The organism is Acidovorax cavernicola (genome assembly GCF_003581445.1).
Map to the genome: position 1 here is coordinate 446936 of NZ_QXMN01000001.1, position 55334 is coordinate 502269.

Annotated in this window: 53 protein-coding genes and 1 pseudogene (2 of these 54 running past the window's edge); 22 read left to right on the top strand and 32 right to left on the bottom strand. The window is 68.3% G+C overall.

Going from position 1 to position 55334, the window contains the following annotated elements:
- From D3H34_RS34610 to D3H34_RS02135, 6 genes are all read left to right on the top strand, one after another.
- Positions 1 to 272, top strand: the 3' end of a protein-coding gene (locus D3H34_RS34610; protein WP_286185347.1) for a hypothetical protein. It extends 811 nt beyond the left edge of the window; the window shows 272 of its 1083 coding nt (coding positions 812–1083); its start codon lies off the left edge, out of view; its stop codon occupies positions 270 to 272.
- Between the two features lie 19 nt (positions 273 to 291).
- Entirely contained in the window at positions 292 to 630 is a 339-nt protein-coding gene (locus D3H34_RS02115) for a hypothetical protein (RefSeq protein ID WP_119551756.1), read from the top strand.
- An 88-nt stretch (positions 631 to 718) separates the two neighbouring features.
- A complete protein-coding gene (locus tag D3H34_RS02120) occupies positions 719 to 1228 on the top strand; it encodes a hypothetical protein (protein ID WP_119551758.1) in 510 nt (169 codons plus the stop codon).
- A 56-nt stretch (positions 1229 to 1284) separates the two neighbouring features.
- A complete protein-coding gene (locus D3H34_RS02125; RefSeq protein ID WP_119551760.1) occupies positions 1285 to 1647 on the top strand; it encodes a GIY-YIG nuclease family protein in 363 nt (120 codons plus the stop codon).
- A gap of 107 nt (positions 1648 to 1754) precedes the next feature.
- Positions 1755 to 2327 (top strand): DUF2239 family protein, encoded by a 573-nt coding sequence (locus D3H34_RS02130; protein WP_119551762.1) that lies wholly within the window; start codon positions 1755 to 1757, stop codon positions 2325 to 2327.
- Positions 2324 to 3760: an MATE family efflux transporter gene (locus D3H34_RS02135; protein WP_119551764.1), complete on the top strand. Its 1437-nt coding sequence runs from the start codon at positions 2324 to 2326 to the stop codon at positions 3758 to 3760. The genes D3H34_RS02130 and D3H34_RS02135 overlap by 4 nt, the downstream gene beginning before the upstream one ends.
- A 19-nt stretch (positions 3761 to 3779) precedes the next feature.
- On the opposite strand, the gene D3H34_RS02140 is transcribed toward D3H34_RS02135, so the two are convergent.
- Positions 3780 to 4256, bottom strand: a complete 477-nt coding sequence (locus tag D3H34_RS02140; RefSeq protein WP_119551766.1) for a VOC family protein — start codon at positions 4254 to 4256, stop codon at positions 3780 to 3782.
- A 285-nt stretch (positions 4257 to 4541) separates the two neighbouring features.
- Here D3H34_RS02140 and D3H34_RS02145 point away from each other — a divergent pair, with 285 nt between their 5' ends.
- The gene (locus tag D3H34_RS02145; RefSeq protein ID WP_286185402.1) at positions 4542 to 5738 is read left to right on the top strand and encodes a serine hydrolase domain-containing protein; all 1197 of its coding nucleotides are present in this window, start codon (positions 4542 to 4544) and stop codon (positions 5736 to 5738) included.
- A gap of 16 nt (positions 5739 to 5754) precedes the next feature.
- Here D3H34_RS02145 and D3H34_RS02150 read toward each other — a convergent pair whose 3' ends face one another.
- The 13 genes and pseudogenes from D3H34_RS02150 to D3H34_RS02210 all read right to left on the bottom strand — a co-directional run bounded on the left by D3H34_RS02150 (position 5755) and on the right by D3H34_RS02210 (position 21536).
- Entirely contained in the window at positions 5755 to 8172 is a 2418-nt protein-coding gene (locus tag D3H34_RS02150; protein WP_119551770.1) for a TonB-dependent siderophore receptor, read from the bottom strand.
- 104 nt (positions 8173 to 8276) lie between these two features.
- On the bottom strand, positions 8277 to 9293 hold the full coding sequence (locus D3H34_RS02155) for a FecR family protein (RefSeq protein WP_286185349.1): 1017 nt from the start codon (positions 9291 to 9293) through the stop codon (positions 8277 to 8279).
- 81 nt (positions 9294 to 9374) lie between these two features.
- Positions 9375 to 9884 (bottom strand): RNA polymerase sigma factor, encoded by a 510-nt coding sequence (locus D3H34_RS02160; RefSeq protein ID WP_119551774.1) that lies wholly within the window; start codon positions 9882 to 9884, stop codon positions 9375 to 9377.
- Positions 9885 to 10077: 193 nt separating this feature from the next.
- Positions 10078 to 11571, bottom strand: a complete 1494-nt coding sequence (locus D3H34_RS02165; RefSeq protein WP_119551776.1) for a flavin-containing monooxygenase — start codon at positions 11569 to 11571, stop codon at positions 10078 to 10080.
- A gap of 19 nt (positions 11572 to 11590) precedes the next feature.
- Entirely contained in the window at positions 11591 to 13198 is a 1608-nt protein-coding gene (locus D3H34_RS02170) for an MFS transporter (protein ID WP_119551778.1), read from the bottom strand.
- 68 nt (positions 13199 to 13266) lie between these two features.
- Positions 13267 to 13893: a PqiC family protein gene (locus tag D3H34_RS02175; RefSeq protein ID WP_119551780.1), complete on the bottom strand. Its 627-nt coding sequence runs from the start codon at positions 13891 to 13893 to the stop codon at positions 13267 to 13269.
- The gene (locus tag D3H34_RS02180) at positions 13890 to 15551 is read right to left on the bottom strand and encodes a PqiB family protein (protein WP_119551782.1); all 1662 of its coding nucleotides are present in this window, start codon (positions 15549 to 15551) and stop codon (positions 13890 to 13892) included. The genes D3H34_RS02175 and D3H34_RS02180 overlap by 4 nt, the downstream gene beginning before the upstream one ends.
- Positions 15548 to 16291, bottom strand: a complete 744-nt coding sequence (locus D3H34_RS02185) for a paraquat-inducible protein A (protein WP_119551784.1) — start codon at positions 16289 to 16291, stop codon at positions 15548 to 15550. Before D3H34_RS02185 ends, D3H34_RS02180 begins: the two co-directional genes overlap by 4 nt.
- Positions 16292 to 16293: 2 nt before the next feature.
- On the bottom strand, positions 16294 to 16962 hold the full coding sequence (locus D3H34_RS02190) for a paraquat-inducible protein A (protein WP_119551786.1): 669 nt from the start codon (positions 16960 to 16962) through the stop codon (positions 16294 to 16296).
- A gap of 20 nt (positions 16963 to 16982) precedes the next feature.
- Positions 16983 to 18413: an MFS transporter gene (locus tag D3H34_RS02195; protein WP_119551788.1), complete on the bottom strand. Its 1431-nt coding sequence runs from the start codon at positions 18411 to 18413 to the stop codon at positions 16983 to 16985.
- Positions 18414 to 18427: 14 nt separating this feature from the next.
- The gene (locus D3H34_RS02200) at positions 18428 to 19645 is read right to left on the bottom strand and encodes a multidrug effflux MFS transporter (RefSeq protein WP_167481103.1); all 1218 of its coding nucleotides are present in this window, start codon (positions 19643 to 19645) and stop codon (positions 18428 to 18430) included.
- A gap of 105 nt (positions 19646 to 19750) precedes the next feature.
- Positions 19751 to 20361 (bottom strand): annotated as a pseudogene (locus D3H34_RS02205) (pyridoxamine 5'-phosphate oxidase family protein).
- Positions 20358 to 21536 carry an MFS transporter gene (locus D3H34_RS02210; protein ID WP_119551790.1) on the bottom strand — a complete coding sequence of 393 codons (1179 nt, stop codon included), beginning with the start codon at positions 21534 to 21536 and terminating at the stop codon, positions 20358 to 20360. The pseudogene D3H34_RS02205 and the gene D3H34_RS02210 overlap by 4 nt, the downstream one beginning before the upstream one ends.
- 78 nt (positions 21537 to 21614) lie before the next feature.
- Between D3H34_RS02210 and D3H34_RS02215 the strand changes: the two genes are divergently transcribed.
- Together D3H34_RS02215 and D3H34_RS02220 are read left to right on the top strand one after the other, a co-directional pair.
- Positions 21615 to 22496, top strand: a complete 882-nt coding sequence (locus D3H34_RS02215) for a LysR substrate-binding domain-containing protein (protein ID WP_119551937.1) — start codon at positions 21615 to 21617, stop codon at positions 22494 to 22496.
- A 78-nt stretch (positions 22497 to 22574) separates the two neighbouring features.
- On the top strand, positions 22575 to 23795 hold the full coding sequence (locus D3H34_RS02220; RefSeq protein WP_119551792.1) for an MFS transporter: 1221 nt from the start codon (positions 22575 to 22577) through the stop codon (positions 23793 to 23795).
- 10 nt (positions 23796 to 23805) lie between these two features.
- On the opposite strand, the gene D3H34_RS02225 is transcribed toward D3H34_RS02220, so the two are convergent.
- Entirely contained in the window at positions 23806 to 24363 is a 558-nt protein-coding gene (locus tag D3H34_RS02225) for a methylated-DNA--[protein]-cysteine S-methyltransferase (protein WP_119551794.1), read from the bottom strand.
- Between the two features lie 251 nt (positions 24364 to 24614).
- Between D3H34_RS02225 and D3H34_RS02230 the strand changes: the two genes are divergently transcribed.
- Genes D3H34_RS02230 through D3H34_RS02255 form a run of 6 tightly spaced genes read left to right on the top strand, consistent with a single transcriptional unit; the run spans position 24615 to position 31766 of the window.
- Positions 24615 to 25223, top strand: coding sequence for a GspH/FimT family pseudopilin (locus D3H34_RS02230; RefSeq protein WP_286185350.1), 609 nt, complete (start codon positions 24615 to 24617; stop codon positions 25221 to 25223).
- The gene (gene pilV / locus D3H34_RS02235) at positions 25220 to 25834 is read left to right on the top strand and encodes a type IV pilus modification protein PilV (protein WP_119551796.1); all 615 of its coding nucleotides are present in this window, start codon (positions 25220 to 25222) and stop codon (positions 25832 to 25834) included. Before D3H34_RS02230 ends, pilV begins: the two co-directional genes overlap by 4 nt.
- Complete coding sequence (locus D3H34_RS02240; protein WP_119551797.1) at positions 25831 to 26820, top strand: PilW family protein; 990 nt, start codon at positions 25831 to 25833, stop codon at positions 26818 to 26820. Before pilV ends, D3H34_RS02240 begins: the two co-directional genes overlap by 4 nt.
- Entirely contained in the window at positions 26817 to 27422 is a 606-nt protein-coding gene (locus tag D3H34_RS02245) for a PilX N-terminal domain-containing pilus assembly protein (protein WP_286185351.1), read from the top strand. Before D3H34_RS02240 ends, D3H34_RS02245 begins: the two co-directional genes overlap by 4 nt.
- Positions 27423 to 27447: 25 nt before the next feature.
- Positions 27448 to 27936, top strand: a complete 489-nt coding sequence (locus D3H34_RS02250) for a type IV pilin protein (protein ID WP_119551799.1) — start codon at positions 27448 to 27450, stop codon at positions 27934 to 27936.
- Positions 27937 to 27986: 50 nt separating this feature from the next.
- Entirely contained in the window at positions 27987 to 31766 is a 3780-nt protein-coding gene (locus D3H34_RS02255; protein WP_286185352.1) for a pilus assembly protein, read from the top strand.
- A 38-nt stretch (positions 31767 to 31804) separates the two neighbouring features.
- Here the strand turns inward: D3H34_RS02255 and D3H34_RS02260 are convergent, their stop codons facing one another.
- Together D3H34_RS02260 and D3H34_RS02265 are read right to left on the bottom strand one after the other, a co-directional pair.
- Complete coding sequence (locus tag D3H34_RS02260; protein WP_119551800.1) at positions 31805 to 34861, bottom strand: FAD-binding and (Fe-S)-binding domain-containing protein; 3057 nt, start codon at positions 34859 to 34861, stop codon at positions 31805 to 31807.
- A gap of 9 nt (positions 34862 to 34870) precedes the next feature.
- Positions 34871 to 35578 carry a GntR family transcriptional regulator gene (locus D3H34_RS02265; protein ID WP_119551801.1) on the bottom strand — a complete coding sequence of 236 codons (708 nt, stop codon included), beginning with the start codon at positions 35576 to 35578 and terminating at the stop codon, positions 34871 to 34873.
- Positions 35579 to 35709: 131 nt separating this feature from the next.
- Between D3H34_RS02265 and D3H34_RS02270 the strand changes: the two genes are divergently transcribed.
- The 3 genes from D3H34_RS02270 (at position 35710) to D3H34_RS02280 (ending at position 38987) form a co-directional block, all read left to right on the top strand.
- Positions 35710 to 36954, top strand: a complete 1245-nt coding sequence (locus D3H34_RS02270; RefSeq protein ID WP_119551802.1) for a pyridoxal-phosphate-dependent aminotransferase family protein — start codon at positions 35710 to 35712, stop codon at positions 36952 to 36954.
- A gap of 139 nt (positions 36955 to 37093) precedes the next feature.
- A complete protein-coding gene (locus tag D3H34_RS02275) occupies positions 37094 to 38071 on the top strand; it encodes a Bug family tripartite tricarboxylate transporter substrate binding protein (protein WP_119551803.1) in 978 nt (325 codons plus the stop codon).
- A gap of 151 nt (positions 38072 to 38222) precedes the next feature.
- Entirely contained in the window at positions 38223 to 38987 is a 765-nt protein-coding gene (locus tag D3H34_RS02280) for a fumarylacetoacetate hydrolase family protein (protein WP_119551804.1), read from the top strand.
- Here D3H34_RS02280 and D3H34_RS02285 read toward each other — a convergent pair.
- On the bottom strand, positions 38936 to 39898 hold the full coding sequence (locus D3H34_RS02285) for a LysR family transcriptional regulator (protein ID WP_119551805.1): 963 nt from the start codon (positions 39896 to 39898) through the stop codon (positions 38936 to 38938). The two genes, D3H34_RS02280 and D3H34_RS02285, sit on opposite strands and share 52 nt — an antisense overlap.
- A gap of 90 nt (positions 39899 to 39988) precedes the next feature.
- Between D3H34_RS02285 and D3H34_RS02290 the strand changes: the two genes are divergently transcribed.
- Positions 39989 to 41185: an MFS transporter gene (locus tag D3H34_RS02290; RefSeq protein WP_119551806.1), complete on the top strand. Its 1197-nt coding sequence runs from the start codon at positions 39989 to 39991 to the stop codon at positions 41183 to 41185.
- Here D3H34_RS02290 and D3H34_RS02295 read toward each other — a convergent pair.
- Positions 41149 to 42006, bottom strand: coding sequence for a dienelactone hydrolase family protein (locus D3H34_RS02295; RefSeq protein ID WP_119551939.1), 858 nt, complete (start codon positions 42004 to 42006; stop codon positions 41149 to 41151). The two genes, D3H34_RS02290 and D3H34_RS02295, sit on opposite strands and share 37 nt — an antisense overlap.
- Before the next feature lie 94 nt (positions 42007 to 42100).
- On the opposite strand from D3H34_RS02295, the gene D3H34_RS02300 reads away from it, so the two are divergent.
- Together D3H34_RS02300 and D3H34_RS02305 are read left to right on the top strand one after the other, a co-directional pair.
- Positions 42101 to 43081, top strand: coding sequence for a GlxA family transcriptional regulator (locus D3H34_RS02300; protein WP_119551807.1), 981 nt, complete (start codon positions 42101 to 42103; stop codon positions 43079 to 43081).
- 27 nt (positions 43082 to 43108) lie between these two features.
- A complete protein-coding gene (locus D3H34_RS02305) occupies positions 43109 to 43636 on the top strand; it encodes a GNAT family N-acetyltransferase (RefSeq protein WP_286185354.1) in 528 nt (175 codons plus the stop codon).
- On the opposite strand, the gene D3H34_RS02310 is transcribed toward D3H34_RS02305, so the two are convergent.
- Together D3H34_RS02310 and gcvA are read right to left on the bottom strand one after the other, a co-directional pair.
- Positions 43637 to 44269 carry an ABC transporter ATP-binding protein gene (locus D3H34_RS02310; protein WP_286185355.1) on the bottom strand — a complete coding sequence of 211 codons (633 nt, stop codon included), beginning with the start codon at positions 44267 to 44269 and terminating at the stop codon, positions 43637 to 43639.
- 64 nt (positions 44270 to 44333) lie between these two features.
- Positions 44334 to 45239, bottom strand: a complete 906-nt coding sequence (gene gcvA, locus D3H34_RS02315) for a transcriptional regulator GcvA (protein ID WP_119551810.1) — start codon at positions 45237 to 45239, stop codon at positions 44334 to 44336.
- 142 nt (positions 45240 to 45381) lie between these two features.
- Between gcvA and D3H34_RS02320 the strand changes: the two genes are divergently transcribed.
- Complete coding sequence (locus D3H34_RS02320; RefSeq protein ID WP_119551811.1) at positions 45382 to 46068, top strand: FMN-dependent NADH-azoreductase; 687 nt, start codon at positions 45382 to 45384, stop codon at positions 46066 to 46068.
- Between the two features lie 7 nt (positions 46069 to 46075).
- Here the strand turns inward: D3H34_RS02320 and D3H34_RS02325 are convergent, their stop codons facing one another.
- From D3H34_RS02325 to D3H34_RS02375, 11 genes are all read right to left on the bottom strand, one after another.
- A complete protein-coding gene (locus D3H34_RS02325; RefSeq protein ID WP_119551812.1) occupies positions 46076 to 46978 on the bottom strand; it encodes an SDR family oxidoreductase in 903 nt (300 codons plus the stop codon).
- Positions 46979 to 47093: 115 nt separating this feature from the next.
- Complete coding sequence (locus tag D3H34_RS02330; protein WP_119551813.1) at positions 47094 to 48032, bottom strand: glutathione S-transferase family protein; 939 nt, start codon at positions 48030 to 48032, stop codon at positions 47094 to 47096.
- 41 nt (positions 48033 to 48073) lie between these two features.
- Positions 48074 to 48709, bottom strand: coding sequence for a hypothetical protein (locus D3H34_RS02335; RefSeq protein ID WP_119551814.1), 636 nt, complete (start codon positions 48707 to 48709; stop codon positions 48074 to 48076).
- A gap of 16 nt (positions 48710 to 48725) precedes the next feature.
- Positions 48726 to 50366 (bottom strand): isovaleryl-CoA dehydrogenase, encoded by a 1641-nt coding sequence (locus D3H34_RS02340; protein ID WP_119551815.1) that lies wholly within the window; start codon positions 50364 to 50366, stop codon positions 48726 to 48728.
- A gap of 31 nt (positions 50367 to 50397) precedes the next feature.
- On the bottom strand, positions 50398 to 51414 hold the full coding sequence (locus D3H34_RS02345; protein ID WP_119551816.1) for an NADP-dependent oxidoreductase: 1017 nt from the start codon (positions 51412 to 51414) through the stop codon (positions 50398 to 50400).
- Positions 51415 to 51442: 28 nt separating this feature from the next.
- Entirely contained in the window at positions 51443 to 51913 is a 471-nt protein-coding gene (locus D3H34_RS02350; RefSeq protein ID WP_119551817.1) for a PaaI family thioesterase, read from the bottom strand.
- Between the two features lies 1 nt (position 51914).
- Positions 51915 to 52712, bottom strand: a complete 798-nt coding sequence (locus D3H34_RS02355; RefSeq protein WP_119551818.1) for an SDR family oxidoreductase — start codon at positions 52710 to 52712, stop codon at positions 51915 to 51917.
- Positions 52713 to 52763: 51 nt separating this feature from the next.
- Positions 52764 to 53066 (bottom strand): Dabb family protein, encoded by a 303-nt coding sequence (locus D3H34_RS02360; protein WP_119551819.1) that lies wholly within the window; start codon positions 53064 to 53066, stop codon positions 52764 to 52766.
- A 22-nt stretch (positions 53067 to 53088) separates the two neighbouring features.
- Entirely contained in the window at positions 53089 to 53328 is a 240-nt protein-coding gene (locus tag D3H34_RS02365; protein ID WP_119551820.1) for a hypothetical protein, read from the bottom strand.
- A gap of 2 nt (positions 53329 to 53330) precedes the next feature.
- Entirely contained in the window at positions 53331 to 55184 is a 1854-nt protein-coding gene (locus D3H34_RS02370; RefSeq protein ID WP_119551821.1) for an acyl-CoA dehydrogenase, read from the bottom strand.
- 18 nt (positions 55185 to 55202) lie between these two features.
- On the bottom strand, positions 55203 to 55334 hold the 3' portion of the coding sequence (locus D3H34_RS02375; protein ID WP_119551822.1) for a PaaI family thioesterase. 357 nt of this gene lie beyond the right edge of the window; the window shows 132 of its 489 coding nt (coding positions 358–489); its start codon lies beyond the right edge, outside the window — the gene reads right to left on this strand; its stop codon occupies positions 55203 to 55205.

A 55334-nucleotide genomic window follows, 5' to 3' on the forward strand; every position in this document is an offset into this window, starting at 1 on the left:
CCTCGCCGGTGACAGCGGCGCCGGCCGTGGAAGCCGCGCCACTGCCCGCTCCGGCCGAGCCGGCACCCGCCCCGGTGGCTGCCGCGCCGGAGGAAGAAGCAATGGCCACGGCCGAGCCTGCCCCGGTCGCCAGCGGCACCGTGGCACCGTTCGAGGTGGCGGCGGAATCCGAAGGGGTCGTGGTCCGTGTGACGCGCCGCCTGGCTGACTCAGCCGACACGGTCGACGCCGTCGCGGTGGCGCCGCAAGCCGCCAGAGAAGATCCGCAATGAGGTCCGCCTGGAAGCCATCATGAACACCAGGACCCTCTTCCTCTGGGTCGCCGCCTCGTGCGTGGCCACGGCCTCGGTGGCCGCCACGCCGATCATCCGCATCGAACGGATGCCCCTGGGCAGCGGCCTGCAGAACGCCAGCGGCACGGAGAACGCCGAGCCGGTGGGCGACTACGGCGTCTGGCACGTGCCGCAGTACATGCCGGGGTATCCGACCTCGGCCACCATCTGGCCGCGTGTCGTGATCATCCAGTGCAACGTCGCGCGTTGCAGCGGCTATGAAGTGACGCCCGAACTGGGTCGCGGCGAGTACCTGTTCTTCCGGCCTGCGGAAAACAGCAGCGTCGGCGGCAAGTAGACAGGCGAGACGCCGCTTTTTTGAACGATACGCCGCCGGGTCCGCAAGGTCCCGGCGGCGTTCGGCCGTGTGCGTATACCCTTCGCGGATGCCCCACCCCCTCGTGCGCGCCTTGCGCGCCCTGCTGCGCGGCGCCGCCACGGCGCTGCTCGTTCCCCTGCTGCTTTTCGAGGAATGGGGCTGGGTGCCGCTGGCGGCGCTCGTCGCGCGGCTTGCCCGGCTGCCCTTGTGGGCACGGCTGGAAAACCTGCTGCGCGCGCTGCCGCCGTGGGGCGCGTTGCTGGCGTTCCTCGTGCCGGTGCTGCTGCTCCTGCCGGTCAAGGTGCTGGCGCTGTTTCTCTTCGGCCGCGGCCACGCGATCAGCGGGGCGGCCGTGCTGCTGCTGGCCAAGCTCGCCGGCACAGCCGTGGTGGCGCGGATCTTCCAGCTGGTCGAGGGATCGCTGATGCGCCTGGGCTGGTTCGCCCGCTGGTACCCGCGCTGGAAAGCGTGGAAAGACCTCGTGCTGACGCGGGTGCGGCAAAGCCGACCCTGGCGCATCGTCCGGGCGGTGCACCGGCGGGTGCTGCGCGGATGGCATCGGCTGCGCGCCGAGTGATCTTATTTTTACCCGGGTGTATTGTGTTTTATATTTTGCCCGGGTAATATTTAGAGATGAATCCATCTCCCCAGGCCCGGCGTACCCTTGTCAGGCAATACAAGGACAGCGTGCGCCCCGCCGGCGTCTATGCCATCCGCAACACCGTGAGCGGCCGCGTCTTCGTGGCAGGCAGTCTCGACGTCGAAGGCGCGATGAATCGTGCGCGCTTCGAGCTCGGACTGCGCTCGCACCGCAACAAGGCGTTGCAGCGCGACTGGCTCGAACTCGGCGCCCTGCACTTCAGTTTCGAGGTGATCGATCGTGTCAAGGAAAAGGACGACCCCGCCTTCGACCGCGCCGCGGAACTCGAACGGCTGCTCGCACTCTGGAGCGAAGAGCTTCAAGCCTGCGGCGAGAACGGTTACAACGTGTCCTGATTGTTTTTCCGTCTCTTGTGCGCACTGCACGTGTGAAGCGTCCTGCGGGTAGATTACGAACCTCGTTTCGTTCCGCCCGGACCCACAACTAGAACAGAATCATCCGCATGTCACCTGACGAACTACCGACCACATTCACTGCGTTTGCCGGCTTTCAGCGCGTCGCCGCCGGCACCAAGGCCCAGGTGCTCACGCAACTGCGCGAGCGCGGCGACGCTGCCACCTGCCTCGTGTTCGACGACCAGACCGGCGAGCAACTCGATGTCGATCTGCGCGACCCCAAGGCCATCGAGATCTCCGCGCTCGAAGCCGAGAAACACGAAGACGCACCCCGCGGCGTCGGCCGTCCGCGCCTGGGCGTGGTCGCGCGCGAAGTCACGCTGCTGCCGCGTCACTGGGACTGGCTTGCACGCCAGCCGGGCGGCGCCTCGGTGGCGCTGCGCAAGCTGGTCGACGACGCGCGCCGCGTGCATGGCGAGCGCGACACCGTGCGCGCCGCGCGCGAGGCCACCTACCGCTTCATGACCGCCATCGCGGGCAACCTGCCCGGTTTCGAGGAAGCCACGCGCGCGCTGTTCGCGGGCGAGCACCAACGCTTCACCGACCTCGTGGAACCCTGGCCCACCGACCTGCGCGTGCACCTGCACAAGCTGTCGGCCGGTGGCTGGGGTGCTGCATGAGCGCGGCGCCCGACCACAGCAGCACCACCGGACCCGGCAGCAACAAGAGCGGACTTCAGGGCGTGCCCGTGGCGCCCGTGGGTGCGCCGCGTCCGCTGTGGAAGGTGTTCCTGTTCTTCCTGGCGCCGATGTTGCTCAGCAACATCCTGCAGTCGCTCTCCGGCACCATCAACAACATCTACGTCGGGCAGATGCTCGGCGTGAGCGCGCTGGCGGCGGTGTCGAGCTTCTTCCCGGTGATGTTCTTCTTCATCGCCTTCATCATCGGCCTGGGCGCCGGCGCCTCGGTGCTCATCGGCCAGGCCTGGGGTGCGCGCGACGCGGCCAAGGCCAAGGCGGTGGCGGGCACCACGCTCACCGTGGGCCTGCTGCTGGGGCTGGCGATCGCGGTGTTCGGGGGCCTGTTCACCACGCCGATGCTGGCCATGCTGGGCACGCCGCCCGACGTGCTGGCCGACTCCACGCGCTACGCCCGCATCATGCTGATCGGGATGCCCGGCGTGTTCCTGTTCCTGCTGGCGACGGCCATGCTGCGCGGCGTGGGCGACACCATCACGCCGCTGCTGACACTGCTGATTTCCACGGCCATCGGCCTGGTCGTCACGCCCGCGCTCATCCGCGGCTGGGGCGGGCTGCCGCAGCTCGGCGTGGCCGCCGGCGCGTGGGCCTCGGTGCTGTCGTTCGCGGTTGCGACCACGTGGCTGGGCTTCCGGCTGCGCCAGAAAAAGAGCCCGCTCGCGCCCGACGCGGAATTCGTGCGCTGCCTGCGCATCCAGCCGCATCTGCTGAAAGCGGTGCTGAAGATCGGCGTGCCCACCGGCGTGCAGATGATCGTGGTGGCGCTGGCCGAAGTGGTGCTGCTGTCGATGGTCAACAGCTACGGTTCCAACGCCACGGCGGCCTACGGCGCGGTGAACCAGGTGGTGGCCTACGTGCAGTTCCCGGCCATCTCGATCGCCATCACCACGTCGATCCTCGGCGCGCAGGCCATCGGTGCGGGCCGGGCCAACCGGCTCGGCGCGATCGTGCAGACCGCGCTGGGCATGAACCTCGTGCTGACGGGCGGACTGGTGCTGCTGGGCTATCTGTTCTCGCGTCCGCTGATGGGCTTCTTCATCACCAGCGCGCCGGTGATCGAGATCGCGCAGAACCTGCTGCACATCATGCTGTGGAGCCTGGTGCTGTTCGGCATGGCCTCGGCGATCTCGGGGATCATGCGCGCCAGCGGCTCGGTGCTGGTGCCGACGCTCATTTCGATCGCCTGCATCCTGGGCGTGGAAGTGCCGGTGGCCTGGCTCATGAGCCGCCAGTTCGGCTTCGGCCTGGACGGCATCTGGGTGGCCTACCCCGTCACCTTCGGCGCGATGCTGCTGCTGCAGACCGCGTACTACCGCCTGGTGTGGCGCAAGAAGCCGATCGGCCGGCTGGTCTGATTCGAAACTTCGGCGGGGTCTATTCCCCGTCGAAGGCCTTCTTCACCGTGGCGATGTCGAGCTTGATCATCGTCATCATGGACGCCATCGCGCGGGCCGCCTTGGCCGCGTCCTTGTCCTGGAACATGCGGATCAGCGGCATCGGCGTGACCTGCCACGACACGCCGAAGCGGTCGGTAAGCCAGCCGCACTGCACCGGCTGGCCGCCGCCTCCGAGCAGCTTGTCCCAGTAGTAGTCGACCTCCTCCTGTGTCTCGCAGGTCACGATGAGCGAGATGGCCGGGGTGATCTTGTACTCGGGCCCGCCGTTGAGCACCATGAACGATTGCCCGTCGAGCTCGAAGGTCGCGGTGAGCAGCTTGCCCTTCTTGGCCGGATTCACGTCGCCCCAGAGCAGCGTGTCGGTCAGGCGCGACTTCGGAAAGATGGCGGTGTAGAACTTCACCGCCTCCTCGCCGTTGCCGTCGAACCAGAGGCAGGGAATGATCTTCTGCATGGAATCTCCTTGGCTTGGATGATGAACTGAAGAGTTCAGTATCAAAGCCGAAACGACACGTTGTCAACCCGGGCAACGGCTGTCAGTGAGAAGTTCGCAGGCGGAGCCGAGGGCCACAATGGTCCGATCCCTCGCTTCGGAGCCGCCATGTTTGCCCCTTCCAGAACCCGCTTCGGCGCCCAGGCCTTCCTGGCCGCAAGCCTCGCCGCCTGGGCCCTGTCCGCCGGAGCGGCCGATGCCACATTCCCCGACGCCGCCGCCAGCGACCCCGCCCGGCTCGGCTGGATGACCGGCTCGCCCCCGTCGCCCGACCGCACGCTGCGCTTCGAGGATGGCAGCTATTTCCGGTTTCCGGCCATGCGCTGGAGCGTGTCGAATTTCCGCCAGCTGATGCCGACCGTGAACGTGTCGCGCGGGCTCGGTGCGCCGTCCGCCCTGCCCTCGGCCCTTCGCAAGGACATCGGCACGCTCCGCTTCACGCCCCTCGGCGCGACAACGCCCATGACCTGGGACGCATCGCTCGCCGCCACCTACACCGACGGCATCCTCGTGCTGCACCGCGGGCGCGTGGTTTACGAGCGCTACTTCGGCGTGTTGAAAAACGACGGCCAGCACGGCGCCATGTCGGTCACCAAGTCGGTGGTCGGCACGCTGGGCGCGATGCTGGTGGCCGAGGGCACGCTCGACGCCGGAAAGCCGGTCGCCCACTACGTGCCCGAGCTTGCGCAGTCGGCCTTCGGCAACGCCACCGTGCGCCAGGTGCTCGACATGACCACCGGCCTGAAATTCAGCGAGGACTACGCCGACCCCAAGGCCGAGGTCTGGGCCCATGCCCAGGCCGGCAACCCGTTGCCCAAACCCAAGGACTACACCGGCCCGCGCAGCTATTACGAGTTCCTGCAGACCGTGCAGCCCGAGGGCAGGCATGGCGAGGGCTTCGGCTACAAGACGGTCAACTCCGACGTACTGGGCTGGGTGATCGCGCGCGCCACCGGCCGCACCGTGGCGCAGCTGCTGTCGGAGCGCATCTGGCGTCACCTGGGTGCCGAGCAGGACGCCTACTTCACTGTCGATTCCATCGGCACGCCCTTCGCGGGCGGCGGCCTGAACACGGGCCTGCGCGACCTCGCGCGCTTCGGTGAAATGCTGCGCAACGACGGCCGCGTGCGGGGTGTGCAGGTCGTGCCCCGGGCCGCCGTCGAAGACATCCGCCGCGGCGGCGACAAGGCGGCCTTCGTCAAGGGCGGCTACCCGCTGCTGCAGGGCTGGAGCTACCGCAACATGTGGTGGGTCACGCACAACGACCACGGCGCCTACATGGCACGCGGCGTGCACGGCCAGCGCATCTACATCGACCCGAAGGCCGACATGGTGATCGTGCGCTACGCCTCACACCCGGTGGCGGGCAATGCGGCGAACGACCCGGTCACGCTGCCGGCCTTCGAGGCGCTGGGCCGGCACCTGCTGCGCACGGCGCGCTGAATGCCGCCCCTCGGGCTCACCAGCGATAGGTCGCCGTGGCCGTCGCCGTGCGCGGATAGCCGTAGTAGCAGTTGCGGTAGCCGCAGTTGGCGAAGTAGGTCTTGTTGGTGAGGTTGCGCAGGTTCAGCGCCAGGCTCCAGCGGTCGATGTCGTAGCCGAGCATGGCGTCGAACACGGTCGATGCAGGTACCTTGCTCGGCCATGCGGCTTCGCCGTCGCCGTAGTTCGAGCCGGTGTAGCGCGCGCCCAACCCCACCTTCAAGCCCATCGCAAAGCGGTAGTCCGCCCACACCGACAGCCGGTGGCGCGGCACGGCGGTGGCCTGCTTGCCGATCTCGCTCGTATTGCTGCTGGCCGTGACGATGGCGCGTGGCGTGTAGCTGTACGACGCCGTGAGGTTCAGGCGCGAGGCGATCTCCGCCGTGGCCTCGAGCTCCAGGCCGCGCACCGAGATCTCGCCCGTCTGCTTGGGCATGAACTCGCCGTCGTAGCTGATGTAGTTCTTGCGCCGCAGATCGAAGATGGCGGCGCTGTACATCGCCTTGCTGTCCGTGGGCTGGTAGCGCACGCCGGCTTCGACCTGCTTGCCGCTTTCGGGCTTGAACGGGTCACCCGACACCGGATCGATGGTGGCGGTGGGAGCGAACGACTCCGAGTAGCTCAGGTACGGCGCCCAGCCGCTCGGGTGCAGGTAGACCAGGCCGGCCCGGCTGGTGAACTTGTGGTCGCGCATGCGCTGGCGCGAGCCGTCGATCCGGCTGTCCACGGTGCTGTCGGCGGTGTCGTAGCGCCCGCCCAGCGTGAGCGTCCAGCGGTCGCCCCACTTGATCTGGTCCTGCAGGTAGACGCCGGTCTGCGCCAGCCGGGTCACGCCGTTGAAGTAAGGCTCGGGCAGCTCGATCGGGCCGCCGTAGCGCGGCGCGTAGATGTTCAGCGGCGAGGCGCTGCCGCCGCTGAAGGTGACCTGGTCGATGCGCGTGCGCTGGTAGTCCAGCCCGACCAGCACCTTGTGCTGCGTCTGGCCCAGACGGAAGTCGGCCTGCAGCTGGTTGTCGAGTGCCAGCGCGCCGATGTTCTCGCGGCTGCCGAACACGCTGCGCGACATCTGCTGGAAGTTCAGCGCGTCGTTCGGCACGTCGGGGTTCAGCGCCATGAAGCCGGTCAGCTGCGTGCCCTTGTAGTCGAGCTTCTGGTGGGCGTAGCGCGCGTTCTGCCGCACCGTGAAGGTGTCGTTGATGCGGTGCTCGAACTGGTAGCCGACCATCTCCTGGTCCTGGTCGAAGCGGTCGAAGCCGGGCTCGCCCACGAACAATTTCGAGGGAATGTAGGTGCCGATCGGGGTCGCATCGAGCGAGCCGACCTGCGGCCGCGCGCGCGTGTAGACCCCGCCGCGCGTGCGCGAGAACTGCGACAGCAAGGTGAGCGTGGTGTCGCCCGACGGCTTCCAGGTGAGCGACGGCGCGATGTACATGCGGTCGTCGCCCTCTTTCGCCGCCGGCAACTGCGCGTCGCGCACCAGGCCGGTGATGCGGTAGAGCACCTTGCCGTCGGCGTCCAGCGCGCCCGAGAAGTCGCCCGCCACCTGCTTGCGGTTGTGGTCGCCCAGCTGCAACTGCAGTTCGCGCACGGGCTCCGCCGTGGGGCGCTTGCTGACCACGTTCACCACCCCGCCGGGGCCGCTCATGCCGTACAGCACCGACGACGGCCCGCGCAGCAGCTCGATGCGCTCGGCGCCGTAGTTCTCGGTGCGCCACACGCCCCAGGTGCTGTTGTTGCGCAGCGGCAGGCCGTCCAGGTAGAAGCCCGGCGAGTACGCGTCGAAGCCGCGCAGCGAGATCCAGTCGTAGCGCGAATCGGCGCCGTAGGTGGTGGTCGACACGCCTGGCGTGTAGCCCAGCGCGTCCTTGAGATTGGTGGCGCCGATGGCCTCGATGCGGTCGGCCGTGATCACCGAGATCGACTGCGGCGTTTCGATGATCGGCGTGTCGGTCTTGGTGCCGGTGGCGCTGCGTTTCGCTACGTAGCCCTGCACCCGGCCGGTGGCGCTCTCCTCGCCGTCGGCGACCACCGTCACGGCCGGCAGCGTGGAGGTGCCGCCCGATGCCGGCGCGGCCTTGATGACCGCCGCATTGCCTTCCATCGTGGCGGCCAGGCCGCTGCCGGCCAGCAGCCGGTCGAGCGCCTGCCGGGCCGTGAGGCTGCCCGAGATGGCGGGAGCGGTCTTGCCGGCCACGAGGCTCTGCTGCACGACCAGCTGGATGCGGGTCTGCCGCGCCCAGTCGTTCAGCGCCTCGGCCAGGGGCTGCGCTGCAATGCTGATCGGCTGGGGTGCGCCCTGTGCGCGGGCGGCCAGGGGCACGTTCGCCAGGGCCAATGCAACGGCCAGGGCCAGCGGCGCGGGCGTCATCTTCGTCAAGCTCAAACGCTTCGTCATCGGACGTCTTCCAGGTAGTGAATACAAATGGTTCCTATCTGGGCTGACGCACGAGCCGGCGGAATCCCCGTAGTGCCGGCAAAAAATTTCTTGATTCCTGGGTTTCAGTGCGCGGGCACGATTTCCGCGACCGTGCCGGCTTCCTTCAGCCGCACGGGCAAGGCGCTGGCCAGGGCGAGCCGCAGCGTGCGGGCGTCGCGTGGATCGAAGGTGCCGCTCAGGCGCAACGCCGCCACGGCGGGGTCGTTCACCACCAGCCCGGTGCTGCCGTAGCGCTCCAGTTCGGCCAGCGCGCGGGCCAGCGGCGTGTCGACAAAGCTCAGACGGTGATCGCGCCAGGGCGCAATGCCCTCGCGCGCCACGGCCGAGACGGCGGAAAACACGCCATGCGCGTCGCTCTCCACCTGGCGGCCGGCGGTGAGGAACACCTCGCTGGTTGCATCCGTCGTCCTGCGGGTCACGCGCACCTTGCCCTCTTCCACCGACACCCGCGTCCCGTCGGCACCCGGCATGCCGGGGGTGTGGCGCACGGCGAAACGCGTGCCGACCACCCGCACGCGCAGCGGCCCGGCCAGCACGTCGAATGGGCGTTTCGCATCGGCCTGCACCGAGAACACCGCCTGCCCGTCGACCAGCGTCACCTCGCGGCGATCGCGGAACAGGCGCACCTCGAGGCGGGTGGCGGTGTCCAGCCGCAGGCGGGAGCCATCGGGCAACGGCGCTTCGAGCTGTTGCCCGCGCCGGGTGGCGAAGGCCTGCTCGAACACAGGCTGGGCCTGCACATGACGCCAGCCGAGGTAGCCCGCGCCGACCGCCATGCCGGAAGCGGCCAGCACGAAGGCCGGTTTCAGGAAGCCGCGGCGCGTGGGCGCGGTGGCCGCGCGGCCTTCGAAGCCATTGCGCCAGCCGGCGACCGTCTCGGGCGAAATCGCATCGAAGGCGCGCCAGCGCGACTCCCATTCGCGAAAGGCTTCGCCATGGCGCGCATCAGCGCCCAGCCAGGCCTGGAACGCACGCTCGTCGGACGCCCCCCATTGCGTGCGCTGGCGGCGGACGAACCAGTCCAGCACCTCCTGTCGCAGGCGCAGGGCTTCTTCGGTCGGTGGCGACGATGGGGTCATGGCGTGGGGAGCGGTACTCATGGGGTAGACGCACGGGCGTGCTCAAACCCTGTAGTGGGGGGCGTTCTGCGCGCTCTCATGTCACTCCGCCCCCTGCGTGCGCTCCAGGCAGGCCCAGCACGCCTGCATCGCGATGCGCAGCTGCATCTCGACGGTCCGCTCCGAAATGCCCATGCGCGCAGCCACCTCGGCGTACGAGAGGCCGTCGAACTTGTAGAGCACGAAGACTTCGCGGCAGCGCGGGGGCAGCCGGTCGATGGTCTCGACCATGGCCGCCATGCCCTGGCTGGACGACAGGATGGCGTCGGGCTCGAAGGTCTGCGGACCGATGCAGTCGTCGGCGTCGGGCAGCGCTTCATCCGGCGCCGCCGTGTCGCCGCCCGTACGCACGCTGGTGCGGCGGTGGTGGTCGGTGACGAGGTTGCGGGCCGTGCGGTACAGCAGCGCACGCGGATCGCGCACCACGCTGCCGGTGCGTTGCGCCTCGTACACGCGCACGTAGCTCTCCTGCGCCAGGTCGGCCGCGGTGGCGCGGTCGGGTACCTTGCGGGACAGGAAGCTCAGCAGCTCGCGGTAGTAGTGTTCGAACACAGGCGCAGCACAGCCGCAAAGGGCTGGTCGAAGTCCAGGGGCAGGTTGGCTTCGACACGGCGTGGCTACCTGAGAGATTCAGAACAAAAGAAAACGCGAGATTATGTGCGGGTTCAACCCGCCAATCGCCGAAGGGTAGGCATTTCGCCTGCCGCGAGCGGCACTCGCGCGGGCTACCCTCCCCTTTTCGGGCTCAGGCAGGACGGGCGGCGCGATTCGAGAACGCCATCACCCCGTCGTCCACGCGTCCCAGGCGCAGCAGGAGGATGTCGCGCGCGTAGTTCTGATGCAGCTTCCACGGCGTGTGCGCGCCCTGCTTGGGAAACTTGTCGAGCGAGCGCTGCACGTAGCCGGAGCTGAAGTCGATCCAGGGTTCGGGCACGAGGTCGGGGCCGGCGTTGCGCGGTGTGCACTGCCGCCAGCCATTTTTCGCCATGTGATTCAGCAGCCGGCAGACGTAGGCGCAGGTCAGGTCGCACTTGAGCGTCCACGAGGCGTTGGTGTAGCCGAAGGACGAGGCCAGGTTGGGCACGTCGCTGTACATCATTCCCTTGTAGTTGAAGGTGGCGGCGGGATCGACGCGGCGGCCGTCCACGCTCAACTCGATGCCGCCCAGCACCTGCAGTTCGAGGCCGGTGGCGGTGACGATGATGTCGGCCTCCAGTTCGCGGCCCGACTTCAGCCGCAGGCCGCCGGGCGTGAAGGTGTCGATGTGGTCCGTGACCATCGAGGCACGCCCCGCATTGAGCGCCGCGAACAGGTCACCGTCGGGCACGAGGCACAGGCGCTGGTCCCATGGGTTGTAGCGCGGCGTGAAATGCGTGGCGACGTCGTACGCCGGCCCGAGCGCATGGCGCACGCCGCCCAGCAGCATGCGCTTCACGCGCGCCGGCTTGCGCCGCGCGAGCCGGAAGAACAGCATGCCGAGCGTCACGTTCTTCCAGCGTGTCAGGCGGTACGCCGCCATCGCGGGCAGCAGTCGCCGCATGCGGTTGGCGATCGGGTCTTCGGCCGGGCGCGCCACCACGTAGGTCGGCGAGCGCTGCAGCAGCGTGACGTGCGCAGCGGTTTGGGCCATGGCGGGTACCAGCGTCATCGCCGTGGCACCGCTGCCGATGACCACCACGCGCTGGCCGCCGTGGTCCAGGTCGGCCGGCCAGTGCTGCGGATGGACGATGCGGCCCTGGAAGCTGTCCATGCCGGCGAAATCGGGCGTGTAGCCCGCCTCGTAGCGGTAGTAGCCGCTGCACAGGAACAGGAAATTGCAGCGCCACTGCACCGGCCGCTTGTCGGGCCCCTGTTCGACATCGACCGTCCAGCAGGCCTCGGCGCTCGACCAGGCGGCGCGCACCACGCGGTGCTGGTAGTGGATCCTGTCGTCGACACCGTGCTGGCGGGCGGTGTCGCGCACGTACTGCAGGATCGACGGGCCGTCGGCGATCGCCTTGGCCTGCGTCCACGGGCGGAACACGTAGCCCAGCGTGTACATGTCGGAATCGGAACGCACGCCCGGGTAGCGGAACAGGTCCCAGGTGCCACCGCTGCGCTCGCGCCCTTCGAGGATCGCGTAGCTGCGGCCCGGGCACTGCGCCTGCAGGTGGCAGGCGGCGCCGATGCCGGACAGGCCGGCGCCGACGATCAGGACATCGACGTACGGCGGCGTGTCGGCCGGTTGTTCTGCTTGCATCGGTGGCTTGTCTCCTTGCTCATGGCTTGTTGTTCGATTCTTCGGTGGGCGCGCGCCGGATCATCAGCCAGGCACTCACCGCGCTCAGCACGGCCAGCCCGGCGCTCAGCAGCATCACCCAGCGAAAGCCCGCGACGAAGGATTCGGCCACGGCGCGCTTCACGACGGCGGCCGTGGCCGCATCGGCGCCCGGCGGCGCACCGGCTGCGGCCAGCCGGTCGCGTTCGGCCGTCAGAAAGGCCCGCACCTCGTCCGATGCACCCATCGCCTGCAACCGCTCGGCCAGCGCCGCGTCGAAGGCCCAGGCCATGACCGCGCCGAACACCGCGATCGCCAGCACCGCCGCCGCGCGTGACACCGCGTTGTTCACGCCCGAGGCCACGCCCGCGAGATCGGGCCCCACGGCATTCATGACCGTGGTGGTGAGCGGTGCCACCGTCACCGTCATGCCGAAGCCCAGCACCACCACGGCGGGAAGAAAGCCGCTCCAGTAGCTCGCGCCCACGCCAGGCAACGCGAACAGCGCAAAGCCCACGGCCGCGATGGCCGGCCCGATCACCAGCGGCAGGCGCGGCCCGAAGCGGTCGACCAGCTGCCCGGCCCAGCCCGAGAGCGCGAACATGAGAAAGATGAACGGCAGCAGCGCCGCGCCCGCCACCGTGGCCGAGTAGCCCTGCACCTGGATCAGGTTGAGCGGAAAGAAATACAGCCCGCCGCCCAGCGCCGCATACAGCAGCAGCGTCAGCAGGTTGGCACCGCTGAAATTGCCGATGCGCAGCAGCGACAGCGGCAGCATCGGCGTGCGCGCCCGGCGTTCCGCGATGACGAAGCCGATGCTGCCCACGACGCCGATCGCCAGCGCAGCGAGCACGGCGGGCGAACGCCAGCTCTGCGTCGGTGCCTCGATGAAGGCGTAGACGATGCCGCCCAGGCCGGCGGTCGCCAGCAGCGCGCCCCACAGGTCGAGCCCGCCGCGCGCTGCAGCGCCTTTGCTCTCGGGCACATGGCGGCGAACGATCCACAGCACCAACAAGGCCATCGGCACGTTGATGAGAAAGGCCCAGATCCACGAGAAGTGATCGACCAGGAAGCCGCCCAGCACCGGCCCCACCGCCGCCGTGATGCCGCTGAAGCCCGACCAGGTGCCGATGGCCTTGCCGCGCTCTTTCTCGGGAAACGACGCACTGATGAGCGCCAGGCTGCCCGGTACCAGCAACGCGCCGCCGATGCCTTGCACCGCGCGCGCCGCGATGAGCTGTTGCACGTCGGCCGCCAGCGCACAGCCCACCGACGACACGGCGAACACCACGACGCCAATGGCGAAGATGCGCCGCCGCCCGTAGTGGTCGCCGAGCGCGCCGCCCACCAGCAACAGCGCCGCGAGCAGCAAGGCATACGACTCGACCACCCATTGCGCCTGGAAGGCCGTGGCGTTCAGGTCCGCCTGGATCGCCGGCAAGGCGACATTGACCACGGTGCCGTCGATGAAGGCCATGCTCGAACCGACGATGGCCGCGGCGAGCACCCAGGGCTTGGAGGCTTCAGGGCAGGCGCCCTCTTCCGTGGGGGGATTCGTCCCATGCAGGATCAGCGTGTCGTCGCAGGGCGCCTTGCCGATCTGTGCCATGGGGGCTCCGGTTCAGAGACTGCCGGAATTGCACCCTCCCCCAAAGGGGGAAGGAGAAAGGCATGAAGTCAGATCGCGCACGCCGTCGCGCCCGGATTGGCCTGCGCCGCGCTCACGCTGCGCGCCATCGCCGCGGCCGCCGCCGCCGTCACGCGCTGTGCGCCCAGCGCCAGCGCGTCCATGCCGCCGCCGGTGGCCTCGCCCGCGTCGAGCCGGCACACCAGCGTGCGCGCCTCGTCGGAGCGGCGCAGGGTCCAGCTGAAGCCGGCATCGACGCGCCCGCCGTCCACCAGGTCGAACTGGCGCACCTGCACCGCGACACGCCACACGGGCTGCGAGGTCTGGCGCCCCCCCTGGGTCACGTCGAGCGCGCCGAGCCGGCCCGCGATGCCGCTGCCGAGCGCATCGCGCAGTTCGTTCTCGAAGGACGAAGCCCAGCGGTGCTGTTCGAGCACGTCGACCTGCACGCCGCCGGTCGGTCGGCGCACCACCATCTGCGGACGCGCCAGCCGCTCGGGCACGGCCACGGGCGCGAGTTCGATGTACATCGGCGAAGCCACGTTGGGAACGCGCGGCGCGGCATCGGTGGCTGCGGGCGGGCTGGCCAGCGTGTAGTAGCTGTCGGGCTTGCTCGCGCAGCCTGCCAACGTCAGCACCGCGGCGGCGCACGCGAGAGCGAAGGTCGTCGTCTTCATTTCTTGTCGTCCGGTTTGCCGCGCAGCAGCGATTCGGGATGGCGTTCGAGGTAGTCGGTAAGCACGCGCACCGAGCCTGCGGCGCGCGTCAGTTCGCGCAAGGTCTGGCGCATGTCCTGCTGCAACGGCGAGTCGTCGGCCAGCGTGCGTTCGGCGGTGTTCACCGTCTTGCGCACGTCCTTCATGGCCGCGGCCAGCTCGGGCGTGACATCACTGTTGATGCGGTTCACCGTCTGCTCGGTGCTGGTGAGCGTCTTGTTGAGCGTGGCCAGCGTGGTGCGCAGGTCGGCCGCGATCTGCTCGTAGGGCACCTTGTTGAGCTTGGTCGCGATCTCCTGCACCTGCGACTGGATTTCGTCCAGGCCGTTGGCGATGGTGGGCAGCTCGATCGGGCTCTTCGACAGGTCGATCTTCGCGGCCGGCGCCTTCGGGAAGAAGTCGAGCGCCACGTAGACCTGGCCGGTCAACAGGTTGCCGTTGCGCAACTGGGCGCGCAGACCCTTCTCGGCCAGGAAGCGCAGCCGCTCCTGCTGCGTCGCGCGCGATTCCGACTCTTGTGCACCGGCGCCGCTTTCGCGGCGGCGCAGGCGGTCGGGGTAGATCTGCACCAGCACCGGCATGCGGAACTCGCGCTCGGCGCGGTCGAACTCGACACCGATGGATTTCACCTCGCCCAGCACCACGCCGCGGAAGTCGACCGGCGCGCCCGGCGTGAGGCCGCGCAGCGACTGGTTGAAGTACATCAGCAGCGTCTGCGACGGGCCGTCGGGCTCCTTCATGGCGGAGGTTTCGTCCAGCGCCAGCGCGAAGGCCGTGTTCTCCTTGGCCAGCGGGCCCATCGCGTCGTCGGGCGCCTGAAAGGCGATGCCGCCGAGCAGGATGGTCGCCAGCGACTGCGTGCGCAGCGTGAAGCCGCTGGCGCTGAGCTGCGCGTCGATGCCGCTGGCCTGCCAGAAGCGCGTGTTCATGCCGACGAACTTGTCGTACGGCGCGTTCACGAAGACGCGCAGCGTGACGCCGCGGCCGTCGCCGTCGAGTTCGTAGGCCGCCACCTGCCCCACCTTGATGCGGCGGAAGTACACGGGCGAGCCGACGTCGAGCGAACCCACGTCGCGCGCACGCAGCAAAAACTGCTGGCCCGAGTCGCCGCGCGTGACGATGGGCGGCGTCTCCAGGCCGGTGAACTCGCCCGAGGTTTCCTTCTCGATGCCCGCGTCGGCGCCGATGTAGGCCCCCGACAGCAGCGTGCCCAGGCCCGAGATGCCCGAGGTGTCGAGCCGGGGCCGCACCACCCAGAAGCGGGAGTCGGCGGAGGTGAAACCCTCGGCGTCCTTGTTGAGCTGCACCAGCACGCGCACGTGCGAGCGGTCGCGCGCCAGGCGCAGGCTCTGCACCAGGCCGATCTGCACGTCCTTGTATTTCACGGCGGTCTTGCCGGCCTCCAGGCCCTCGGCCGTCTTGAAGGTCAGCACGATCTCGGGGCCGCGCTCCATCAAAATCTTGGCCACCAGCATCACGCCGACCAGCGCGGCGACGATGGGAATCAGCCAGATCAGCGAGGGCAGCCATTCGCGGCGGCGCGCCACGCGCGGTTTCGGCAGCGCGGGCGGGGCCGACGCTGCCGGACGGTCTTGCGGTTGCGTGTCTTCTTCACTCATGCGGTTTGCTCTTCCCTGCGTTCAAGTTTTCGTTCGTCCGTATCCGTCTCTGCTGTCGGCACCGGGCCGTCCCACGTCAGTCGCGGGTCGAAGCTCAGCGATGCCAGCATGGTCAGCACCACCACCGCGCCGAAGGCCGCGATGCCCACGCCCGCGGTGATGACCGCAAAGCCCTGGATCTGCACCAGCCCCGTCAGCAGCGACACCACGAACACATCGAGCATCGACCAGCGTCCGATGATCTCGATGATGTGATACAGCTTGGCCCGTTCGCGCCGTCGCCAGTTGCTGCGCCGCTGCGCCAGCACCACAAGCAGGAGCAGTACCGCCAGCTTGAACAGCGGCACCAGGAAGCTCGCGATGAACACGATGGCCGCCAGCCCCCAGGCGCCCGACACCCAGAAGTAGATGACGCCGCTGAGGATGGTGTCGTACTGCGCGCCGAACAGCGTGCGCGTGATCATCACCGGCAGCAGGTTGGCCGGGATGTACATGATGCAGGCCGCGATCAGGAAGGCCCAGGTGCGGTTCAGGCTCTGCGGCTTGCGCGTGTGCAGGTGCGTGCCGCAGCGGGCGCAGGCGTCGCCATCTTCCGCGTCGCGCCACACGGCCGTGCAGTGCGTGCAGACGTGCAGGCCGAGCCCGGCGGCGGTCGGCACCGGGTTCTCGTGGTCGTGCTCGTCGTCGGCCTGCGCCTCCCAGGGGCGGGCCGAGGCCAGGCGGGCGGGCAGCCCGCGCATGTTCATGCGCGCACCTCCGGCGGGTCTGCATCAGTATCCGCAGCGGCGGCCGCGTCTTCTTCATCCGCCTGGCGGAAGGTCATCTCCCAGAACGCGCCGGGGTTGAACGACAGCACCGCCGTGAGTGTCACGGTGAGCGCCACGAAGGCCCACAGCGCCGGGCCCGGCACCACCGTCGCCATGCTCGAGAGCTTGACGATCGCCACCAGCACGCCGAGCAGGAAGACCTCGATCATTCCCCAGGGTCGCAGCGACTGCATCATGCGCACCAGCATCGCGAAACCCCAAGGCCGGTGCGCACGGCTCAGCGGCACCAGCAGATAGGCCAGGATGCACAGCTGCAGCAGCGGAAAGAGGATGGTCGTGGCCAGCACCAGCAGCGCCACCGGCGACATGCCTTCCGCGCTCAGCACCACCACCGCGCCGGCCAGCGTGGTCTGGCTGCGCAGGCCCTGCAGCTCGATCTCGACGATGGGAAACAGGTTGGCAATGGCGAACATGATCAGGCTCGCCACCGTCAGCGGCAGGATGCGCCGCTGCTGCGCGCCCGGGTGCCGGTCGAGCTCGGTGCCGCAGCGCGGGCACTCGGCCACGTCGCGCGGCGCCAGCGGCGTGCGGGCGTAGACCGCGTCGCAGCCCGGACAGACCACGGTGTCAGGTACTTCCTTCATGAGGCCGTACCCTACCTTATTCAGGCGTGCGGACTTGTCGTCTTCAGCCGCAGACTGCTGAAAACCGCCGCCACCGCCGCGCAACCCGCGGCCAGCACCAGCGCCACCACCGGGCCGTGTCCGCCGTGCGGGCTCCAGATGCTGAACACCGTCGCCAGCACCACGGCCCCCAGCGTCTGCCCCGTGAGTCGCGCCGTGCCGAGCATGCCGCTGGCCGCACCACTTCGGTGCGCAGGCGGCGAGCTCACGATGGTGTGGTTGTTGGGCGACTGGAAGAGCCCGAAGCCCAGGCCGCACAGCGCCATGCGCCAGGCGATGTCGGCATTGCCCGGATGCGCCGGCAAGGCGGCCAGCAACGCCAGCCCGGCGGCAAGCAGCCCCAGCCCGATGCCGCCCAGCAGGCCGTCGGGGTAGCGACCGATCAGCCGCCCCGCGATGGGCGCCATCACCACGATGGCCAGCGGCCACGCCGTGATGAGAAGGCCCGCTTCGATATGGCTGCGCCCGTACACGTCCAGCAGCAGGAACGGCAGCGCGATGTAGGCCAGCATCTGCGCGCAGAACGCCGCCACCGAGGTGCCCATCGACAGCGCGAACACCGGAATGCGCAGCAGGTCGATGGGAAAGAGCGGCACCGTCAGCTTGCGCTGGCGCCGCAGGTAGACAAACCCGACCGCCAGCCCGGCCGCCAGCGTGGCCCAGGCCGACCACGGCGTGCCCGCGGCCTGCACACCGCCCTCGCGCACGCCCAGCCGGTCCACGCCGAGAAAGACCAGCGAGAACATCAGCACGTTGAGCGTCACGTCGATCAGCGAGAAACGCGCACCGGCGGCCGGTGCCGTGCGGTTGAACGGCAGCGCCCGCATGCCCAGCGCGAAGGTGACGATGCCCAGCGGCACGTTGATGGCGAAGAGCCACGGCCACGACGCCACCGACAGGATCGCCGCCGCCACCGAAGGCCCGGCCACCGAGGAGGTGGCGACCACCAGCGAATTGACGGCCATGCCCTTGCCCAGCTGGGCCGAGGGGTATGTGAGCCGCACCAGCGCCGCGTTGACGCTCATGATCCCCGCCGCGCCGAGCCCTTGGACGGCGCGGGCCGCGATCAGCGTGCCGAGCGAGTTGGCAAAGGTCGCGGCCAGCGACGAGACCGTGAACACCGCCATGCCCACGAGGTACACGCGCCGGTAGCCCACGAGGTCGCCCAGCGAGGCCAGCGGCAGCAGCATCACCAGCGTGGCGATCTGGTAGGCATTGACCACCCAGATGGCCTGCGCCGGCGTGGCCTGCAGCTCACGCGCGATGCCCGGCAGCGCGAGGTTGACGATCGTGCCGTCGAGCACCGAGACCGTGAGCCCGAGGATGATGACCAGCATCGCCCAGCCGCGCGCGGGCGCGGCCAGGCCGTCGAGGGGAAGCGGCTTGGCGTCGCCTGCGGTTGCAACCGTCATGTGTTCACACCTTCTCAGGCTTCCTGCGCCCTGCCCCCGGTCGGCTCGGAGCGCACACCGCCGAGCGTGAGCCAGGTCAGCACCAGCGCAATCAGCGCGCCGCCGGCCATGCCCGTCACCATCGGCAGCGGGCGGCCGTTGGAGAACAGCCCCACCACCGCCATCGCCAGCGCGCCGGTCAGCATCTGCAGCGTGCCCAGCAGCGCCGAGGCCGTGCCGGCGATGGCGCCGTGCATCTCGAGCGCCAGCACGCCGGTGGTCGGGATCACGAGGCCCATGAAGCCCGAGGCGATGAAGTACAGGACGATCAGCACCCACAGGTTGTCGCCGCCCGCCGCGAAGTACACGAACATCGCGACCATCGCCACGCCGCAGCACACCAGGCCGAACTTGACGAGGTTGACCAGCCCGTAGCGCTCGCCCAACGAGCCCGTGAACTGCGAAGCTGCAATGAAGGCCGCCGCGTTCACGCCGAAGGCCACGCTGTACATCGCGGGCGACAGGCCGTAGTGGTCGATCATCACGAACGACGAATTGGCCAGGTAGGTGAAGAAGCCCGCCATCGCGAAGCTGCCGATGAACACCAGCCCGAGGTAGTGCCAGTCGCGCAGCAGCAGCCAGTAGGCCGCGAGCGCACTGCCCAGGCTGCTTTCGACGCGTTCCGAAGCCGGGCGGGTTTCGTCGAGCAGCTTGACCATCATGGCCAGGCCCGCCACCGCGGCGATGGTGACGGCCCAGAACACGCCGCGCCAGCCGGAGAAAGCGATCACCGCGCTGCCCGCCAGCGGCGCAAGAATCGGCGACACGCTGAACACCAGCATCAGCAGCGACATCAGCCGGGCCGCGTCGGTGCCGGTGTGCAGGTCGCGCACCACGGCGCGCGGAATCGCCATGCCGGCAGCCGCGCCGAGGCCCTGCACGAAACGCAGCGCGATCAGTGTCTGGATGTCGGTGGCCAGGGCGCAACCCACGCTGGCGAGCGCGAACAGCACCAGTCCGGCATACAGCGGCGGCTTGCGCCCGACCATGTCGGAGATCGGGCCGTAGAGCAGCTGGCCCGCGCCGAGCGACAGGAAGAAGGCGGTGAGGCTCATCTGCACCGCGCCGATGTCCGCGCGCAGGCTCTGCCCGATGGCAGGCAAGGCCGGGAGGTACATGTCGATCGCGAAAGGCCCGATGGCGGAGAGCAGGCCCAGCAGCAGGGCCATCTTGAAGAACGGAGAAGAACGCATTGGGTCGATTGTGGCGAAGGCTCGCAATCGGCGCTGGCGTGGGGTCGGCGGCTTTCTCCGCTAGTGCATTGGTTCTACCGGGCGGTACGCCGCCCGGTTCCGCGTTCAGTACAGCGTCGAGCGTTGGCGTGCCGGCAGCTCGCGGTCGTAGGTGGCGCCGTCGAAGGCCGCGTCGGTCAGCGCGGAAAGGATGGCGCCCGGCGTGGGCACGGTGCGCGGCGCATCTTCCGGCACCGGCGCCCAGAGCTTCGAGCGCTGGATGGCACGAGCGCACTGGAAGAACACGGTGTCGACGGTGATCTCGATCACGCACTGCGGCGCACGCCCCTCCACCGCGAAGCGCGCCAGCAGCTCGGGTGCCGCGGTGATGCGTGCGCGCCCGTTCACCCGCAACGTCTCGCCTACGCCCGGAATCAGGAACAGCAAGGCCACGCGCGGATCGGCCACGATGTTGCGCAGGCTGTCGATGCGGTTGTTGCCGCGCCGCTCGGGCAGCAGCAAGGTCTTGTCGTCCTGCACTGCGACGAAGCCCGGTGCATCACCCCGCGGCGAGGCGTCGAGCCCACCGGGACCGATGGTCGCGAGCACCGCGAACGGCGATGCGGCGATCAGCCCTGGTAGCTCGGGTGCAGGTACGGCACCTCTTTCTTGAGCGAGGCCTCGCCTGGCTGGCCGAACAGGGCTTCGAGTTGGGCGACGGTGTCGATGGTGGTCATGGGGCGATGTTCTCCTGAATCGGTATGGGAGGCGAAGCGCGTCGCACGCACGCCAGCGCCGCAGCCGCCAGCAACAGCGCGGCGGTGCCGTAGATCCACGGCGGCGAAGCGATGGGCAGCAGCACGCCGGCCAGCAAGGGGCCAGCGCCCGCGCCGATGTCGCGCCAGACCGCGCGGGCCGCCAAGGCCCGCACGCGCTCCGGTCCCGGCGTGCGACGGGCCACGATGGGTGGCAGCAGCGGCAGTTGCAGGGCACGCAGCACCACAATCAGTGCCGCGCAGCTCCACAGCCAGCCCAGGCCGAAGCCCACGAGCGCGAGGGCCGTCACCAGCGACAGGCTCACGAGCAAGCGCTCGGCGCCGAAATGCTCCGCCATGCGCCCGCCGACGGGCCCGAGGAAGATTTCCGCGAGGTAGCGCAGCGCCAGCAGCACCCCGGCCACGAGCACCGCGCCGCCGGGCAGCAGGTCCTTGCCGAGGTACGACAGGCCCACGATGAACAGGCCATCGAGCGCCAGCCCTTCCATGAAAGACCAGCCGTCCAGCGCATTCGGCCGCTGGAAGCGCCGCTTCGGTGCTGCACTGTGATGCGGCGTCGACGGCAGCCGCCGGGTGACGAACAGCGCCAGCAACGAGACCACCGCCAGCACGCCGAAGATCGCACGTGGCCCGACCGTGTACGCCATCAGCGCACCGAGCGGCAACGCCAGCACTGGCCCGGTCGCGATGAAGGCGCGCGAACGCCCGCTGCGCCGCGCGGCGCCGATCGGGTCGGCCGTGGCCAGCGCCTGGGTCGACAGGTTGAGCGCCGCAAAGCACAGCCCCCAGGTCAGCCGCAACGGCAGCAGCGCCCAGAAACCCGAAAGCGTGGCGTAGCCCAGCCCGCAGCACGCAGCGGCCACCACGGCCAACGTGCAACTCGCCCGATCGCCGTGACGCGCATAGAAACGCGCCACCCAGCCGTAGCCCGCGATGCGCACCAGCCGGTTGGCCGCCAGCAGCAAGCCGACCTCGGCCAGCGAGACGCCGAACTGCGCGGCGTACATGGGCAACAGCAGGTACAGCACCACATCGGCCGGTAGCGACAGCCCGAGCGCCATCGCGGCATGGCGGGAGTCCAGGTCGGTGGATCGAAGGGAAACGTCGGGGGCGGAAGGCGGTGGTGCGGCAGACATCGAACCCGCATCGTGCCCGCTCGCACCGCTGCCCGACAAACGACATTCCCGCGCGGCATGCGTGAGAAAATCGCACGCATGCCGCTTCGCGAACCGCCCCTTCACGCCGTCCGCGCCTTCGTCGCGGCGGCCCGCCACCTGAGCTTCACGCGTGCCGCGATCGAACTGCACGTGACGCACAGTGCGGTGAGCCGGCAGATCAAGAGCCTCGAAGCCTGCCTGGGCGTGGCGCTGTTCGAACGCCGCATCCGCCAGGTCACGCTGACGCCCGAAGGCCAGCAGTTCTTCGCGGAAACCGAACCCGCGCTCGCGCAGATTCACGCGGCGGCCCGGGCGCTGCAGCTGCAGGGTCCGGCACGCGCGGTGCGCATCAATGTGCGGCCTTCGTTCGCGGTGCGCTGGCTGATTCCCCGGCTGCCATCGTTCGTGGAACGCCATCCCGATATCGAGCCGCAGGTCGTCACCAGCACCGTCATGCCCGAGCAGGCGGCAGGCAGCTTCGACATCGCCGTGCGCCGCGGCCTCGAAGGCTGGCCATCGTCGATCAAGGTGCGTCCCTTCCTGGAAGACGAGGTGCTGGTGGTCGGCGCGCCCGCGCTGTTCAAGACGCAGCCGCTGGCCGACCTGCGCGCCCTCCCCTCGCACGTGCTGCTGTCGGCCCGCACGCGCAAGGACGACTGGGACGACTGGAAGAAGCAGGTCGGCGCACCGCGCGCCCGGCCAGCCGGACGGCTGCAGTTCGACCACCTGCATTTCGTGCTGCAGGCCGCGGTCGACGGACTGGGCATTGCGCTGGCGCCGACCTCGCTGGTGGCGCACGACCTGGCCTCGGGCCGGCTGCAGTCGCCGCTGCCTGCGCTGCGCATGACGCTGGAGCGCTACTACTACGGCCTTGCGCCCGATGCAGCGCCCGAAGCGGTGTGCGTCGCCGAGTGGTTCGAGCAGATGAATCCAGGCTGAGGCTTCCACGTCCGTAAACGGCCAGCGGCAGCAAGGTCCGGACCGCACGATGCAGTCTTTGTCTTCGTGTCCTGCTGCATGCCCTCCTCCCTGCCCCGCTCTTTCTCCCACCTCGCGTGGGCCAACCTCGCGGCGCAGTCCGCTGAACAGCTGAGCCTTGCGGCCGTGCCGCTGGTGGCCGTGCTCGCACTCGGCGCCGGGCCGGGCGAGATCGGCTTTCTCGCGGCGGTGCAGACGCTGCCCTTCCTGCTGGTCTCGCTGCCGATGGGGCTGCTCGCGGACCGCATGTCGCGCCGCCGGCTGATGGTGTGGGCCGAGGGGCTGCGCGCCGTGTCGCTGCTGGCCTTGCTCGCGATGGTGCTGTCGTCGACGTTGGGCATCGGCGGACTGGCTGTGCTCGGATTCCTCGGCGCGGTCGGCACCGTGGGCTTCAGCGTCGCGGCGCCCGCGTTGGTGCCTGCACTCGTGCCGCGCGAGGCGCTGGCGCTCGCGAACGGGCGGCTGGAGCTGGCGCGCAGCGCTGCCTTCACGGCCGGCCCGGCACTCGCAGGTGCGCTCGTCGCGTGGGCCGGGGCCTCGTCGGCCTTCGTGCTGGCGGCGGTGCTGTCGGTGGCGGCTGTGGGCCTGTTGCTGCGCCTGAACGAGGCACCCCGCCCTGCGGCCCCGTCGCGCCATCCGCTGCGCGAGGTGCAGGATGGCGCGCGCTTCGTCTGGCAACACGCTTTCCTGCGGCCCATGCTGATGACCGGAGCGGTCTTCAACATCTCGTGGTTCGTGCTGCAGGCGGGCTATGTGCCCTACGCCGTTCGGGTGCTCGGTCTCGGTGCGCAGGCCGTGGGCTTCACGCTCGCGATGTACGGCGCGGGCATGGTCGTCGGCGCGCTGCTGACCTCGCGCGTGACCGCGCGGCTGCCCTTCGGGCGCGCCATCCAGGTCGGGCCTGCCGTGGCGGTTGCAGCCGCCGCGACGATGGCGACCACGCTCGTCGTGCCGACGGCCTCGCTGGCTGCGCTCTCGTTCTTCCTGTTCGGCGCGGGACCGATGGTCTGGGTCATCACCTCGACCACGCTGCGCCAGAGCGTGACGGCGTCGGCGATGCTGGGCCGCGTGTCGGCGGTGTTCCTGACGGTGAACGCGGGCGCGCGGCCCGTGGGGGCGGCGCTCGGTGGTCTGGTCGGTTCCATGTGGGGCGAACCCGCCTGTTTGCTGCTGGCGCTCGCGGGCTTCGTGCTACAGGCTGCGATCATCTTCGGCTCGCGCATCGCGGGACTGCACCGCCTGCCGGTGCCGGTCGCCTGAGATCCCGGTTTCAGAACAGCGAGCGCGTCCCGCTCGGCGTGGCGCCTTCGATGTCGAGCATGCGCAGCTTGGTCAGCGCGCCTCCGCCCGCGGAGAAACCACCGGGCTTGTTGCCAGCGGCCAGCACGCGATGGCAAGGCACGACCGGCGCAAACGGGTTGTGGCCCATGGCCTGGCCGACCGCGCGCGAGAGGCCCTTGTCGCCCAGTTCCTCCGCCACCTCGCCGTAGGTGCGCGTCTGCCCCGGTGGAATGCGTCGCGCGATCGCATAGACGCGCTGATGAAATTCGGACACGCCACGCATGTCGAGTTCGATGTCGCACAGGTCGTCGGTCGCGCCTTCGAGCAGCGCCTGCACGCCCGCGATGGCGTGCTGCGCACGCTCTGACGGCAACGACTCGGCAAGTTCTGGAAAGCGCCGGTGCATCCGCGCACGCGTCGCCGGTTCGCCGCGCTCTTCAGGCAATTGCACTCCGACCAGGCCTTGCGGCCCCCAGGCCAACGCGCAGACGCCGATGGCAGTCGGGAACAAGGCAAAACCGGATTCGGAAGTGGATGCGGCGGTCATCGATGCATTGTGATTGAAGCTCAAAAAACGAGGCGCGAACACGCGCACGGAGTCCTTTTCGGCGAGTGAGGAAAGTACCACTCCAACACCCCGAAATACCAGACTTTCATTCGGCGCTTCGAGGCGTTTCCGCTCATCGTTTCGAACGAACCGAACGTCGGCAAGCCGTTGTCGGACATGTGCATCGGCCACTAGCCTCACGCCCGGAAGTTGTTGGCTGAAATTCCAAAACAACAGGGAGGAAGATGCACATGAGGCCACGCGAATCTTCGCGGCCGGCGGGACTGCGCGACCAGCGCGGCCTGACCGCCATCGAGCTGATGGTCACGCTCGCGATCCTGGCGATTCTTGTCGGACTGGCTGCGCCGTCGATGTCACGCTTCATCGTGCAATGGCGCCTCGCCAATGCCGTCAACGCACTGACCGGCTCCCTGCGCCTCGCACGCACCGAGGCCATCGCCCGCGCCCGACCGGTCGTCGTGTGCCAACTGAAAGCAGGAACTGCTGTCGCTTGCGAAACCGGTGCAAGTGCAGACGAGCTTGCGGGCGGGTGGATCGTGTTTGTAGACAACGACCGTGATGCCTCTTCCGTGTATTCCGAGTCGAAGGGCGACGAATTGCTGGTGCGACAGGACGCCCTGCCCGGCCTCGCGCACATCAAGCTCGGAAATGCGGGACGCTTCGTCTTCCTGCCCAACGGACTGATGCGTTCGGGCGCCAACGGCATCACATTCGATGCGAGCGGCTTCGACAAGGCCAGTACCCCTTCGTGGGCGCGCAAGGCGCTGTGCATCAGCAAGCTCGGCCGCATCCGTCACCTCACGGATACCAGCGATTGCTCCAGCGGCGGTGACGAATGAAGCCTCGCACTCAGGGCACACAGCGCGGCGCCACCCTCATCGAGGTGCTCGTGGCCATCGTCATCCTGGCCATCGCCCTGTTCGGCATGGCGGGGCTGACCTCGGCCGCCCTCAAGTACAACCAGTTCACCCGCATGCGCGCCACGGGCCTGAGCCTGGTGACCGATTACGCGGAGCGCGCCCGCGCCAACCTCGTCGGCTTTGCCGACTATGCCTACACCAAGGCCTACAACCCGAGCACGCGAGCGGCGGCCTCCGAAGATCCCACGTCGCCGCGCGGCACCTGCCTTGTCGACACGTCCAACCCCACCAGCCCGGTCAACACCTGCGGCACGGCCATCGCCGCCTATGACCAGTCGCAGTGGCTCACCAATGTCGCCAACCGCCTGCCAGGCGGCACCGCGTACGTCACGTCCGAGCTGACCGTCGCTCCGTCGGGCGTGAACGGCCTGCCCGCCACGCGCGTGCTGAACATCTGGCTGATCTGGAGCGCCATCGAAGAAGGTGCCGGCTTCGGACGGCAGGAACAGCTGCAGCAGCTGTGCCCCGCCGGCGCGAACATCGCGGATGAGGCCTCCGTGAACTGCATGTACTTCCGGATCACGCTATGAGTGCCGCCTCCATCCCTTGCGCACGTGTGCGCCGCACGGCTCGCGGCTTCACGCTGATCGAGCTGCTGATCTCCCTGACGATCGGGCTGGTGATCCTGGCCGCCGGCCTGTCGGTCTTTGCCACCTCCAGCCGCAGCAGCCAGCTGTCGGAGGTCGAGACCCAGATGAACGAGGACGGCATCCTTGCGCTCAACCTGATCCAGCAACAGATCAAGCAGGCGGGCTTTTCGCAGCAGCTCATTCCAAGCCATGGTGCGACGGTGATGGGCAACTACGCCGGTCCCGCCGTGCGCGGCTGCGACGGCGGCTTCACCGATGCCGCAGCCGCCTTCGACAAGCTCTCGTGCGTCGGGGGCGAAGGCAGCGACGCCATCGCCATCCGCTACGAAGCCACCCCCGACAACACGGTCCCCTTGCTCACCGACGCCACGGTGGCAACGAACTGCGTGGGCAACAGCATCCTGCCCTTGACGCCGACACAGGTGAGCCCGCGCCCCACGCCAGCCGCCGGCACATCATTGCCGGACCTGTACGCGCTGGCCGACAACCGCTATCTGGTGACCGATGCGCAGACCGCACCGATGCTGTCCTGTCGCGGTGCCGAGAAGCGCAATACCGCCAACATCATGGGCGCCCCGCAGCCACTGCTTGCCAACGTGGAGCGCATGCAGATCCTCTACGGTGTGGCCAGCCGTCCGAGCGCCGAACTCGCGGCCGCCTACGACCCGCTGCTGCACCAGATCGTCGACTACCTCGAGGCATCCGACGTCGACAAGCTGTCCGAAACCATCGAAGACCGCTGGAGCCGCGTGCTGAGCGTGCGCGTGTGCCTGCTGATGCGCAGCGACAGGCCCGTGCGCGATGTGCCCGAAGGCGGCATGGCCTACAAGCAATGCCACAACGCCGACGAGACCGGCACCGACGGCTACCTGCGCCGGACGTACACCACCACGGTGCTGCTGCGCAACCGGCTGATCGCACCATGAAGATGAATCCCTGCTCTTCTTTGCACCGCATCGGTAGCAGGACGCGCGAGCGTGGCGTGGTCCTTGTTGTCACGCTGGTCCTGGTCGTGATCCTCTCGCTGCTCGGCACCTTCGCCATCCGCAATGCCACGCAGAGCGAGCGCAGCGTGAACGGCATCCGCTCGACCGAGGTGGCCCGCGAGGCCGCCGAGACTGCGCTGCGCTTTTGCGAACAGGTGGCCATGTTCGACGGTGACGGCAAGGACTACACCGAGTACGGCGTCAGCGGCATGCGCGCCAGGATCATCACGGCCTCCATCGGCTCGGAGTTCGATGAAGCGGCGGCATGGCGCAAGAGCGCCAACTGGGCGGGCAACCGCGTGATCGTCCTTCCGAAGGACTACTTCAACAAGAAGCCCACGGGCACCACCGTCGATGCCACGCAGCTTGCCATCGCGCCGCGCTGCCTCATCCAGAAGATCGAAACCACCTCCACACCCAAGCTGACCGGTTACCTGATCACCGCCCGGGGCTTTGCCAACAACGCCAGGTTGGCGCCGACCGGCATCGCCACCCAAGGCGCCGAAGCATGGCTGCAGTCCGTGCTGACGCGCGACAGATGACCTCATGCACAACCCTCTCAATGCCATGACCCATGCACGCGCCGGTTTCTCACGCAACAGCCCCGGTTTCACGCTGATCGAAGTGATGGTCGTCGTCGCGATCGTCGCCATCCTGGCGGCCATCGCGCTGCCGAACTACCAGGAACACGTGCGCCGTTCCAAGCGTGCCGAAGCTCAGGGCTCGCTGATGGAGGCTGCTCAGTTCATGCAGCGCTACTACTCGGCCAACGACCGCTACACCGCTGTCGCAGGCGACAGCGGTGTGGAGTCCGAGCAGAAGAAAGGCGCCAAGAGCCTGCTGCCCGATGGCCTGCAGCAGTCGCCCAGAACCGGCACCGCCAACTACACCATCGCCGTCTTCGCGCGAGACACCCCGCCCAGCTACACGCTGCGGGCCACTCGCACCGGCAGCATGAGCGGCGACCGGTGCGGCACGCTGATCCTGAGCGGCCTGGGTGTGAAAGACATGGATGGCGAAGCCTCGGGCTTGATGACGACGGATTGCTGGAAATGAATCTCGCACGCCTCATGAAGAGCCCATTTCCGACGCACCGAAAAGACCACATGACCGCCACGCACCCGTTTCTTGCTCCCGCCCTCGTCAAGGTCACCGGCATGCCGCGGACATTCATCGGTTTCGCTGCCATCTGCTGTACAGCGCTTCTTCCCATCGACAACGCACGCGCCGCAACGACGCCGAGCCAGACCCCGCTGTACAACGCCGTGCCCGGCGCCAAGCCCAACCTGATGTTCGTGCTCGACAACTCCGGATCGATGGCGGAAGAAGCCCAGGATGGCTATCGGGTCGACGACAACTGCCCGAAGTCCGGCCTGCTTTGCGGAACCAAGTACGGTTGGTACGCCATGCGGTCCAGCAGCGTGAATACGCAGTACTACAACCCGGCCATCACCTATGGCGCCCGGGTAGAAGCGGATGGCCGGAAGAAAACCAACCCGACGGCCTTCGTGGACAACCAGTCGTCCTCCGGAACAAGGCCCCAGCACACGTCAGGGGGGACGACAGGCACCAGGAGATTCACCTACGTCATCTGCAAGAACAATGACTGTGCCAGCGAGACGAACAGGACAGTCCGCACCATCCAGTCATCCGACTCAGGCAATGTTCCGTTGCCCGATGGACACCGGCGCACCGATTGCGGGAACGCCAACGAATGCTCCGCAACACTGGAGCGCCAGAACATCGCCAACTGGTACGAGTGGTATCGCACCCGCACGTTGGCGGTCAGCACCGCACTGGGTCTGGCCATGCAGAGCTACGACAACAAGTTCAGGGTCGGGTACGTCCAGTACAACCGGAACGGACAGCGCGCAGAGCACGTCGTGAGCGGCGTCAACTACTTCAAGGACGAAACCGGCGCTTCGGGCAAGAAGTGGAAGACCGGGTTCTATGACTGGATCTACGGCATCGACCCCGAGGGCGGAACGCCAAGCCACAACGCCTTGCAACTCGCCGCCGACTACTACGCCGGCACAGAGACCCGGACTGCGGCTGGTGCCTTGTTGAGCCGCCCCTGGAAGAACGACCCCAACGACCCGAACAGCGCAGAGCTCAGCTGTCGGCGCGCCTACAGCATCGTGCTGTCCGACGGTGCCTGGAACTTCAACACCGCGCGAGGCATCGACGCGCGCTACACCGCCAGCAAGGGAAGCATCAACTTCGACGGAAAGCCGTCGGGAAATACCGAGGCATTCCGCTATGACCCGAAGGGCGCGCCGGGCTACGACAGCGCGGACCCCGCCAAGAGGCTGATCGCCAGAAACCTGTACATCCCCTACAGCGACGGTGCCAGTGCCAGCAGCAACGGGTTCGCCGACCTGACCGCACGCTATTTCTGGCACACGGATTTCTCCAGCACCCTCACCAACGACGTCCCGCCCATAGGGGGTCAGCACAACCCCACGTTCTGGCAGAACATGACCACGTTCACCATCGGCTGGGGCCTCACGCCTTCAGGCGATGCAGGCCGGTTCGGGGGGCTGAAATGGGCGCAGATCGACAGCTACAACAACGACTGGCTCGCCGGCAACGCGGCGACACGGCCCAACTGGGCCACGGGCAACCTGAACGCCGGCGGCACCGTCGATGCGTTGCGTGTGGACGACTTCATCCGCGCAGGCTTCACCGGCGGCGGCCGCGCCTACAGCGTCTACTCCGGCGACGACGTGCGCCGGGCCCTGGACAACGCACTGAGCAGCATGGTCGGCTCCGGCAACGACGCGGGCGTGGCGGTGTCCGGCAACAGCAATGAATTCCAGACGCTGGAAGGCCAGTACAAGTACACGACCGAATACCAGACGGCGGACAACAGCGGAGACATCAAGGCCTTCGAGCTGGATGCCAACGGCGGCTACAAGTCGGTCGAGGGCGGCAAGCCGAAGCCCGCGTGGTCGGCCAATGCCAGGATGCCGGCCGTCGACAAGCGAACGATCTTCGCGTTGTCGAACTACGACCCTCACTCGCCCGCCGCAGCAGTGCGCACGGCATTGACCTTCGGCACGAAGCTGGGCAGTCTGCCGGCCGATTTCCAGGCCCTGCTGAATGCCGACAAGCAGCAGGCCACCGACGAGAGTTTCGTGCGCTACCTGCTGGGCCAGGACCCGCAAAAGGATGTCACCGGCGCACTCTATCGGCTGCGCAAGCAGCCCATCGGTGCCTCCGTCAACTCACCGCCGGTGTTCGTGGGCGGCCGGTTCGACATGGGCTATGCCGACTTCGGCGAGGTCGACGGCAAGGACAGCTACGCGGCCTACAAGACCCGCAAGACGACGCTGCCGGCCACCATCTTCGCGGCCACCAACAACGGCAAGGTCCATGTGCTGAATGCCGCCAGGACCGACGCGGGCGGCGCCGAACTCGCTGCGTTCATGCCCAAGGGCGCGATGGCGTCGCAGATCGATCTGGCCGACCCGAACTTCCGTTTCCGCTACACGCTGGACGGGCCACTGGTCGAACAGGACATCTACGACAAGGATGGCGTGGCCCCCGCCGGCGGAAAGCAGACGTGGCGCCAGCTGGTGCTCGGCACCGGCGGGCGCGCAGGCCCTTTCCTGTACGGCCTGGAGTCGCCGATGAACGCCGCCGACCGGGCGCCGGGCAAGGATCACTTCCTCTGGGAGGTGAACAACAAGCACAAGGACTACGCCCACCTGGCCCACGTGACCAACAACCCCGCCGCGGGCCAGCTGGACGACGGCACCTGGGTCATGCTGACGGGCAGCGGCCACTACCCGGAAACCGGCAAGCAGGTCGGCCTGTACGTGGTGGAAGCACTCACCGGCAAGCTCCGAAAGTTCATCGAACTCCCGAAGGAATTCGGCAACGGCGCCACCGGCGGCAACCGTGGCCTGGGCGGCGTGGTGGCGGTACGGGACACCACGCGCCGTGTCGTGGCGGCCTACGCCGGCGATGCCAACGGCAACCTGTGGCGCTTCGATCTGCGCAGCGCGAAGCTGGGGACGTCCGTGGCGCAGCTGCTTTTCAGCACCCCAGGCGGCAAGGCGCAGCCGATCTACGCCGCGCCGACGTGGCAGGTCCACCCCGGCGACGGGAGCACCTGCGCCTACAGCGCCTCCACGCAATGCGGCGCCATCGTGGTCGTGGGCACAGGCATCCTGCTCGACGAAGACGACCTCGTCACGCCAGTCAGCAAGCAGGCCATCTACGGCATCTGGGACCAGACACCCATCGGCGGCGACGCAAAGGTAGACGCTCGCAAGATCGAACTCTCCAGCCTCGTGGAGCAGACCATCGACCTGCAATCGGCAAAGGGCGGCGTGGCCCTGGAGGCCGGCAAGAGCTTCTATCAGGTGAGCGCCAGGCCGGTGGACTGGAAGACCCAGAAAGGATGGCGCCTGAACCTCGGCACCGTCTTCTACGCGGGCGCCATGCTCGATGGCGAGCGCGTCGTCGGCGACCTGGCCAACCTGGGCAGCAGCGTGATCGTCTCGTCCTTTCTGCCGGAGGACAAGAAACAGGGCATCGAATCCTGCACGGCCACGGGCAGCCTGCCGAACATCATCTACGTGCTCGATGCCCTGACCGGCAAGAACAAGAACTCCTTCGATGTCGATGCCAACGGCATCTTCGACGCGTACTCGGTGGCTTCGATTCCCGCCGGCGGCTTCACGCGCGGCAACGTCACCTCACGCAACCTGGTCGGCCAACCCAACGAAGGCCGTCCGGACGGCAAGCCCGAGACTGGCTGCACGAACGAAACCGGCTTTCTCACCGGAGTGGGCGGTACGCAGAAAGCCGGCGATGGCTGTGCGGACGCGCGAACCTGGCGCCGCAGCTGGCGTCCCGTGGCCTCGCCTCCTTTCTGAGGCGGGCCTGACTGCGCTGGCGGGCGCCTCCAGCGCAGTCAGAGCGCCATGTGCCGCGCCAGCAGCACCGCCACATGCACCGCTTCGCGCTGCGCTCCGTCGCCGATCTGGTGCCTGCAGCTCGTGCCGTCGGCCACCACGATGGCGTCGGGCTTGGCGCGGATGGCGGGCAGCAGGCTCGCCTCGGCCATCTGCATCGACACATCGAAGTGACTGGCCTCGTAGCCGAAGCTGCCGGCCATGCCGCAGCATGAACTCTCGATCAGCTCCGGCTCAGCGCCTGGAATCAGCTTCAGCACTTCCATGATCGGGCTCACCGCACCGAAGGCCTTCTGGTGGCAGTGGCCGTGCAGCAGGATTGGTGCGGTGGCCGGCTTCAGCGCAAGCTGGAAGCGGCCGGCCTTGCGTTCGCGTGCGATGAACTCCTCGAACAGCAATGCCTGTCTGGCGACGGCTTGCGCCTTGTCGCCAAAGCCCATCACCAGCGCCTCGTCGCGCAGCGTGAGCAGGCACGAAGGCTCGAGCCCGACGATGGGAACGCCGGCTTGCGCCAGCGGCAGCAGCGCGTCGATCAGCGCTTCGGCGCGCACCTTGGCCTCGTTCACCATGCCGCTGGCCAGGAAGGTCCGGCCGCAGCAGTGGTGCCCGCCGCCCTTCTCCACCGTGTGCAGCGCATAGCCTGCGGCGTGCAGCACGCGCGCGGCGGCGAAGACGTTCTCGCTCTCGAAGGTACCGTTGAAGGTGTCGACGAACAGCACGGCGACCTTCTCGCCGCGTGCGGCTGCGGACAGCGCCGACGCCTTGTCGGTGAACAGACTTGCCGCTGCCGTGCCCTTCGTGCGCCAGAAGGTGTCGGCGCGCCATTCAGGCAATGAGCGCTTTGCCGAAAAGCCCAGCATCTTCTCGCCCAGCCATGCCGCGCCTGGCACGCGGTTGCGCAGGTTCAGCAGCCACGGCATGCGGCTGGCGCGGTGCGCGTAGTCGGGCATGTAGGCGACCAGCTTGTCCTTCAGCGTGTGGCCGTGGCGCTTCTTGTAGTGGTCGAGAAACTCGACCTTCATCTTCGCCATGTCGACGCCGGTCGGGCAGTCGCGCTTGCAGCCCTTGCAGCCGACGCACAGGTCCATGGTCTCGTGCATGGCTTCGCTGGTGAAAGCGTCGGCGCCGAGCTGGCCCGAGAGTGCAAGGCGCAACGTGTTGGCGCGTCCGCGCGTCAGGTGCTGCTCGTCGCGCGTCACGCGGTAGCTGGGGCACATGGTGCCGGCGTCGAACTTGCGGCAGTGGCCGTTGTTGTTGCACATCTCGACGGCCTTCGCGAGGCCGCCGGTGCTGTCGCCGCCAGTGCCCGGCGCGGTGGTCACTTCGGTCACGGGGTCGGCGTTGACGTTCCAGCCGGACCAGTCAAGCACCGGCTTGAGCTCGATGCGGCGATACGGCTTCGGCGCCGTGGGCGGCGCAAAGCGGAACAGCGAGCCGTCGTCCATGCGCGGCGGGTCGATGATCTTGCCGGGGTTGAACAGGCCGATCGGGTCGAGTTCCTGCTTGATCGCGCGGAAAGCCTCGTTGATCGCCGGCCCGAACTGCCATTCGACCCATTCGCCGCGGCACAGCCCGTCGCCGTGCTCGCCGCTGAAGGCGCCCTTGTACTTGCGCACGAGCGCGCTGGCCTCTTCGGCGATGGCGCGCATCTTTGCGGCACCGTCGGCGCGCATGTCCAGAATGGGCCGCACATGCAGCGTGCCGACCGAGGCATGGGCGTACCAGGTGCCGCGGCTGCCGTACTTCGCGAACACCTCGGTGAGCGCGTCGGTGTACTCGGCCAGGTGCTCCAGCGGCACGGCGCAGTCCTCGATGAAGCTCACGGGTTTGCCGTCGCCCTTGAGGCTCATCATGATGTTGAGGCCGGCCTTGCGCACGTCCCACAGGTTCTTCTGGCGCGCGTCGTCGGCCATCTCGACCACGCTGCCGGGCAGGCCGAGGTCGCCCATCAGTTCGACCAGTTGCTTCAGCCGCGGCAGAAGCGCCGCCTTGTCGGCGCCCGAGAACTCGACCAGCAGGATCGCCGCCGGCTTGCCGATCAGCGCCGTTTCCACCGTCGGCTTGAAGGCCGGGTTGGCCAGGCTCAGCTCGATCATGATGCGGTCAACCAGCTCGACCGCCGTCGGCCCGAGCTTCACGATGTGCTGCGCCGCGTCCATGGCCGCGTGGAAGGTCGGGAAGTTGACGATGCCCAGCACCTTGGCGCGCGGCAGCGGTGCGAGCTTGAGCTTCAGGCTGCGCGTGTAGGCCAGCGTGCCTTCGGCACCGATCAGCAGGTGCGCGAGGTTCACGCTGCCGTCGGCGGTGTAGGGCCGCTCGCTCTGGTTGTCGAAGATATCGAGGTTGTAGCCCGCCACGCGACGCATCACCTTGGGCCAGTGCTGCGCCATGGCCTCGCCGTGCTGGCGCGCCAGCCCGTGCACGAACTCGGCGATGCCCGCCGCGCGCGCGCCGAGCGTTCCCAACGGCCCGAACTCGACCAGCTCGCCACTCGACAGCCACGCGCTCGCGCCCAACACGTTGTGCACCATGTTGCCGTAGGCGATGGAGCGCGAGCCGCAGGAGTTGTTGCCCGCCATGCCGCCCAGCGTGGCCTGTGCGCTGGTCGACACATCGACCGGGTACCAGAGCCCGTGCGGCTTGAGCTGCGCGTTCAGGTGGTCGAGCACCAGGCCGGGTTCGACCGTCGCGGTGCCCTCTTCCACGTTCACGTCGAGCACACGGCGAAAGTGCTTGCTGTTGTCGATCACCAGCGCTGCGCCCGTGGTCTGGCCGCACTGGCTGGTGCCGCCGCCGCGCGCGAGCACCGGCACCTTCAGGTCGCGTGCGATGTCGATGGCGGTGGCGATGTCGCGCTCGTTGGTCGGCACGAAGGCGCCGACCGGGGTGATCTGGTAGATCGATGCGTCGGTGGCATAGCGCCCGCGCGAGCCGTCGTCGAACAGCACCTCGCCCTGCGTGTCGGCGCGCAGCCGGCGCGCCAGCAGTTCGCAGGTGTCATTGGGCGGAAGGACGGTTCCGGCTGGCTGCATGTGGCTGGCGGGATCGATGCGCATGGTGGGTGCTTAGCTCGTCTTGTTGCTCTTGCTCTTGGCCGTGGGATAAATCTCGCCGGCGCGCAGCAGCGCCAGCACCGTGTCGCGCTTGCGCAGCACGTGCGCCGTGAGCACCTTGCGCATGGCCTGCGCGTCGCGTGCGGCCAGGGCCTGCACCATCTGCTCGTGCTCCTCGACCGCGTGCTTCCACTTCACCTCGTCCTGGTTGGTGCGAAAGCGCAGCGACTGCACGCGGGCGTTGATCGAGCGGTAGGTGTTCGACAGCACCGGGTTCGCCGCCGCGTCGTTGATGGCCGTGTGGATGCGCGCGTTCAGGCGGTAGTAGCCCGACAGGTCGCGCCGCGCGAAGCAGGCCATCATTTCGTAGTGCAGCGCGCGCACCTCGGCCAGCTCCTCGTCGGTGATGCGCTTGGCCGCCAGCTCGCCCGACATGCCCTCGAGCATCGCCAGCACCTCGAAGGTGTTGAGCACGTCGGCCTCGGTGAGCTTCACCGCCACCGCGCCGCGGTTGGGCAACAGGTCGACCAGCCCTTCGGCTGCGAGCAATTTGATGGCTTCGCGCAGCGGCGTGCGCGACACGTTCAGCTGCAGGCACAGCTCGCGTTCATTGAGCTTCGCGCCCGGCGCGATGCGCCCTTCGACCAGCATGGTGCGCAGGCGCGATGCCACCTGGTCGTGCAACGCGAGCCTGGAGATTTCGATGATTTCAGCGGTCATGTGGTGGTCTTGTCATTCCCTTTGCTTGAATTTTGAATGCAAAAAGTTGACCTCACAACCTTAGTTGATAGGTGTAAACCAGTATTCATAAATGCATTTTGAATGCAAAACTAATCGCACAAGGAGAGCCCATGCTGCAACTCGACATCCATCCCACCGGCCGCCACTTCCTCCAGATTCCCGGCCCCAGCCCGGTGCCCGACCGCATCCTGCGGGCCATGAGCCTGCCCACCATCGACCACCGCGGCCCCGAATTCGGCACGCTGGGCCTGAAGGTGCTCGGCGGCATCCAGCAGATCTTCAAGACGAAGCACCCGGTGGCGATTTACCCGGCATCAGGCACCGGCGCCTGGGAAGCCGCGCTCGCCAACACGCTCAGCCCCGGCGACCACGTGCTCATGTACGAGACCGGCCACTTCGCGTCGCTGTGGCAGAAGATGGCCACGCGCCTGGGCCTGTCGACCGAGTTCCTCGCCTACGCCGGCACCGATGCTCATCTGCCGAATGCGCCCAGCTGGCGCCGCGGCGTGCAGGCCGAGCTCATCGAGGCGCGCCTGCGCAAGGACACCGAGAAGAAGATCAAGGCCGTCTGCGTGGTGCACAACGAGACCTCCACCGGCGTCACCTCCGACATCGCCTCGGTGCGCAAGGCCATCGATGCGGCCGGCCACCCGGCCCTGCTGATGGTCGACAGCATCTCCGGCCTGGCCAGCGCCGACTACCGCCATGACGAATGGGGCGTCGACGTCTGCGTGAGCGGCTCGCAAAAAGGGCTGATGCTGCCGCCCGGCATCAGCTTCAACGCCCTCTCGCCGCGCGCGCTCGAAGTCTCGAAGCACGCGAAGCTGCCCAAGGCCTTTTGGGCCTGGGACGAGATCGTGGAGATGAACAAGGACGGCTACTGGCCCTACACGCCGAACACCAACCTGCTGTACGGCCTGTCCGAGTCGCTCGACATGATCCTCGGCGAAGGCCTGGACAACGTGTTCGCGCGCCACCAGCGCTGGGCCGCCGGCGTGCGCGCGGCGGTCAACACCTGGGGCCTGCCGATCCAGTGCGCCGACCCGGCCGTGTACTCGCCCGTGCTCACCGGCGTGATCACGCCCGAAGGCGTCGATGCCGACGCCGTGCGCCGCCTCATCCACCGGCGCTTCGACCTGTCGCTGGGCACCGGCCTGGGCAAGCTCAAGGGCCGCATGTTCCGCATGGGCCACCTGGGTGACAGCAATGACCTCACGCTCGTGGCCATGGTCGCGGGTGTCGAGATGGGCATGAAGCTCAGCGGCATCAAGCTCGCGGGCAGCGGCGTGCAGGCGGCGATGGACCATTTCGCGAGCCACCCGGCCGCGCCGGTCACCCTGCAAAAGGCGGCCTGATCCGCGCACGCAGCACCGCTGCAGAACCACACCGGCCGCAGCGCATCGCTCGAACGATGCGGCGGCCCACCACCCTGCCGGGCCCGCGCAAGCGGCCCCCGGCACGCATCGGATTCCCCAACCGACGGAGACAAAGAAGATGCAAAGACGTTCCCTGATCCAGGCCGCCGCTGGCGCGGCCGCCACGCTGGGCGTGCCCCGGCTGTTCGCGCAGGAGTGGCCCACCGGCCCGGTGCGCATCGTGGTGGGCTTTCCACCGGGCGGCGGCACCGACGCGCTGGCGCGCGTGGTCGCTCAGAAGCTCACGACGATGTGGGGCCAGCAGGTCATCGTCGAGAACAAGGCCGGCGTCGCGGGCGTGCTCGCGGCCGACTACGTGGCGCAGCAGCCCAGCGACGGCAGCACGCTGCTCATGGCCCACATCAACAGCCACGCGCTCGCACCCAGCCTGCAGCCCAAGCTGCGCTACAACGTGGAGCGCGACTTCGTGCCGATCGTGCTGGTGGGCGTCACGCCCAACCTGCTCATCGCCAACCCGGCGCAGAAGGCGCTGAGCGTGAAAGACATCGTCGCCGCCTGCAAGGCCGCGCCTGGCACCGTGAGCTTCGGCTCGGCCGGTTCGGGCTCGGCGCAGCACCTGGCGCTGGAGATGTTCAAGCTGCAGGGCGGCGTCGATGCGATGCACGTGCCGTACAAGGGCAGCGGCCCGTTGCTCGCCGACCTGATGGGCGGGCAGATCCAGTTCAGCTTCGAGACCATGACCGCCGCCACGCCCCACGTGAAGAACGGCCGCGTGCTCGCGGTGGCGCAGACCCGCACCAAGCGCGCCAAGGGCCATCCCAACGTGCCGACGATGCAGGAGCAAGGCTTTGCCGGTTTCGAAGCCACCACCTGGTACGGTCTGGCCGGCCCCGGCAAGCTGCCTCCCGCGATCGCCCAGAAGGTGAACCGCGACGTCAACACCGTGCTCGCCATGCCCGACGTGCAGGAACGGCTCGACACCTACGGCGCGGAAGACGGCGGCGGTTCGCAGGACAAGTTCAAGCAGTTCATCAGCACCGAGATCGCCAAGTGGGCGAAGGTGGTGAAGGATGGCAAGGTGCAGGTCGAGACTTGAAAAACATGGCTCGCCCCCAGGCCTTGCGCGCTTCGTGTCGCATCGCCAACCCCCTGCCGGGGGCAACACCTGAGGCCCGGCAAAGCCGGTTCCTCGGTGTTCCGCGAAAGGCCGCCATCACCGGCCACGCTTTGCTGAGAAGATCCGACGAATGACCCCCGACCAAAAAGCCCTCACCGAAGCCCTCGTCACCGCACGTCAGGCCCACCGCACGCTCGACGCCACGCCCTGGACCGACGCGCTGCCAGACCCCACGCAGGCCTACGAAGTGCAAGACGCCGTGGCGGCAGCCCTCGGCTGGTTCGACGGCGTGCCGAAGACCTGGAAGTCCGGCGGCGGCTCGCGCAGCGCCACGCTCACGCACGCCCCGCTGCCCCCGTCCGGCGTGCGACAGAGCCCCGCCGACTTCAGCGACCTCGCGTTCCACACCCCCGGCATCGAAGCGGAGATCGCCTTGCGGCTCGGACAGGACGTGACGCCCGCGCAAGCCGCCGCGCTCGACCACGACAACGCAGCCGCCCTCATCGACGCCATGGCCGTCTCGGTCGAAATCGTCGATGCGCGCTGGCAGGACCTGGCCGCCACGCCCGCCCTGCTGCGCCTGGCCGACTCGCAGGTGCACGGCGCGCTCGTGCTCGGCGAGTGGCAGCCCTATGCCGCCGTCGACTGGGCTTCGCAGCGCTGCGAAACGAAGATCGGCGATGCAGAAACCGTCGTGCGCGAAGGCACGCATCCGCTGGCCGATCCGGCGTGGCTGCTGCCGATCTGGTTGCGGCACCTCACGCGCCACGGCCAGACCGTGCCCGCCGGCACCGTCGTGACCACCGGCTCGTGGGTTGGCGTGCTGCCCTGCCGCCGCGGCGATCAGGTGACGGCCGAGTTCCCCGGCATCGGCGCCGTGCGCTTGAGCGTGTAACGCCCGCCGCTCACGCCCGAGCAGGCCACCAGGAAGTCGAGCACCGCCCGCACCCGCGCGGGCAGCGTGCCGGCCTTGCCGATGTACACCGCGTGGATCGGCTCGATCTCGCCCGGATTGAATTCTTCGAGCAGCGGCACCAGCCGGCCGGCATCGATGTCGTGCTGGATGTGATACAGCGACAAGCGCGCCACACCCGCTCCCGCGATCGCCAGCTGCCGCAGCGTTTCGCCGTCGCCCGCGCGCACCGGACCCGCCACCGGCAGCATGACCATTCGGCCCTCGACACGCAGCGGCCACTCGGGCGTGTTGCGCCGGTAGCTCCAGCCCAGCCGGTTGTGCGCTTCCAGTTCCTGCGGCGTGCGCGGCGTGCCGTACTTCGCCAGGTAGTCCGGCGCAGCCACGATGGCCTGACTGGTTTCGCCCAGGCGCCGCGCCACGAGGTCGGACGCCGGCAACTGGCCCCAGCGGATCGCGATGTCGGCGCGCTCGTCCATCAGGTCGACGATGCGGTCGGTCAGTGCGATGTCGAGCGTGATCTGCGGATGCATCTCGAGCAGGCGCGGCACCAGCGGCACCAGCTTGTGATGGCCGAAAGACACGCTGGCGTTGATGCTCACCCGCCCGCGCGGCGCCGCACCGGCCGCGGCGCACCGTTCGGCCTCGTCCATGTCGGCCAGCACGCGCGTGCTGCGCTCGTAGAAATGCAGCCCCTCGGGCGTGAGCTGCAGCTTGCGCGTGGAGCGGTGCACCAGCTGGATGCCCAGGCGCAGTTCGAGCCGCGCCACCAGCTTGCTGACGGCCGAGGGCGTCATGTCCAGCAGCCGCGCCGCCGCCGAGAAACCACCCGACTCCACCACCTGCACGAAGGCTTCCATTTCGCCGGAGCGGTTGACGTCGATGCGCGGCATGGGCTTCCTTTATTGTGACTTCAATTCACAAGTGCATGTACTTGCGGCATTCTAGTCATCGACCCTGATTGTCCGCACAGTACAGGCATCATGCCCATCGCTCTCCTTGCCCTCACCGCCGGTGCCTTCGGAATAGGCACCACCGAGTTCGTCATCATGGGCCTGCTCATGCAGGTCTCGACGGATCTCCAGGTCTCCATCACGGCCGCCGGCCTGCTGATCTCGGGCTACGCGCTCGGCGTCGCGGTCGGCGCCCCCGTGCTCACCATCGCCACCCGCAAGCTGCCGCGCAAGACCGTGCTGCTCGCGCTGATGGCGATCTTCACGCTCGGCAACCTCGCCTGTGCGCTCGCGCCCAACTACGAGATGCTGATGGCCGCGCGCGTCATCACCTCGCTGGCGCACGGCACCTTCTTCGGCGTCGGCTCGGTGGTCGCCACCGGCCTCGTGGCGCCGGAACGCCGCGCCTCGGCCATCGCGATCATGTTCACCGGCCTGACCGCCGCCACGCTGCTCGGCGTGCCCGCCGGCGCATGGCTGGGCCTGCAGTTCGGCTGGCGCTCGACCTTCTGGGCCGTGACGCTGATCGGCGTGCTGGCTTTCGCGGTGCTCGCCGTGTTCGTGCCGCGCGTGAAGGGTGAGGTCAAGCCCGCTCCGCTGCGTGAAGAGCTCGCCGTGCTGGCGCGTCCGCAGGTGCTGCTCGGCCTGGCAATGACGGTGCTCGGCTTTGCCGGCGTGTTCGTGGTCTACACCTACATCCAGCCGCTGCTCACGCAAGTCACCGGCCTGTCGGAATCGGCGGTGTCGCCGGTCCTGCTGGTGTTCGGCGGTGGCCTGGCCGTGGGCAACATCCTCGGCGGCAAGCTGGCCGACCGGGCGCCGATGGCCGCCGTGTTCGGCACGCTGGTGGCGTTGGCGGTCGTGCTCGGCGCGATGCAGTTCACCATCGGCACGCCGTTCACCGCCGTGGTGTTCGTCGGCCTGCTCGGCGTGGCCTCGTTCGCGACCGTGGCGCCGATGCAGCTGCGCGTGCTCGAGAAGGCCTCGGGCGCAGGCCAGAACCTCGCGTCGAGCCTCAATATCGCGGCCTTCAACCTCGGCAACGCACTAGGCGCCTGGGTCGGCGGCGTGACGATCGACCACGGCCCGGGGCTTCACGCACTGGGCTGGGTGGCGGCGCTGCTCACGCTCGTGGGCCTGGCGATCGCGCTGTGGAGCCGCACGCTCGACCGGCGCGCACAGAAGACCGGTCAGCTGCCCGCCGACGGCGCCTCGGCACGGGCCTGATCGGCAGTCCCCAGCCGGCGCGCGAAGAACGAAAGGATCTCGTCGCGCGCCGCAATCGTCGGCTGGCCGGCTTCGTCGATCAGGTGCGCCGTCACCACGCTGTGCGGGCTCGCGACCACCTGCGAGAAGAACGATGGCAGGTCGCGCGTGTTGGCCGCGCTGTCGGACAGCACTCGGGCCACGAAACGGTCGCCCAGCGCTTCGGCATATGCCGCGAAGCGCTGCGCGCGGCAGAAGCGGTCTCCCTCGAAGCGGTAGGCCATCACGGTCAGGTCTTCGCGGTCGAGGCGTTGCCGCACCTGGGCGATCTCTTCCGGCGAAATCTCGATGCCCCCGGGGTTGTCCAGCGGCAGTGAAGGCTGCGACAGCACGGGCGCCAGCACAGCCGGCTCCAGCATCATCGTGAGCGCGAAGTTGCCGGTGAAGCACATCCCGATCGCGCCCACACCCGGCCCGCCGCACTCCGCATGCGCCAGCCGTGCCAGCGCGCGCAGCCACTGCGTGACCGGGCTCGAGGCATTGCCCGCGAAGGCGCGGAACTCGGCGCTCACGCAGGCGCGCTGGAACACGGCCTTGCCCTCTTCCGCATCCGGCACGGCGCCGTCGCGGCCGAACATCGACGGCATGTAGACCGTGAAGCCGGCCTCGCGCACCCAGCGCGCAAAGCGCGCCACGTGGGGGCTGATGCCGGGCATCTCGGTCATCACGATCACCGCCGGGCCGGAGCCGGCCACGTAGACCGCCTTGGTGGCGCCGTCGAGCGTGACCTCGCGGCGGGTGAAGTCGTCGAGCGGGTCGGGCGTGTGCGGGGGCTGTGTCATGGTCAGGATCAAGAGCTTGCGGTGGCTGCCATTGCACCCCGTGCGGCGCTAGACTGACAGTGTCTGTTTTGACGTTGATCGAGCTTTTTCAGCCATGCATGACTTCACCGTTCTCGTGCTTCCGGGCAGCTTCGCAACCAGCGTCGCCGTCACGCTCGATGTGCTGTCGGCGGCCGCCACGCTCGCGCCGCGCCACAAGATGCCGCGCCCCACCTGGCGCGTGGTGTCGCCCGAGGGCGGCCCGGTGCCGCTGAGCAACGGCCTGCAGATCGACACGGCGGCCATGCCCCGCCGCGCACGCGCCGACGGATCGACCTGGATCGTGCCCGGCCTGGGCGTCGACCGCCCTGCCGATCTCGCAGTGCGCCTCACCGACGACCACGCCAAGGCCGCCATCGATGTCGTGCGGCGCCATGCCACGCGCGGCGGCGCGGTGGCGGCTTCGTGCTCGGCGGTGTTCCTGCTGCAGGCGGCGGGCCTGCTGAGCGCGCGCCGCGTCACCACCTCGTGGTGGCTGGCGCCCGAGCTGCGCCGCCTCGAGCCCGGCTGCCATGTCGACGCCGACCGCATGGTGTGCGCCGACGGACCGGTGAGCACGGCGGGTGCGGCCTTTGCGCAGTCGGACCTCATGCTGCACCTGCTGCGCACACGCTTCGGCCCGGCGCTGGCCGAGTCCGTGAGCAAGGTGTTGCTGATCGACGGACGCCAGGCGCAGGCGCCGTTCGTCGTGCCGTCGATGCTGTCCAACGGCAACGAGCTGGTCGCGCGGCTCACGCAACGCATCGAAGCCGCATTGCCCACGCCACCCAGCGTGGCCGCGCTGGCCGAAGAGTTCGCGATGTCGCAGCGCACGCTGGCCCGGCGCGTGCGCGCCGCCACCGGCCTGGGCGCGCTGGCGCTGGTGCAGCGCGTGCGGCTCAACCGGGCCCGCATGCTGATCGAGAGCAGTCGCATGACCATCGACCAGGTCGCGACGCAGGTCGGCTACGAAGACGCCACGGCGCTGCGACGGTTGATGCGCAAGTCGGCCGGGGCGCCGCCAAGCCGCTTCCGGTCGGCCTTGCAGACCGCGTGACGCCGTGGCTGCAGAATGCGCCGTTCCATGACCTCACCGCTTGTCACCGTTCGCCCCGCTACCGCAGCCGACGCGCACACGCTCGCCGCGTTGGCGATCCAGGTCTGGCTCGACACCTACGCCACCGACGGCGTGAACGACCTGCTCGGGCGCTACGTGCTGTCGACCTTCACGCCCGCCGCATTCGCCGGGTGGGCCGAGGCGCCCGATGCCGCGCTGCGGGTGGCGCAGGTCGATGGCCATCTCGTGGGCTACGCGCTGCTGCAGTTCAACGCCGCACAGCCGCTGGCACCGCACTGCGATACGGAGCTGCGCACGCTCTATGTGCAGTCACCGTTCACGCGCAGCGGCGTCGGGTCGGTGCTGCTGCGCGAAGCTCGCAGTGCCGCGCATGCGCGTACGGGCAACGATGGTCTGTGGCTCACGGTGAACGTGAAGAACCAGCGCGCCTGCGCGTTCTACGAGAAGCACGGACTGGCCGTGACCGGGCTGACGCAGTTCGTGCTCGGCGAAGAGCGGCACGACAACCACGTGATGGCCACGCCACCCAACTGATCAGCCCAGCGGCAGCTCGATGCACGCCGCCAGCGGCACCTCCGTGATGCGCTCGCTGCTGGCCACGACGACCGCCCGCCCCGGCTGCGCGATGCGCCGCTCGATCGCCCGCCACAGGCCGTGGATCGAACGCGCATCGAGCGCACCGACCGGGTCGTCGAGCAACACCACGGGCCGTCCTGACGCCAGCGCGGCGGCCAGCCCGACCTTGCGGCGGGAGCCAGTCGACAGCATGAACATCTGCTTTTCCAGATGTGGTGCGAGCGAGAAGGCCTCGACCAGGCGCTGCCATTCGGCCGGATCGAAACCCGCATCGCCCGCGCCCAGCAAGTCGGTGCAGGCCCGCACGCTGAGCTGATCGAAGGCTTCCGACGCCGGCTCGCAGAAGAAGACCTGGCGCCGATAGGCCTCGGGCTCGGCGTCGAGCGCCACGCCGGCCGCATGCAGTTGCCCGGCCGATGCCTGTTGCATGCCTGCCAGCACGCGCAGCAGGGTCGATTTGCCGCTGCCTGTGTCGCCGTACAGCAGCGTCACCCCTTCGCCGATGGAGGCCGACCAGCCATCGGCCAGCGCGGGCTGGTCAGGGTAGGAAAAGTGCAGGTCCCGCACCTGCAGCGAAACCGAGGAAGTCATGGAAAGGCTCATGAACCGGTTGTATCCGAAACGCGAGACGGATCTGCCGTCGGAGCGTCCTGCCTCAATGGGTGGCCGCGTCCAGCGACGAAATCCCCTTCACCCACTCGAACACCGCCGCCACATTCGGATCGTCACGTCGCGCCTGTGGGCACACGAGATAGAACGGCGACCCCTGCAGCACCGGCCCGAAGGGCTGCACGAGGTTGCCCGCGCGCAGTTCATCGGTGATGAGCGCCAGGCCCATCAACGCCACACCTTGCCCCTGCAGCGCGGCCGAGACGGTGTGGGTTTCGTCGGAGAACACGGGGCCGGCCGTCACGTCGAGGCCTGGCACCTGCGCTTCCTGCTGCCACGCGGCCCAGGTGCCCGGCTGGGTCTTGCTGTTCGGTACCGCGAAATGCAGCAGCGTGTGCTTCACGAGGTCGGCCGGGCGGCGCAGCTTGAGCGCGGGGCTGCAGGCCGGTGCGAAGACGGTGTCGAACAGCTTCTCGGCCACGAGGCCCGGCCACTGGCCCTTGCCGTAGCGGATGGCGACGTCGGCCGTGAGGCCGTCGAGCGGCACCGCGTCGTGCGAGGCGTGGATGCGCAGGTCGAGCCGCGGATGCGCCGCGCGCAGCGCCCCGACGCGCGGCAGCAGCCAGCGCGCGGCCACGGCGGGCGTGGTCGACAGCGTGATCGCGCTGCGCTCGGGCGGCGCCCGCAGGCGTGCCACGGCCTGCGCCATGGCCCCGAACGAATCGCTCAGCACCGCCTGCAGTTCGCGGCCTTGCGGCGTCAGCACGAGCTGGCGCGGCTGGCGCACAAACAGCGCCACGCCCAGCGACTCTTCGAGCTGCCGCACCTGGTGGCTGATGGCCGTGGGCGTGACCGACAGCTCGTTCGCCGCGAGCTTGGCGCTGCAATGGCGCGCGGCGGCCTCGAAGGCGCGCAGCGAGGCCAGGGGTGGCAGGGAATGCAGGAGGGCCATGGCGTGTGGAGCTACGGATGGATGAATTGAATTTTCATCAACGCAAAGAAATCGTCGTTTGTCCGGCCCTGGATGCTTGGATAGATTGGGAGCCATGTCAAGCAGACAGCTGAATTCCCTTCATCCAACCGAGGACCACGCCATGACCACCACCACCCTGCTCCACATCGATGCCAGCCCCCGTTCCGGCCGTTCGGGCGCCGTCGTGCACGGCTCGCACTCGCGCCGCCTGAGCCACCACTTCGTCAGCACCTGGCAGGCCGCACGCCCGCACGACGAGGTGATCTACCGCGACTTCGGTACGGCCCCGCCGCAGGCGATAACCGGCGACTGGATCCACAGCGCTTTCACGCGGGCCGAAGCGCGCGAGCCCTGGATGCACGAGGTGCTGGCCGAGAGCGATGCCTTCATTGCTGAGTTGCGCCGCGCCGACGTGATCGTGATGGGCACGCCCATGTACAACTACAGCGCCCCGGCGACCGTGAAGGCGTGGATCGACAACATCGTGCGTGTCGGCGAAACCTTCGACATGGACCCGAGCCTCGACTACCCCTACATCCCGCTGCTGGCCGAGCGCCCGCGCCGCACCGTGCTGCTCACCGCGCACGGCAGCAGCGGCTTCGGGCCGGGCGGCATGCAGGCGCACCTGAATTTCCTGGTGCCGGGAGTGAAGGCCGCGCTGGGCCTGCTCGGGCTGCACGAGGTGCACGACATCGCGGTCGAGCACGCGGAAGACCGCGGCGACCTGCTGGACCGTTCAATGACCGAGGCGCTGTCGGGTATCGAACAACTGGTGCGCGACCTGCAGGCGAAGGTGCAGGTCGGCTGAGTGCGGATCAGCTGCGCAGTTGCTCGCGCAGCTTCTGGCCGATCTCGGGGCGTTCGAGGAACGGGTCGGCCGGGTTGGTGATCGACACGATGTTCTCCATGCGGCTCTTCACGTTGCCCAGCGCCTTGGGGTGGCTGAACACGTAGAACTGGTTGTCGCTGATGGCCTCGAACACCTTGTGCGCCACTTCGGCGGCCGTGATCTTGCCGCTGCTGACCGCCTTGTTGCTCATGGCCTGGCCGATGAGCTGGCTCTTGGTGAGTTCGGAATCCTTCGGCGCGTTCGGGCGGTTGCGCTCGCTGCTCGTGATGCCGGTGGGCACGAAGTACGGGCACAGCAGGCTCGCGCCGATCTGGTCGGTGACCAGGTTCAGGTCCTGGTACATGGTCTCGGTCAGGCTCACGACGGCCGCCTTGGCCGCGTTGTAGATGCCCATGTTGGGCGGCGTGAGCAGGCCCGCCATGCTGGCGGTGTTGGTGATGTGGCCGCGGTACGACGGGTCCTTGGCGGCGGCCTCCAGCATCATCGGCGTGAACAGGCGCACGCCGTGGATCACGCCCCACAGGTCCACGCCCAGCACCCATTCCCAGTCGGCCACGGTGTTTTCCCACACCAGGCCGCCGGCGCCGACGCCCGCGTTGTTGAACACGAAATGCGGCGCGCCGAAGCGCTCGTTGACGGCGGCGGCCAGCGCTTCCATCTCGGCGGCGTTCGACACGTCGACCTTGCGCGCCAGCACCTGGACGCCCAGGGCCTCCATTTCGGCCTTGGCCTTGTCGAGTGCGTCCTGCTGCACATCGACCAGCACGAGGTTCATGCCGCGGGCGGCGCCGATGCGCGCGCATTCGAGGCCGAAGCCCGAACCCGCGCCGGTGAGTACGGCGGTCTTGCCCTTGAAGTCCTGGATCATTTGCCGGTGTCCTTGTTGCGTTGAATGTGTCTGACGTGGAAGTCCGAGCCGCTATTGAAATACGGAACGGCCGCGCGCGCAGTCACGAAGGTGCCCGTTGCACCCGCTTGTCCGGTCAGGCTTCTGCCTTGCGCAGCACGTAGCCGATGCGCGGAAAGTGCACATGCACCGTGCCCGTGCGCTCGCTGCTGCGCTCCAGCGTGTAGTGCGTGCGCGTGGCGGCCACCAGCGTGCCGGGCGTCTCTTCGAGGCCGAAGCTCTCGGCGCGGATGGTGACGGCGCTGCCCAGGGGAATGCCGTGGTCGTCCTGGAAGGTGCTGTCGGTCAGCAGCGTGTGGGGCGCGGCCGCCTTGGCGACGGCGATGGCCTCGTCGCTCGAGAACTTCGACGAACTGCCATGGCCGATGGCCGCGATGCGATCCATCCAGTCGACCACCGCGGGCGTGAGTTCGAGGATGCCCTTCACCGACTCGATGCGCCGCGTGTACCAGAGCGGGTGGTAGGCCGAGAAGTCGGCGATGCACGGCGCCTCGCCCAGCAGGAAGGGCTTGTCGTCGAGCATGTCCGACAGGCGGCGCAGGTACGACTTGTAGGCGCTGGTGGCGTCGGCCGGACGCAGGCGCGTCATGTTGCCGGCGCTCATCTTGCCGCGGTCTTCGCCGAAGGCCTTGGCGGCTTCCGGCGGCGCCTTGGCGAACACCTCGGCCGCGCCCTTCGGCTGCAGATTCCAGGCCATCGCGGCCCAGAACAGCGTGGTGTCGGCCCACTGCGCGAGGATGCGCGACATACCCTTCTCGGGCTCCGGGTAGAGCGTGGGCTCGGGCTGCAGGTGCTCCAGCACGTCGGCGATGAGCGCGCTGTCGCAGTACATGTCGGCGCCGATCTGCAGGAACGGCGTCTTGCGGTAGCCGCCCGTGAGCACCTCGACGTCGGGCTTGGGCATGATCGGCGGGATGAAGACCGACTTCCACGGCAGCTTCTTCGCGCCGAGGATCGTGCGCACCTTTTCGGAGAACGGCGAGGTGGTGTAGTGGTGGAGGATGAGGTCGGCCATGGGGTCTTTCGTGGGGAAGGTGATGAGGCGGGAAACGTCGATCAGGCAATGGCGGCGCTGAATGCTGACTCGTCGGCGTCGTCCTCGGTCTTTTTCTTTGTTTCTCTGGAGGCTGCGGGCCTTCCGAATCGCGTGTCGAATGCGATCTCGGCCTGTTTGCGGATATCGGAGAGGCTGTCGGGCAGGCGGACGACCAGGACCGCCCAGCGTTCCCGGCAGTGCGGAAGACGGTCCACGTTGATGCCGTACGCCTCGTCGCTCTCGGCGAGCCTCAAGCAGACGCCGTAGCGCTGCTCTGAGGAGTTTTTCAGTTTCCGCTCTGCGTGAAGCCGGTCGTGCGCTTCCTTGAACAGGTGGCTTTCCACGCGCCGTTGCACGAAGCGCCCCTCCCCTCGATAAATCGCTCGGCGGCCGTCGGCAAGCCGGAGTCTGGACGGCACGCCTTCCACCGCGCAGGACGAAAAGATCACATAGAACCCCGGTCCAGTGGGCAGCGCCTCCAGCGAAGCGACATCCGTGATCTCGTGAAGTGATGCACCACGCGTCTTCTCGGGCAGTTCCAAGAAATCGCCGGAAATGAGTTCGTTGAAATAGCGCCCGAATTCGGCCTGAATGTCCGCTCGGACGCCGGCCAAGGCCTCCTCGACGGCCTTATTCATGTTCTTGATCTTCAGCATCGCAGTACGTCGTGTGTCATGCAGGCTGCGCCCGCTGGATGATCGAATCGAAATCGGTGCCCGCGCCCAGCGTGCCGAAGGCCTGGCCCCAGTCGCCGCCCAGGCGCGAGGCACAGAAGGCGTCGGCCACCGCGGCCGGAGCAGTCTGCACCAGCAAGGCGGCCTGCACGGCCAGCGCCACGTCCTGCGCGAGGCAACGTGCCTCGGTCTCTGAGGCCATGGCCTCGATGCGCGCGGGCAAGGCGTCGGCCAGGCGGTCGAGCGCGGCTTGCTGGCCGCGCGCCGGAGCCAGCTCGTGCGCCAGCGCGGCGACGGCATCGCCCTTGCGCAGGCCGCGCAGCAGGTCGAGCGCCATGATGTTGCCCGCGCCTTCCCAGATCGAGTTGAGCGGCATCTCGCGGTAGATGCGCGCCATGATGCCCTCGCCGCCCTCCTCCACGTAACCGTTGCCGCCCAGGCACTCCATCGCCTCCTGTGCGAAGGGGCTGCCGCGCTTGCAGATCCAGAACTTGGCGACCGGCGTGAGCAGGCGCGCCATCAGGCTTTCGTGGGCGTCGGCCTGACGATCAAAAGCCCGCGCGAGGCGCATCGCCAGGGCCGTGGCGGCCTCGCTTTCGAGCGCAAGGTCGGCAAGTACGTTCTTCATGAGCGGCTGTTCCACCAGCGGCTTGCCGAAGGCGTTGCGCTGCGCCGTGTGGTTCATCGCGATGCCCAGCGCCTGCCGCATCAGGCCGGCGGTGCCCAGCGAGCAGTCGAGCCGCGTCATCGTGCCCATCTCGAGGATCTGCGGAATGCCGCGGCCCTCCTCGCCCACGAGCCAGGCGCTGGCGCCGTGGAACTCGACCTCGGAACTGGCGTTGGCCTTGTTGCCGAGCTTGTCCTTCAGGCGCTGGATGTGGATGGCATTGCGCGTGCCATCGGGCAGCACGCGCGGCAGGAAGAAGCACGACAGCCCCGCCGGCGCTTGCGCCAGGATCAGGAAGGCGTCGCACATCGGCGCCGAGAAGAACCACTTGTGGCCGGTGATGGCGTAGCGCTCGCCCCAGGTGTCGCTGCCGTCCCGAACGGCCTGCGTGGTGTTCGCTCGCACGTCGGAGCCGCCCTGCTTCTCCGTCATGCCCATGCCCATGGTCACGCCGGGCTTGTCGTGCAGCGGCTTGAGCGCGGGGTCGTACCAGAGGCTGGCGAGCTTCGGGCCCCAGTCGCCGTAGACGCCCGCGTTGCCGCGCAGCGCAGGCGTGACCGCGTAGGTCATGGAGATCGGGCACAGGATGGACGGTTCCAGCTCGGTGAAGAGCATGAAGCCCGCCGCGCGCAGCACATGCGGCGAGGCGGACGTTCCGGTCCAGGGCGTACCGTGCAGGCCCGCACCCACGGCCGCCTGCATCAGCGCGTGGTAGCTCGGATGAAACTCCACCTCGTCGATGCGCCGACCGAAGCGGTCGTGCGTGTGCAGCTGCGGCGTGTGGATGTTGGCCAGCCGCGCATGCGTCTGCATGGCGGCCGAGCCGAGGGTCTCGCCCAGCTCATGCAGCTGCGTGGTCTGCAGCGCGGGCGCATTGAACTTCAGCGCATCGCGCAGGGGGCGGTTGGTGTCGAAGAGGTTGTAGTCGACCAGCGGCGCGGGCTGGTTGAAGACCTCGTGTGTCGTGTCCATGACCGGCCTCCTTGCCGTGCGTTTCAGAACATCAGATCAACTTCACCAGCTGTTTGCCGAAATTCTTGCCCTTCAGCAAACCCAGGAAGGCTTCAGGGGCGGCTTCGATGCCCTGCGCGATCGACTCGCGCGGCTTGAGCTTGCCCGTGCCCACCAGCGTGCCGAGTTCGGTCAGCGCTTCGGGCCAGACTTCCATGTGCTCGCTGACGATGAAGCCCTCGATCTTCATGCGGTTGATGAGGATCAGCGCCGGGTTTGCCAGCGGCAGCGGCGCACCGTCGTAGCCCGCGATCATTCCGCACAGTGCCACGCGCGCGAAGGCGTTGGCGCGCAGCAGCACGGCGTCGAAGATGTAGCCGCCGACGTTCTCGAAGTAACCGTCGATGCCGTTCGGGCAGGCTTCCTTGAGCGCGGAGCTCATGGTCTTCACGTCGGGGTGCTGGCGGTAGTCGATGCAGGCGTCGAAGCCGAGTTCGTCGGTCACGTACTTGCACTTGTCCGGGCCGCCGGCAATGCCGACCACGCGGCAGCCGCGCGCCTTGGCCAATGCGCCGAAGGCGCTGCCCACGGCGCCGCTGGCGGCGGTGATGACCACGGTTTCACCGGCCTTGGGCGCGATGATCTTCACGAGGCCGTACCAGGCCGTCACGCCGGGCATGCCGACCGCGCCGAGGTAGTGCGACAGCGGCACGTGCGTGGTGTCGACCTTCTTCAGCGCACCGGGCTGCGAGGCATCGACCACGCTGTATTCCTGCCAGCCGCCGAAGCCGACGACCTTGTCGCCCACGGCGTACTTGGGGTGCTTGCTCTCGACCACCTCGCCCACCGTGCCACCCTGCATCACCTGGCCCAGCGGCTGCGGCTGGGCGTAGCTCTTCGAGTCGTTCATGCGACCGCGCATGTAGGGGTCGAGGCTCATGAAGTGGTGGCGCACCAGCACCTGGTTGTCCTGGAGCGCGGGCGTCTCGGTGGTGACGAGCTTGAAGTTGCTCGCGACGGCTTCGCCCTCGGGGCGGTTGTCGAGGATCTGTTGCTTGTTGACGGGCATGGGAATCTCCTGGCGGATGTCGGGGGAATCAATCGGTCGAAGGCGGACGCATGGCGTTGGCGCTCGCGGGGCCGGTCGGCAGCCGGCGCTTCACGTACTTGAAGGTGCCGGTGGCATGGGCGCACACGCGCTCCTGCTCGTCGTAGATCTTGGCTTCGGTAAAAGCCAGCGTCGCCGTGCGATGCAGCAGCGTGCCGCGCGCGTGCAGCGGGCCCACCGATGGCTGCATGAAGCTGGTCTTCATCTCGATGGTGACCACGCCGGTCTCGGGCGACACGCTGCGCGCCGCTGCCGCCATGGTGATGTCGAGCAGCGTCATGCAGGCGCCGCCGTGCGTCACGTCGAAGGTGTTCAAGTGCTCGGGCTTGGCCGTGTACAGGATCTCCGACTCGCCGCCCTCGAACCTCGTGAGCTCGAAGCCGAGGTGGCGCGCGAACGGAATCTGGGTCGTGTACGAGCGGATGTTGATGTCGCTGGACGTCGCGGGCGAATCGGACATGTCAGGCCGCACCAAGAACCACGCTCACGCCGCCGTCCACCGCCATCCACTGGCCGGTGATGTGCTTGCCGGCATCGCTCGCGTACAGCAGCGTCAGGCCCTTCAGGTCTTCGTCGTCGCCCAGGCGGCCCAGCGGCGCCGACTCGGCCATGTGCTCCTCGCCCAGCGTCTTGATGAGGCCGGCCGCCATCTTCGTCATGAAGAAGCCCGGGCAGATCGCGTTGACGTTGATGTTGTACTTGCCCCATTCGGCGGCCAGCGTGCGCGTGAAGCCGATCACCGCGGTCTTCGAGGTGTTGTAGGCCAGCGTCTGCATGCCGGGCGGGTTGCCGTTCAGGCCCGCGATCGAGGCGATGTTGATGATGCGCCCGCGCTTCTTCGGGATCATGTAGCCGTTGGCGATCTGCTGCGACAGGATGAAATAGCCGCGCACGTTCAGGTTCATCACCTTGTCCCAGGCCTCGACCGGGTGACTCTCGGCGGGCGAACCCCAGCTCGCGCCGGCGTTGTTGATGAGGATGTCGACGCCGCCCATGCGCTGCAGCGTCTCGTCGGCCAGGCGGCGGGTGTCTTCTTCCTTCGAGCAGTCGGCGGCGATCCAGCGCGCGTCGATGCCGGCGGCCTGCAGCTCGGCGGCGGCTTGCTCCAGGTCTTCGGCCTTGCGCGAACTCAGCATGATCTTCGCGCCGGCTTCGCCCAGCGCATGGGCCATCTGCAGGCCCAGGCCGCGCGAGCCGCCAGTGATGAGGGCGGTCTGGCCCGTGAGGTCGAACAGTTGTTGAGTGGTGCGGACGGTCATGCGGTGTCTCCGGTATGAAGGGGAAATGTTGTCGAGGTCAGCGCACAGCGCTCAGAGCTCGTAGTCCATGCACTGGCGCTCTTCGCGCACGGCGCCCATGAAAGGCTTGAGCGCCACATGCTGCGGATGGTCCGCATAGGCCGCCAGCGCGGCGGCGTCGGTGAATTCCGAATTGAGGATCAGGTCGTAGGTGGCCTCGAGCCCGGGCTGGGCAATGGCCACCTCGAAGCGGTGCGTGCCGGGCGAAAGCCTGGCGCAGGCATCGAGCAGCGCTTTGGCCTTCAACAGGTTGGTCGCCTTGTCGGCGCCCTCGGCGTGTTCCTTGAACTTCCACATCACGATGTGCTTGAGCATGATCAGGTCCTTGCCTTGTTCTTCACTTGAGCCGCGAACGCACGTAGATGAGCACGATGCCCACCGCGGCGATCACGCCGCCGGGCACGGCCATCGACCAGCCGAGGGCGGGCTCGGTGCGGCCCGTGGCGATGCCCAGGATCACGAGGAACAGGCCGCCGTAGATCAGGATCCAGATCCACTTCTCGAGCCGCGCATGCGGCTTGGGTGGCTTCGGCGGTTGGGCGACGGGTGGGGGTGAGTTCGGGGCGGCGTTGGCCATTGTCAGAAAGCGTCCTCGGGCAAAGCGGTACAGGTCGGGTCACGGGTTTCGACCACCTGGAGCCAGGCACCGATTTTCGGCAGCTCGTAGTGGAAGAAATAGTCCGTGGCGCCGATCTTGCCAGCTGTTACCGCCCTCGCCTTCTGCGCGTCGATTTCCAGGGCTCGCACGGCCACGTCCAGCCAGAGCCAGGCCAGCACCGTGTGGCCGAAGGCCTGCATGTAAGGCACCGCGTTGGCCAGCGCGTCGGCCGGATCGCCGGTGGACCAGGCGGCCTCCGTGGCGCTGCCGATGCGCTGCAGCGCGGCGCCCAGCGCCTTGGCGTGCGGCGCCAGTGCGGGCACCTTGGCGGCGCGGCCGATGGTGTCGGTGACGCGGCCGGCCAGCAGTTGCAGGCCGCGGCCCTTTTCCATCAGCACCTTGCGGCCCAGCAGGTCGGCCGCCTGGATGCCGTGCGTGCCCTCGTGGATCATGTTCAGGCGGTTGTCGCGCCAGTACTGCTCCACCGGGAAATCGCGCGTGTAGCCGTAGCCGCCGTGCACCTGGATCGCCAGCGAATTGGCCTCCAGGCACCACTCGCTGGGCCAGCTCTTGGCGATGGGCGTGAGCACCTCCAGCAGCAGGCGGGCGTCGTCGGCCTGCTCGGCGTTGCCGGTCTTCTGCGTGTCGACCAGGCGGGCGCAGTACAGCTCCAGCGCCAGCGCGCCCTCGCAGTACGCCTTCTGGGCCAGCAGCATGCGGCGCACGTCGGCGTGCTCGATGATGCGCACCTGCGGCGCGGCCGAATCCTTGACCACGGCGGCGCCGGCGGCCTCGGGCTTCTTCACCAGCCGGCCCTGCGGACGGCTCTTGGCGTAGTCGAGCGAGGCGTAGTAGCCCGCCATGCCGAGCATGGTGGCGGCCGTGCCGACGCCGATGCGGGCCTCGTTCATCATGTGGAACATGCAGTGCAGGCCCTTGCCGGGCGCGCCGACCAGGTAGCCCACCGCGCCGGCCTTGCCGCCGACCGGGTACTTGCCCTCGCCGAAGTTCAGCAGCGTGTTGGTGGTGCCGCGCCAGCCCAGCTTGTGGTTCAGGCCGGCCAGCGCCACGTCGTTGCGCTCGCCTGTGAGTTGGCCCTGCGTGTCGACCATGCGCTTGGGCACGATGAACAGCGAGATGCCGCGCGTGCCCGGCACCAGCTTGCCGTTCTCGTCGGGGATCTTGGCCAGCACGATGTGCACGATGTTCTCGGTCAGCTCGTGGTCGCCGGACGAGATCCACATCTTGTTGCCGGTGAGGCGGTAGCGCGGGCCCAGCGGGTCGTCCTGGAAGTCGGCGCCGTCGGGCACGGCGCGGGTGGACACGTCGCTCAGCGACGAGCCGGCCTGCGGCTCCGACAGGCACATGGTGCCCGCCCAGCGGCCCGAGAACTCGTTCTTGGCGAACACCTCTTTCTGCATCTCGGTGCCGTGCACCATGAGCAGGTTGGCGTTGCCGCTGGTGAGCATGTTCGAGCCGATGCTCACCGACGCCATTGCGAAGAAGCTGTTGGCGGCGGCCTGCACCGTGTAGGGCAGCTGCATGCCGCCGATCTCGTAGTCTTGCGCGGCACTCATCATCCCGGACTCGACGAAGGCCTTGTGCGCGTCGTGCGTGGCCTGCGGCAGGATGACTTTCTCGCCGTCGAAATGCGGCTCCTGCGTGTCGACCGTGCGGTTGAACGGCGCGTATTTTTCGCGCGCGATGCGCTCGCAGGTGTCGAGCACGGCGTCGAAGGTCTCGCGCGAGTGGTCGGCAAAACGCTCGCTCTGGTTGAGCTTCTCGGCATCGAGCCAGTCGTAAAGCAGAAAGTCGAGGGTGGGACGCAGGCTCATGGTGATGTCTTCTTCAGGCTACGACTTCGCGGGTGACGAAGTCTTCTTCGGGGAGTCGGGCAGCGTGGCGATGGTGCCCTGCGCCAGCGCACAGAGCTTCTCGGTGCCGTCGTCGGCCACCGCCACCACCTCGCAGGTACACACGGCCTG

What these genes read in the sequence shown, in the direction of transcription:
- D3H34_RS02215 (WP_119551937.1), top strand. Translation starts at nt 21,615, where the DNA reads ATGCCGCTTCGCGAACCGCCCCTTCACGCCGTCCGCGCCTTCGTCGCG.
- D3H34_RS02280 (WP_119551804.1), top strand. Translation starts at nt 38,223, where the DNA reads ATGACCCCCGACCAAAAAGCCCTCACCGAAGCCCTCGTCACCGCACGT.
- D3H34_RS02245 (WP_286185351.1), top strand. Translation starts at nt 26,817, where the DNA reads ATGAAGATGAATCCCTGCTCTTCTTTGCACCGCATCGGTAGCAGGACG.
- D3H34_RS02240 (WP_119551797.1), top strand. Translation starts at nt 25,831, where the DNA reads ATGAGTGCCGCCTCCATCCCTTGCGCACGTGTGCGCCGCACGGCTCGC.
- D3H34_RS02220 (WP_119551792.1), top strand. Translation starts at nt 22,575, where the DNA reads ATGCCCTCCTCCCTGCCCCGCTCTTTCTCCCACCTCGCGTGGGCCAAC.
- D3H34_RS02360 (WP_119551819.1), bottom strand. Translation starts at nt 53,066, where the DNA reads ATGCTCAAGCACATCGTGATGTGGAAGTTCAAGGAACACGCCGAGGGC.
- D3H34_RS02130 (WP_119551762.1), top strand. Translation starts at nt 1,755, where the DNA reads ATGTCACCTGACGAACTACCGACCACATTCACTGCGTTTGCCGGCTTT.
- D3H34_RS02335 (WP_119551814.1), bottom strand. Translation starts at nt 48,709, where the DNA reads ATGCTGAAGATCAAGAACATGAATAAGGCCGTCGAGGAGGCCTTGGCC.
- D3H34_RS02365 (WP_119551820.1), bottom strand. Translation starts at nt 53,328, where the DNA reads ATGGCCAACGCCGCCCCGAACTCACCCCCACCCGTCGCCCAACCGCCG.
- D3H34_RS02265 (WP_119551801.1), bottom strand. Translation starts at nt 35,578, where the DNA reads ATGACCGCTGAAATCATCGAAATCTCCAGGCTCGCGTTGCACGACCAG.
- D3H34_RS02275 (WP_119551803.1), top strand. Translation starts at nt 37,094, where the DNA reads ATGCAAAGACGTTCCCTGATCCAGGCCGCCGCTGGCGCGGCCGCCACG.
- D3H34_RS02325 (WP_119551812.1), bottom strand. Translation starts at nt 46,978, where the DNA reads ATGATCCAGGACTTCAAGGGCAAGACCGCCGTACTCACCGGCGCGGGT.
- D3H34_RS02270 (WP_119551802.1), top strand. Translation starts at nt 35,710, where the DNA reads ATGCTGCAACTCGACATCCATCCCACCGGCCGCCACTTCCTCCAGATT.
- D3H34_RS02185 (WP_119551784.1), bottom strand. Translation starts at nt 16,291, where the DNA reads ATGCGCGGGCTGCCCGCCCGCCTGGCCTCGGCCCGCCCCTGGGAGGCG.
- D3H34_RS02145 (WP_286185402.1), top strand. Translation starts at nt 4,542, where the DNA reads ATGACCGGCTCGCCCCCGTCGCCCGACCGCACGCTGCGCTTCGAGGAT.
- D3H34_RS02195 (WP_119551788.1), bottom strand. Translation starts at nt 18,413, where the DNA reads ATGACGGTTGCAACCGCAGGCGACGCCAAGCCGCTTCCCCTCGACGGC.
- D3H34_RS02135 (WP_119551764.1), top strand. Translation starts at nt 2,324, where the DNA reads ATGAGCGCGGCGCCCGACCACAGCAGCACCACCGGACCCGGCAGCAAC.
- D3H34_RS02345 (WP_119551816.1), bottom strand. Translation starts at nt 51,414, where the DNA reads ATGCCCGTCAACAAGCAACAGATCCTCGACAACCGCCCCGAGGGCGAA.
- D3H34_RS02250 (WP_119551799.1), top strand. Translation starts at nt 27,448, where the DNA reads ATGACCCATGCACGCGCCGGTTTCTCACGCAACAGCCCCGGTTTCACG.
- D3H34_RS02210 (WP_119551790.1), bottom strand. Translation starts at nt 21,536, where the DNA reads ATGTCTGCCGCACCACCGCCTTCCGCCCCCGACGTTTCCCTTCGATCC.
- D3H34_RS02230 (WP_286185350.1), top strand. Translation starts at nt 24,615, where the DNA reads ATGAGGCCACGCGAATCTTCGCGGCCGGCGGGACTGCGCGACCAGCGC.
- D3H34_RS02155 (WP_286185349.1), bottom strand. Translation starts at nt 9,293, where the DNA reads ATGACCCCATCGTCGCCACCGACCGAAGAAGCCCTGCGCCTGCGACAG.
- D3H34_RS02355 (WP_119551818.1), bottom strand. Translation starts at nt 52,712, where the DNA reads ATGACCGTCCGCACCACTCAACAACTGTTCGACCTCACGGGCCAGACC.
- D3H34_RS02370 (WP_119551821.1), bottom strand. Translation starts at nt 55,184, where the DNA reads ATGAGCCTGCGTCCCACCCTCGACTTTCTGCTTTACGACTGGCTCGAT.
- D3H34_RS02310 (WP_286185355.1), bottom strand. Translation starts at nt 44,269, where the DNA reads ATGACTTCCTCGGTTTCGCTGCAGGTGCGGGACCTGCACTTTTCCTAC.
- D3H34_RS02260 (WP_119551800.1), bottom strand. Translation starts at nt 34,861, where the DNA reads ATGCGCATCGATCCCGCCAGCCACATGCAGCCAGCCGGAACCGTCCTT.
- D3H34_RS02175 (WP_119551780.1), bottom strand. Translation starts at nt 13,893, where the DNA reads ATGAAGACGACGACCTTCGCTCTCGCGTGCGCCGCCGCGGTGCTGACG.
- D3H34_RS02290 (WP_119551806.1), top strand. Translation starts at nt 39,989, where the DNA reads ATGCCCATCGCTCTCCTTGCCCTCACCGCCGGTGCCTTCGGAATAGGC.
- D3H34_RS02225 (WP_119551794.1), bottom strand. Translation starts at nt 24,363, where the DNA reads ATGACCGCCGCATCCACTTCCGAATCCGGTTTTGCCTTGTTCCCGACT.
- D3H34_RS02320 (WP_119551811.1), top strand. Translation starts at nt 45,382, where the DNA reads ATGACCACCACCACCCTGCTCCACATCGATGCCAGCCCCCGTTCCGGC.
- D3H34_RS02300 (WP_119551807.1), top strand. Translation starts at nt 42,101, where the DNA reads ATGCATGACTTCACCGTTCTCGTGCTTCCGGGCAGCTTCGCAACCAGC.
- D3H34_RS02180 (WP_119551782.1), bottom strand. Translation starts at nt 15,551, where the DNA reads ATGAGTGAAGAAGACACGCAACCGCAAGACCGTCCGGCAGCGTCGGCC.
- D3H34_RS02120 (WP_119551758.1), top strand. Translation starts at nt 719, where the DNA reads ATGCCCCACCCCCTCGTGCGCGCCTTGCGCGCCCTGCTGCGCGGCGCC.
- D3H34_RS02150 (WP_119551770.1), bottom strand. Translation starts at nt 8,172, where the DNA reads ATGACGAAGCGTTTGAGCTTGACGAAGATGACGCCCGCGCCGCTGGCC.
- D3H34_RS02200 (WP_167481103.1), bottom strand. Translation starts at nt 19,645, where the DNA reads ATGCGTTCTTCTCCGTTCTTCAAGATGGCCCTGCTGCTGGGCCTGCTC.
- D3H34_RS02285 (WP_119551805.1), bottom strand. Translation starts at nt 39,898, where the DNA reads ATGCCGCGCATCGACGTCAACCGCTCCGGCGAAATGGAAGCCTTCGTG.
- D3H34_RS02140 (WP_119551766.1), bottom strand. Translation starts at nt 4,256, where the DNA reads ATGCAGAAGATCATTCCCTGCCTCTGGTTCGACGGCAACGGCGAGGAG.
- D3H34_RS02340 (WP_119551815.1), bottom strand. Translation starts at nt 50,366, where the DNA reads ATGGACACGACACACGAGGTCTTCAACCAGCCCGCGCCGCTGGTCGAC.
- D3H34_RS02170 (WP_119551778.1), bottom strand. Translation starts at nt 13,198, where the DNA reads ATGGCACAGATCGGCAAGGCGCCCTGCGACGACACGCTGATCCTGCAT.
- D3H34_RS02330 (WP_119551813.1), bottom strand. Translation starts at nt 48,032, where the DNA reads ATGGCCGACCTCATCCTCCACCACTACACCACCTCGCCGTTCTCCGAA.
- D3H34_RS02190 (WP_119551786.1), bottom strand. Translation starts at nt 16,962, where the DNA reads ATGAAGGAAGTACCTGACACCGTGGTCTGTCCGGGCTGCGACGCGGTC.
- D3H34_RS02255 (WP_286185352.1), top strand. Translation starts at nt 27,987, where the DNA reads ATGACCGCCACGCACCCGTTTCTTGCTCCCGCCCTCGTCAAGGTCACC.
- pilV (WP_119551796.1), top strand. Translation starts at nt 25,220, where the DNA reads ATGAAGCCTCGCACTCAGGGCACACAGCGCGGCGCCACCCTCATCGAG.
- D3H34_RS02350 (WP_119551817.1), bottom strand. Translation starts at nt 51,913, where the DNA reads ATGTCCGATTCGCCCGCGACGTCCAGCGACATCAACATCCGCTCGTAC.
- D3H34_RS02305 (WP_286185354.1), top strand. Translation starts at nt 43,109, where the DNA reads ATGACCTCACCGCTTGTCACCGTTCGCCCCGCTACCGCAGCCGACGCG.
- D3H34_RS02115 (WP_119551756.1), top strand. Translation starts at nt 292, where the DNA reads ATGAACACCAGGACCCTCTTCCTCTGGGTCGCCGCCTCGTGCGTGGCC.
- gcvA (WP_119551810.1), bottom strand. Translation starts at nt 45,239, where the DNA reads ATGGCCCTCCTGCATTCCCTGCCACCCCTGGCCTCGCTGCGCGCCTTC.
- D3H34_RS02295 (WP_119551939.1), bottom strand. Translation starts at nt 42,006, where the DNA reads ATGACACAGCCCCCGCACACGCCCGACCCGCTCGACGACTTCACCCGC.
- D3H34_RS02125 (WP_119551760.1), top strand. Translation starts at nt 1,285, where the DNA reads ATGAATCCATCTCCCCAGGCCCGGCGTACCCTTGTCAGGCAATACAAG.
- D3H34_RS02165 (WP_119551776.1), bottom strand. Translation starts at nt 11,571, where the DNA reads ATGCAAGCAGAACAACCGGCCGACACGCCGCCGTACGTCGATGTCCTG.